Raw genomic sequence first — 54,173 nt, 5'->3', positions numbered from 1 at the left:
ACTTTGGCGACAACTTCGCGAATGGTCGCCGTGTCGTGCTTGTCGGCGTACCGGAGGTACGTGGCTGCAAGAACAACAACGTCCTTTACAGCGACCGAGCTGCGGAGCTTTGACGCCACGAGAGCAAAGTTCTGATAACCCGAGGCGGCGACTTGCGGAAACACGAATTGCAGTTGCATGATGACCTCTCTGAATGGTTTTTTACCTAGTTGGTGTAGCCAACAACCAGCGCAAACATCTAAAAACGCAACCGACGCCATCCTTTACAAAACGTCCGAGCACGCATAAACTCGGGTTTTCGCAGGACTTTCCTTTGAAAAGGGCATCCATGACCGCAACCATCAACAAGACGTTGCCTGCGCGCTTGCGCCTGCTGCGCGAAGCCGCCGGACTCTCTCGTGCCGAGTTAGCCACTCGCGCTATCAGCCCCCGGGCCCCGGGCAACAACGTAGGCCGTATCGAGAATGGCGCGCACAACCCTACGCCGCCTACGCTGGCGAAAATCGCCTTCGGCCTCGGCGTTACCGCTGACTTCCTGACGACCGGCTACCCTGAATCGCCGCGCCTGTCGGCAGCGGGCTGGACGGTCAATGAAGGCTTCCCGGCGCGGCTGCGCGCAGCGAGCGCCGACCTTGGCGTCGACGTATTTGAAAAGTCATCGAACCGCGCCTGGACGTCGCGCGCGCAAGTGACCGCCTTGAGTCGCGGCGAAATTTGTCCGTCGCCAGAGGCAGTCGTTGCACTCGCCGATGTGTTGGGTATTTCCGCAGAATGGCTGGCAACTGGCACCGAAGGCGTAGCCCAACCTGCCGCGCCCGCACCGGAGCCGGATACGGCCGTCGAGCCGGTGGCGCCGACTACCGGTGCAGGGGGCGCCAAGCGCAAGCGCGGTCGACCAGCAAAACCCAAAGCTGCGCGACCCGCGACTCGTCGGCCGCACAACCGGGGTGCGACATACGAGAATACAGGCACGGCGCCAGAGGGCTGGACGGTCGACAAGCAGTTTCCGACCCGACTGCGCACGCTCATGAAGACGACGGGTGTCACCAACGAGGTGCTCGCCGAACGCCTCGGCTGGACGACGGCCAACGCCATCAACAGCTACACGACCGGCAAGCTGGCGCCGCGCCCCGAGACCGTGATGAACATGGCCGTCGCGCTCGGTGTCTCCGGACATTGGCTGGCGACTGGCACCGAAGGCGAGATGACGAAGATGTCGGAGCTCCCGGTCGGGCGGCGCGTTCGACTGGTTCGCAAAGCGGCGAATCTCACCCGCGCGCAGCTCGCCCAAAAGGCAGGAATTGAGCGCGAAGGTGGTGGATGGCTCGAAGTTCAATGGTGGGAGCAGGGCAAAGGCCGGCCCACCTTTGCGGAACTGGAGCGTGTCGCTACCGCTCTCAACGTCTCGATTGACTGGCTGGTCGAAGGCTATGTACGTGTCGAGGCCCGCCCTCCGCTTCTAGCTGTCGACGACAATAGCCCGGACGCGATTGCGGTGCTTAAGCGCGACCTGCGCCTGCCTGAATGCGTCCAACAGCTCATCAGCGACCTCCGCGACATTGGGGAAATCAGCCTCATATCGGAAGCTGAAATCAAGGAGATTCGCTACGCGTTACGCGCTATGGTGAAGGCTCGCCTCGATGCGAATAAGTGGGGCGTTGATAAGGGCAGGGCGGTGGCGGCAAAAGAAGCGCTGCTTGAGAAGTTCGAAGCCCGACACAACGCACGCGAAACGGGTCGCCTGAAGTCGGCATAGCGGTCCGCGCGCGGCGGACTAAATCCCTCTATTGGCAATACGGTGGGCGTGAAAGGCCGAAGCAGCACGACGGATACCCTAGGGACACGACACGGCTGCAGAACGCGATAGCGGACGCGCGAGTCGCGGGCGGGTTCAACTCCCGCACCGATTTTTCCAACAGCAACAGGGCGGGGTAGCCGAACGGAGGGCCGCCCCGTCGACCGTCGAACGATGCCGACCACGGGCTCGGGAAAATACCTACCGCGCCAGGGCTAAAATCCACTCCGCCGTGCCTATACAAATCACGGAGCGCACGCTAAACACGTTCCGCCTACAGCTGTCTTCGCCCAGCAGGCTCCAACGCCTACTGGGCTTTTTTTCGCCTAGTCACGCCTCACGAAAAGGGGCGCGCGCCACCCCTCAGTCAGCCCGACTTCCGGGATAACTCTCCTCGCTACATTCGGGAAGCAGGCGAATCGCCATATTTTCCCTCGTTCGACCGGAGCATTACATGCAGATACTGGCGCTCGACGAGGCGGGCAGCCCGAAAGACTGGCTCGACCTTGAGACCGCAGTTAACTATTATTGCCGCGACCTCGTCGCCTGGCAGGCAGGCCAGCACGACTTCGTCCTTCGCGGAGGAACGTCACGCGCAACAGGTCAGCAATCGCATCTCTGCGCGAACAGCATCATTGCCATTCGCGGCAAGGCAAACATGGTTCGAACTTTCGACAAGGCTTTTGGCGTCACGCGCGAAGGACTCTACAAGCGCGACCGGTACACGTGCGCATACTGCGGCGAGAAGTTTCCATCTCCGATGCTTTCCCTTGAACACATCATCCCGCGCTCGAAGGGAGGAAAGACTTCGTGGACAAATCTCGTCGCTGCCTGCAAGCCTTGCAATAACCGCAAGGAGGACCGCACGCCCGAAGAGGCGAACATGCCGCTGCTCTTCGTCCCATATCGGCCGAGCCGGTGGGAGCACTTCATCCTGAGCAATCGCACCATTTTGGCGGACCAGATGGATTACCTGCTGCAGGGCGTTCCGAAGTCCAGTCGCCTGCTTTCTCACTAGGGCAGCGCAATGAACCCGAATTTTCGCTACACCAGTTGAACCACTTTCAAAGGAGATGCAGATGCGAACTCGTTCATTTTCCTGGTCTGGACCCGTCGAAATGTCGACGGTATTGCGTGACACCTACATCCTTCTGGCGGCTACGCTCGGGGTAACGGCCCTTATGGCGGCACTCAGCGCGCGCGCCCACGTCGGCGGTCTCGGCTCGCTGATGATGTCCCTTCTTGGTCTGGGCGCGCTTTTCGCAACGATGTACTTTCGCAAAAGCGGCTGGGGACTCTTCTTCATCTTTGTCTTCACCGGACTCGAAGGACTCTCCCTCGGACCGACGCTCAATTTCTATTTGCGCACGCCCCACGGCGCCGAGGTCGTCGGACTTGCCGCTGGCCTGACTGCGGGTGTCTTTGTCGCACTCTCGGGCTATGTGCTGGTGACGAAAAAAGACTTCTCGTTTCTGGGCGGGATGCTCTTCGTGGGGCTGTGGCTGCTCCTTCTGAGCGGACTGGTCCTGATGTTCGTCGACGTGCCAGCCGCGTCACTGACATGGTCAGCCGTCAGCGTTCTCCTCTTCAGCGGCTACGTCCTCTACGACACGAGCGAGATAGTGCGAGGCGGAGAACGCAATTACATCATCGCCACAGTCCAGCTCTACCTCGATGTGCTCAACCTTTTCTTGAGCCTGCTGCGCGTCGTCAGCGCCCTGAGAGACTGAAGATACCTTAGACCGGACAAAGGCCCGCATTTCTGCGGGCCTTTTGTTTACCGGCGGCGACAGCTCTAGACGCCCGTTGCCCTTCGTCAAATCAACTGCTCCTCTCTCGAAAAACAGCGCGTTGGTTATGCGCCACTCAACTGGGGACACGACTTACGCAGTTGCTGGACGACCTGTGGAAAGCCCGTCAGGTGCAGCGTGAAGCTTTGAGACGGGGCCTCGTCGAATCCGAAACGAACGGACGTCACAGCACGCGACGCCAGATGCTTAATCAGCTGCTCGGGACTCGGCGCGAATATGTCTTGATTGGTGCCACGTCGCCATGAGGCGGGGGCACCGTCAACGGACACCTGTACGGCCTTGTCGCCGGCGGCGCGCAGCCGGGTGTCAACACGAACGAAGACTTGGCCACGGTAGCACGTTGCGTAGAACACCGGTGCATCAAAGTCGCCGGTGCTGCTGTGGATGCGGCTGCCGAATTCCCGTGCCGCCTCGAGTCCATCCGCGCCTTCAACGATTTTCCACCCGTTATCGGTCGGGGGGACGTCGGCGGCCGGCGTTCCCTGCGACGCCGTGTCGGAGGCAGACTCGCTGACGAGCGGCGTAGAGTGGTGCCCGAGTTTCAGGAAGCCGAGCTCGTCGGGTATGCTGCTTTCCAGGCCAGAAAGCCAGACCAGGCCTACGCCGATTACGATGATGGTTACGATAATCCACATACTCGGGTTCGCTCAGAGAAGGATGATTTGTCGTATAGCGCGGCCACTGTCGTAGGAGCGCGGGACCGCGTCAAAAGAAAACCGCCGGCAAGTCGCCGGCGGTGAATTAGTTGGTGCTTACTGCATTACGCCGCGAATCGCTCGTTGAAAAATTCAAGGAGCGTTGGGTGTTTGGCCCGTAGGGCTAACGCAACCCGTGGGTTAAAGCTCGCCGGGCAAACCATGACCATCGGTTTGCCGTCCTCTCCCGGAATCGTGAAGACGGTTTTCGTCTTGCACATCTTGCGATATCGCTTTTCCTCGGCGGCAGCTTTGTCGGCTGCCTCCTTCTCGGCGCTGACGAAAGGCAAGCCCAGCGTTTCGTTCACGACTTCCGTGATGCTGGGATGCTTCGCCTTAAGCGCGGCGACGTTTGCTGCCGTATAAGCCAGGTGGTACAGAACAGCCTCCGGCTTGCCGTCAACTGTCTGACGGACCACGATGCCCTTCTTACAGTCTTTGCGCATCGCCTCCTTTTCGGCGACCTCGCAGCTCATAGCAAACATCGCCGTCTCGACCAGCTCGTAAATAGGCATGGTGTCGACCTTGTAGGGCTCGCCCTCAAAGTCTTTCTGAGTGGCCAGGAGCACCTTTGCGTGCTCAGCGAACAGCTTTTCGGCTTCGCGCGACACGAAGCGAATGTGCATGCTGCCGCCTGTCGAGCTATCGCTCCACTCAGCGACTTTCGTGCCGTCGCGGTACAGGTTCCCCTGACCGCACGGTTCGCCTTCATGGCCCTTGAACGTCTTGTATCCCTTGATTTCGTACATTTTGATGTCCTGGTTGTGAAAAGCGGCGAAACGCGCCTTCTGGGCGTATAGCGAACGGACCGCATTTCAACCACGGCGCCGCCTCGGGCCCAGGACCGTTGGGGAAAACGTCAGGAACGAACCGGCTCCCCCACGCTGCGGGTGCCCTTCATCTGCGCAATGCTCGCTCGGGCCGTCAAGCGCCCGGAAGTCTGGTCTGCCATGTTGGCGGGTCGTCCGCGTCGAGCGGATACGGCTCCGTCTCCTCATGCGGCCGCGTGCGTCGGTCAACGCGGACCATGGACGAGGGCAGGCGGCCGGCGGCGTTTTGTACGATACTGCACACCTCCTCCTCAAAGCCGAGCTCCATCAGCGCTGACGAACGCGCTATCGCGGCCGCTGCCAGCAGGCAACCTTCCTCGTCTCTGAACGCAAAGCGCGTTTCGAACCGAGACGGTCCGAGTTGGTGGTTCGTGACCGTTAGCGTGTACGTGCGATTGCCAGCCTTCTCCGCCGCCGCGACCACCTGCTCGAAATCCTTGTCCTGGCTCAACATCAAGCTTCTCCTTACGTCCGTATCCCCCAAGTTTACTGCACCTGCTCTTCATTGAATCCCGAGGCCCCTTTTCCGACCTACCTTTACTCCCGTCCGATGACAGCTTTCTTCCGAAAGCAATTAACGACGGATGCGGCGATAAGGGGCTTTTCGAACAGACAGGAATCGCAAAGCTCTTTTATCGAGGGCTAATCAAGAGCGTCAACGTTGAAATTGCAATTAACGGCTTTTCTTAAATTGATGGCTGGATTTTTCAACTCGTACAACCGGCCTTCCGCCGTTAATTGCATTTTATGCACGCCGTTTACACCTGCTAAATCAGATACTTAACGAGCGTTTTTTATACGCCGGTGGTAAACTTTGAACATGCGATAACGCTCGGGGTGGCTAGCATGGATGAAAAGCTTCTTTTTGAACGTTGGTGTAAAGAAAAGGAACGCGACTTTGCGGATTCGTCGCGGATTGTTTATGCCGCCATGTGGGGGAACTTCGTTCAGCACTATATGGCTCGCGGTAAGCGGCTTGAGCACGTCGACTCAGCTGAAATCGAATCTTTCTTCAATAAGCAGACGTGGGCGCGAAACACCGCGAAACGATATTTCAAGCTCCTTGACGACATCCTTGACCATTTCGCCGGGACGGGCATGCTCAAGGACAATCCGGCCGCTGCGCTGAGGCGCCGGTTTGCGTACTACGAGGAGGCCCGTAACCCGCTCATTCTCGCGCCCCACCAGGAACGTGCGCTCTTCGACGCGCTTCCTCCACCGACGCACTGGAAGAGGGTGCGTGACGCGGCGCTCGTCGGGCTACTGTTTGGGGGCGGTCTCAAACTGCAGGAAGCCATATTCCTCGAAGTCTCCCACCTGAATGTCGACGGCGACTATCCGCACGTTCGGGTCTTCAAAAACGGCTTCTTCGACCGCGAGGTCCCCATCTTCGGAATGGCAGTTGCCTATGTCCGTCAGTGGCTCCTGGAGCGGCGGCGGCGCGCCTTCGCCAGCACTCTTGCGTTTCCCGCGAACTTTTCCGGAACCCCGCTGGACCGTTCGACCGTGTACCGCCAGGTGAAAGCCGTCTTCGAACGGGCAGGGGTAGAAAAGGAGCACAAAGGCGCAGGGCTGCTGCGCAACAGCTTCGGCGCGCGGCAACTCAGGCAAGGCACCTCCCTTGACACGGTCCGAAAATGGATGGGCCACAAACTGGAGGAAAGCACAGAGCCGCTCCGGCGCCAGGTTGAGCGCCAACGGCGCGCCCGGCCGACATGAGAAAAGCCCCGCTAGAAGCGGGGCCTGTCGAATCAACATTCAGAACGCAGAGACCGCGTGCTCGCGCACCTCGCGCTCAAAGAGATACTCCTGCATCACCTTCCTTCCACCGACGCCCTGATAGCCGCCGTTCACGATGAGTGTCCCGCCGTCGACCAGCAAGACGTCGGTTCCCCGTTGAAGTTCTGGATGGTCAGAAATAACGACCTGAACACAGCTTGGCTTGACCGCTTGCGCAGTCTGGTACGCCGACACGGGCAGCTCGAGTTGCACGAGGAGACCTCGCTGACAAGCGCGAACCAACTCCACAGAGAACGGCGACCCCGGAGTGAGGTAGGTCACTCGGCCCTGAATGCTGGACTTCGCGTTGCGAGTCCAAAAGGCGTTGCCGCTGTCGCTGAGCCGCTCGACCGGGCCCGTTGGAAACTTCAGGTTCAAGCCCGAACACGCAGCCAGAAGGCTCGTGAGTAACACCAAGAAAAGCCGCGCCACAATTATTTCCTAGAAGTTGGTCCTGACTCGTCTAGGAAAATTTTGCATTCGCGCCCGTCAACGAACGACGTACGTCGAGGGAGCGACCTCGTCCGGACCTAAGTCCCCGGCTGCCACCAGCGTTGGTCGCAAGAGAATCAGTTTTTTCAGGGCATTCTGGGCGCCATAGCGCTGCAGGCGGTAATGCCCGCGTCGCCAGTGGGCCTTCACCGTTCGCCCGTCGCCACCGGCCTCGCCGCTCTTCACTGGGTCACGCGGTGCTTCGATTAGGACATAGTCGTACGCTCGCACCAGCTTCCGCGCAGCCTTTGCGCGCTTGCCGCCTGATTTGAGCCGGTTGAGACTTTCCTCCAGTTCCTTCCTCTCCGGCTTCAAGGCTCGACGGGCGTCGGGCAGGCCAATGTACAGCAGGGATTTCGCGACAAGCTTCACGGCCTCCACCACCGCTGAAATCGAGTCTTCCGACGACAGTCTCAAACCCATACGGCGCGCTTCGTCGCGGTCTTTGTAAAAGGCATCATGGATGACTTCTTCAAGCGAAGCAGCAGGGTCCGCGAGAGAAAGAATAATGCTCTGCGTAGCGTCGTCGCTCGCATGCTTCTTCCCCACTGGGCTTCCGGTGATGACCAGATACAGGCACTCGCCGACGTCGCGATGATGCCCGCGTTCCACGTAGCATCCCTCTATGCTGTGCCAGGCAGTTTCCGAGTTCCAGATTTTGGTCTGCCAGTCACGCCGTTCGCCGAACTCGATGAAGCAGAACGGCAACGGAGGCTGCATGTAGCTCACGGGAATCGAGCTGTCGATGTCTGTGCGCTCCAGCAGTTCCACTAGCTTGTCGTCCAGCTTGAAGTGGGAATACTGGAGGCAATGGGCGCGCAGCCACGCACAGAACGCAAACGCGCCGCCTTGCTCGGTGCTACCCGGCATCACTTCTGCGGCCGAGGCCACGGACTGGAACCGGGGAAGCCGATTCTCGGTCGTGAGCCTATAGCAGGCTTCCGCCAAAACCAGCTCCGGGTCTCGGAGGTACCGCTCGATGACCGGCCACTCCGGGCCGAACATCTCCCGGGTCATCTCGAAGTGCTTAGCCACCATCGCATCGCACCGCACGGGATGCGGCAGCCGCATGATTTGCGGGTCCGCCGACGCCTCTAGTTCCTGAGCCATTCCTGTCCTACCTTTCTATGCGCAAAGCGCGCGGCGGCCCTATTTTACCTTGGTCAGCGCGAAGCGCGTCCAAAATACGCGAGGGCCACCGCCTTCCCGCACGCAAGCAGGGCGCCGGACTGTCAGTCCAAAGCCGCTTCTGCCAGCTCGATATGGTTCCCCTCGAAAACGACGCCCGGCATCCCGTTGTACACGGCCGAGCCGAACACCTGCATGAGTTCCCACATCGCGAACTCGAGGTCCACGCCCACAGCGATAGGCACGCCGAGCCGGTGCTCTTCCGAGGGGGAGTTAAGGTCAGCACGAAAGCGCTGGTAAACGCTGCATCCCCGTGCGGTCAGACGAACGCGCACGGGGGTATTCAAGTTCAGGAAGGGCATGAGCTTTCGAAGAAAGGTAGGGATGAGGGCCGGAGGGTGACTGAGGCTGAAGTCGAGAGTTACCGACCATGAAGGCCGCCCGGCGTGCTGCGCCGATTTGTAAATCATGGTACATCGCCTTCACAAAACACACAACGGGGCTTGACACGAGAGCCGCCGGGCCTCCACCGACACTGCCGACATAGATACTCCTTATCTTAGAAACCTAAGTTCTGAGGGTTTAGGGTTCTAGGTCCGCTGCGGCGCCGAATCTGTAGAAATCGAAATTTAAACGTACGCCATAAGTCTTTTCTCCCTTGCCGGAAGTTGAAAAAAAGTGTAACCTTCGTTTCTCCAAGTTCGACCTACCCGCGCTTGCCTCGCGTACTTTGCAAATTCAGATGTCCCCCACCGCCAGCACCGCAGCATTGAAACATTCTGACCGACGGTCGGAAGCCCTTGGCGACACAGGTCAGCCGCGTTCGAAGTTCGTAGTCGGAGGCACGTCTCTGAAGCCAGCCTTCCTGGCACTGGGCGGCGCGGTCTTGACGATTACACCCTTTGCCCTGATGTTCCTCGACCGCTTCGGTTTGCGGTTTTCCGCGACGCTCGCGGCAATTGTGATGGCAGGAGGGTCGGCTCTTCTTCTCGCAGCAACGCTTCTCACGACTGCGCGGGACGCCCGACTCCTCAGCGAAACATTTGGTGAGCCCGTAATGCGCGGAGCGCGCGCGAGCAAGGTGCAAGGCAGTGTGTGGCACGCGCAGGCAAATCGCGGGCGATGAGGTGTAACGACGCGCCGCGCGCGTCAGGCAACCCGCAATGCGGGCGCAACGTTTCGGTAATAGCGTTCAACGGCCTGCTCGTGAAGCGGGAACGCCAACGGCGTATTTTGGTCAATGTAGCAGTAATCCCAGACTTCGCGGCAACGTGAAACGCGGCCCTTGACGATATCGCCGGTGACCACATGGTCGAGCACGCAGAACACTAAAACCCTGTTCTGGGGTGTCACTGCCGAATAAAGAAGCTTCCACCGGTCAGGCGCGTACAAGATGTGCGCCTCCTCGTCCAGCTCACGGCTGACGCCTTCCTCAATACTCTCTAGCTCGTCGACGTAGCCCCCAGGAAGCGCGATAAGACCTGTGCCCGGCTCATGCCCACGCACAATACCGAACAGCCGCAACCGGCCGTCGTGCATCACGGGCACCATTGCAACGGCGACGGGGAGGGGATTTTTGTATGGCATGACACTTCCAGCTGAATAGCGTTCCAATGTGTAGTGAGCCGCGCCCAAATTCCACCATGCGGCTGATGGACGAAGGCTCACAGACGTCGACGCGAGGAGACCAATTGAAAAGGGGCGCCGTGAGCGCCCCTTTTCCGGTCATACTGCTTGCGACTCTCAGACCTGGTCTACGCCCGCCACCTTCCACTGCGACTGGCCGGGCGCCTTCACGAAGTTCCAGATTTCGTTCACGTCGACCGACTGGCCGTCTTCGCGAATGCGCGCGACGTAGTGAACACTCGCAACGACACCGTCACTGGTCTGGCTGACGTCGACGACCTTTGCCGTCAGGCTGTCGATGACGACTTCCTTGTCGCTTGTACGTTCTTCGATGCCCGGACGCAAGGCGTCGAACACCGCCGGCTCGGTCGCGTTCTTCAGTGCAGCCACGTCACGGCGAGCGTCAGCCATCTGCAGGTCGCGGAAAATCTGCTTCGCGATGCCGTCCAGTTCGACTGCTTGCGGGTCGGCCGCTTGCGTGGTGGTCGTTGTCACGCGCGTCGTCCGCGTCGTGCGCGTTCGTTCTTCTTCGTCGCCAAATGACGGCGCGGCGCGATAGCCTCGGTCGTAGTCACTCGGGGCCGATGCGCCGAACTTGCGGTAAAGAATCACGATGAACGCTCCGATAGCGAGAATCAGCAGAATGCCGACAAGGAAGGAAAGAAAACCGTGTCGCGGCGCCATCATGACCGGAGTAACCGTCATTGGCGCGCCGCCTACCGAGCCGTACACGGCCTGCGGAGCCGCGTAGCCGGGCTGCGCCAGCGGCTGCATGCCGCCACCGGCATAGCCGTGCGGTTCCGTCAGCCGCGCCACACCGTAACCGACTGCTGCACCCGCCAGTGCCGGCATGACCCAGCTGTGCGTTTGAGGATTGTAGTACTGGCCTTGGGTATTGTACGTGCGACCATCTGAGCCCTGACGATAACTCGAGCTTGACACTGTCGTGCTCGTCGTCTGCGTCGTCGTAGTGGTGCGCGGCGCGGCGACGTTCGTGGCCGTACCATTACGCACCGAAGCGGCCACGCTAGGTCGTGACATGCCGATGGAGTTTCCGGCGGAAAGTCCACCTCCGCGTGAGAACGACGGACTCGCGTGGGAAGAAGAGGTGCCGCCGCCAAAGCGGGCTTCCGCAGGCAGACTGGCGACCAGGACGGCACTCGCCGCAATGACGAGCGTAGCTGTACGCAAGAGTTTCATTCGACTCCTTGGGGGGGTTAAGACAGAAAGGCAGAGCGCCCACGCTTTTTTGTAAAGCGATACCGGCATTATGCCATTTTTTTGTAAAGACAACAGACAGCATTTCCGGTAACCTTTTGCAAATACGCGGCTTGCCGTCCCCGGCTGCGTAGCTAAACACTTCCAGCTACATGAATGGCCATAAGAGACACGCCCGCTCCAATGAAACCTTTTCCGCTTATCCTCGGTTTGCTTCTCGTTCTGTGCTCAACGATGACGGTCGACTACCGGCACCGAATTCGCGAGCTGACCACCCAGAACGACGCGCTGCAGACGCAAGTGACGCAGAAGGATGCAGATATCAGACGCATCAGCATGGCGCGCGACCAGTTCGCGCTTAAGGTGCAGGGAAGCACTACCGCTGCGGCCGCTGCCTGCGCGGCCTCAGATGCTGCCGCCGCCGACAAGGAAGCGAAGCTGCTTCTGAAGAAACAGGGACTGCCCGCCACTCCGCCTGCGGGTGCCAGCACTGTCATTGCCGACTAGTCGGCTCAGCCGCACACTCCGCGCTTGCGCTTACCCGGCGGTGAGTCCGGTGCGACGCACGCGAGGCTAGTGCCGGACATACTCCCTGAACGTTAGCGTGATGCTGTTCTCGAATGCCAGACGCTCTGCGTCGATGCGCCACTTTGTCAAATCGATGTCGGGGAAAAACGCGTCCCCTTCTGGCGCGACTCCAACATGCGTGATAACCAGACGGTCGGCGAACGGCATGAATTGTTCATACAGCGCTTGGCCGCCTGCAATGAACAGTTTTTGCCCCGGTTTGACGGACTCCAGTGCGTCTTCAAGCGACCGCACGGATTTCAGCCCGGGCATTTCGGCGACCAGCCGGCGCGACAGGACCAGGTTCATCCGTCCGGGTAGCGGCCGCCCCAAAGAGTCATATGTCTTGCGGCCCATCAACACCGCATGTCCAAGAGTCGAGTCCTTGAAGTGTTTCAGGTCGCGCGGCAACCGCCACGGCAGGGTGTTGTCTTTTCCGATTACTCCGTTCTCGGCGACGGCGGCGATGACGACGACTTCAGGACGCATAGGAGCTCCATGGGTGGCGGTCTGGGGTATAGCGAGGGTGGCGTGGGCCTTTAGGACCATTCGCGATTTGCTACACGTTGAAGGAACTTACATGGAGAACGCAATGAGTGGTTTTCAAATAACCGAACTCGTCCGGCTGAACGCGGACTTTCAGTCACACCCCGGCCATGTCGTACCAAAAGGTACGCACGCAACCGTTTTGTCCGACGAGCAATACGGACTTATCGAAGTCGATTTTGCGCTTCCCGAGCTCGGGGGCCTGGATGCCTTTGTCCCGGCACGTTTCTTCGAGCGCTTCAACGCTTTCGCCTGATTGACCGACCCGTCTGGATGCACTTCCGACGGGTTTTTTCTCGCGGGCCGGTTTTTGGTCCGTGCCGCTAATTCTGGAGCTGTCATGTACGGTCTTTTGAACCTCCCGTGGTGGGGCGTCGTCCTTACCACCCTCGGGCTTACTCACGTTACTATCGTGGGCGTCACGCTGTTTCTTCACCGGTGTCAGGCGCACCGCGCCCTCGACATGGGAAAGGGGCTCTCTCACTTTTTCCGGTTCTGGCTGTGGATGACCACCGGCATGGTGACGAAAGAGTGGGTTGCCGTCCATCGCAAGCACCACGCGCGCTGCGACACGGCCGAAGACCCACATAGCCCGCAAACGCGCGGAATCGCGACCGTCATGACGCAGGGCGCGCTCCTTTATACCCGCGAAGCCGCTTCGGCGCAAACCCTTGAGCGGTTCGGCAAAGGCACGCCCGACGACTGGATGGAACGCAAGGTCTACACCGCGCACTCGCGCGCGGGCATCGCAGCAATGCTTTTAATCGACCTGCTTCTGTTCGGCGTGCCGGGCATCGCTGTCTGGATTACGCAGATGCTCTGGATTCCGTTCTGGGCGGCGGGTGTGGTCAACGGCGTCGGCCACTGGTGGGGCAGCCGTAACTTCGACACCGAGGATGCCTCCCGTAATATCTCACCATGGGGAATCATCATCGGTGGTGAGGAATTGCACAACAACCACCACTGCTATCCGTCGTCGGCGAAGCTCTCCGTCCGAAAACACGAGTTCGACATCGGCTGGATGTATCTGTCGGTGTTCGCGCGACTCGGATGGGTTCATATCAAGAAGGTCCCGCCGCGTATGCGCGAGCGCACACAGCCGGCGGAGACAACGCTCGAGACGCTGGACACGGTGGTCGCGCACCGCTTCGAGCTGATGGCGACCTATGCTACGGCGTTGCGCAAGCTTTATCGAAGGGAAAAGCGCGCGCAGCCCGAGGGCCTGCCGGTTGTGCGCCGTAGCGTCTGGAAACGCCTCGAGGTGCTGAAGTTCCACCCCAAAGAAGAATCTCGCCTTGCCGAAATTCGCGCAAAGTCGACCCGCCTCGCACGCGCTCTTGAGCTGCGGGCAGAGCTGGCAAAAGTCTGGACAGCGGAGAAGGCCACACGGGAAGAGTCACTTCAGCGGTTGCGGACGTGGCTCCATGAAGTCGAAAAGAGCGGCATCGCTGAACTGGCAGCGCTAACACGGCGAGTGCGACACACCGCCTAACCTTCCTTTCTGCGCCGGCTACGGCTGTCGCAAACATCTTCCAAAGAAAAATCCCTCGGCAGCGAACTGCGCGAGGGATTCCTTTAAGCAAGGTGCGGGCGTGAGCGCCGCTCCGGTATTACTGGGTCTTCACTGCCCCTGCCGGAGCCGAGTTGACAGCAACCGTCTTTCCGAATTCCACCGTGATGGACGCCGGATACTCGTACGCAGCACCCGTCGACTCATCCACCGCGTAGCCGAGCGGGCCATTCGCGATGTAGTGGCCAGCCGACGCTTCCTTGTGCTGACCCTTCACGGTCACCACACCACGCGCGCCGCCCGCTTTCTCGCAGGTCACCGTCAGGTCGCTCGATGCGCGATGAACCTTGACGGTTCCCGGCGTCGTGACGCTGTACGTGCCCTTGCTGTTTTCCATCTGGCACGAAGCGCCGGCAACCTGCTGACCGCCGCTGACTGCGTTGACGGACACGTCTTGATGCGTACCGTCGCCAAACATCGACGCGCAACCCGAGGTGAGGCCGGTAACGCCGATAGCTGCGATGACGACGAGCGAGCGAATGTTCTTATTCATTTCCTTGAATCCTTTTCAAATGGTCCTATGGATTTTCGACTTCTCAGCTTGAGTTATCGAAGCCCCGCGATAGGCGGTGGTCTTCGGGTATAGCCACCTTTCGCCCCGTCGCGGATTATGCCGCAAGCCACGCCGAGTCATGTGACGATTTGCTGTCGAAAAGGCTGAATTCCGTGATGACCTTCTCGAACGCGAATCCGCCAGCACGCAGGTCGCTTGTCAAGGCATCGCGTGCAGTTTCGAATGCTTCCCGAGTGCCGTCATATGCACGTAACGTCATCATGACGGTGAACGCGGTAGGGGAAAGCTGCTTGAATGCGTTTCGGGACAGGTGCGCACCGTGAGCAGTCGCGAGCGCCTCAAGCCTTTTCCGGACCAGCGCCTCCTCCGCACCGCCTTCGGCGAGGTCCATGACGACTGCGACATGGCTCTCGAAGTACCCGCCCGGCGGCATCACCGAGACGCCATTTTCCGAGGAGGGAGCGGCCGGGTGCCACGGCACCGTCTCTAACTTCCGACGCACTACCTCGAATCCCCGGTAGTTCAGATGGGTTGAGATGCGATTAAGCTCATCGAGCGCGTGGCGATTGTCGCCGGAGAAGACGGAGGAGGTCATGACATCCTGTAGCACGGTGGCGCCCGCCCGGTCCTGGAGCGCCAGTACAACAGGCTTCACGTCGAGCTGATGGCAAGCCGAGCGGAAAGCATCAAGTGCAAGCGCCGCTGGCATGTGGTCTCGATGTTTCAGAGAGACCGTCACGTGCAGCTCGAAGGGCAACGGATATTTGACCCCCGACTCGCGGGCCTGCAAAGACGCCCATTTTTCGCCTTTGCGAAACAGCATCTCTTCAAAATCGGCTTCGTTGAAGCCAAGGTCGAAGACAATCGACATCGCGCAGAGGACCGTATCGCAGGCTTCCTCGAGAATGTCCCGCTTCTCGACAACGCGGTGGGTCGTTGCGTGCGCGTTCTCGAACGGCAAAACCTTCTTGGCTAGCTCGCCTACTTCCTCGGACGTCTTCAGCGCCTTTCCTACCAACGTTTTCTTGTCGGCGGCGCTCAGCTGCCGGATGAATTCGTAAAGCTGCGGACTCATATGCTCTCCTATCCTCGTTCACGCGCGCGTCCGCGCCAAAAAGAAAACGCGGGAAGCCTGGCTCCCCGCGTCGACATCCTTCGCTGGTTGTTACTCGGCGGCGTCGCCAGCTTCCGGCGCCTTCTTGCGGCCAGCCTTTTCAGCCGCCGGGACGGAGGCTGCGCCTTCAGCTTCTTCCTTCACGTCCAGCGCGTCCTTCGGAAACACGCCGGTGGACACGGCTGCGCCGTCGAACCAGGTCACGCCGACCTTCTTCGCGCCGCCCGCAGGCTTGTCGTCGGTCACGGTCAGCCAGGGGCTGCCGCTCCTCAGTTTAACGAGCGAGCCGACTACGATTTTCTGGGACATCCGGGTCTCCTTCTGGTCTGGTTGAAAGGAGGTATAGCGCGCCTGTTTAGCCGACCGCGCTTACGGCAGCATCTTTTCGATTTTTGCCGCCGAAGCAGCACCAACCGTTGTTTTAACCGGCTTGCCCGCCTGGAACAGCATGAGCGTCGGAATGCCGCGCACGCCGTACTTCGCTGCGGCCTCTGGAGCTTCGTCGATGCTAACCTTCACGACTTTCACGTCCGGCCGCTTGTTCGCGACTTCATCGAGCGCGGGAGCCATCGTGCGACACGGGCCACACCAATCCGCCCAGAAGTCGACCAGAGTCGGGACCGTGGAATCGAGAATCTCCGATTGGAAAGTCAAGTCGTTTGCGTAGCGAATCATGTGAACTCCTGTGCGTGTTAAACCCTGTATAGGGAAGCAGCACAGGGGCAAGGCCAACGTCAGGCCGGCCAAACACTGGCGCGCCTTGCTATACCCGGTTTCTTTATGCTGAGTCATTTCGATGGTCACTCGCTATCGCAAAATCCTCGATGCCCTTGGAGAAGCGGCCATGTCGCGCGTGCTAACGCCGGCGTATGGCTCCAACTCGAGTGAGGTCACGGGGTACATTGAGGCCGCCTGGCGTATCGCTGAGGAGCTTGGCGCGCAGGACGCGCTCGATGGGGCGCCGATGCCTTCGGCATTCGAAACCGAACCCATCCTGCGCGGTGGATGGAAGTGCGGAGCCGCAAGCCGGCAAGGCGCGGCGCTCTGAGCCACTCCGGGACTTGCCACCACCTTTAGCCCAAGCGCTCGTGCAGTTCAAAGAGCGACAGCCGGGTCGCGAAAAGCCGGTAGAGGCTCCCACTGCAATAGTCCTGAATGCTCGACGGTGTCGTCCAGCGAAAATCGTCCATCTCCGGAATCATCCGGCCGTCACGTGGGCTTGGAAACATTGAAGTGCAGACGCACCGCTCGATGGCCGCTTCCGACCGCGTCATACGAGCGGCATACAGGTGGAGGTCCTTGGCCGGCCGATATTCGAATATTCCGAGCTCAACCAGGCGGTCTTCAGTCAGACGAAGGCCGGTTTCCTCAAAAAGCTCCCGAAGCGCGGCGCTAACACGTCTCTCGCCGCTCTCGCAATTTCCCTTCGGTAAGTCCCAATGCGCGTTTTCGGTCGCATGGCAGAGCAGAATCTCGCCGTCCTCATTGAGGATGACGACTCCACAGGAGGTCGTTTTGTCCATAGGTCGGCGATTTCCAGAGGGGTAGGATTGCAGCACCGGGTCGCGGACTCTGCAACGGCTTTGCACAAAAGCTCGACAGCACCAAAAGCAATACTTTACAATTACTGACGATGTCTGTAAATCTTCTTTTGTAAAGTCATGCAGCGACGGCCTCTATCCTTTTTCTCGCCAGAATTGCTTCCCGAGGCGCACGGCGGATACGTCGTCTGCATACCGTTTTTCGGGAACCAGCTTATGCTTCGCGCGGCCTGGTTTGGGCCGCCGTTCGAAGGCGGCGAGGCGCAATGGCTCTCTGACTCCGGCCCCCTTGCAGAGCGTCTCGATGTCCGGGGCTGGTATACATCTGCGCCGGATGACCGATGAAACGACTGTTGACGCTCGTATTGCTGTTGATTTCCAGCCTCTGCCACGCGGAGCTTCCCGACGACTTTATCGGCGACCTTCAGCGTGCAGTGGATACCGCCGCGCTGAAGTATGGGATAACCGCCACCATCTACCTCGAGCGCATGCGGCCGGGCATGCCGATGGTCGCAAGGGTGCGAGACAAGCAGTGCCAAATCGTATTCGACGTGGACGAATACGACACATTGAATAAAGCCTACCTCCGCTACTTCCCGAACCGGCAGGATGCACTGAACGGAACCGTCGTTCACGAGATGATGCACTGTGTCCAGATGCTGCGCCTCTACAAGGAAAACTCCGAGTACGCCATCGTGGCGCCTCGACATGCAAATGAAGCGATGATGCTGGAAAAATTTATCGCGCATGCGGGCGAGTCGCAATCGGCGTTCATCTGGCGGGAATTTCAGGCCGACGCCGCTGCGATGATGTACTACCTTGACAACGGGGACTATCCGAACGCGCAGGCTCTGGTCAATGTCCGGCACGTTGATGGCGACGATGACCCGGGCCACGATACGGCGTTCCTGTTGAGCGCGCTGCTCGCGGACCTGTCGACGCAAAGACCCGACGCTCTGCCTCGGGCCGAATTCTCCGACAGGGTGATTGCCGCGTCCGAACGGGTCTTTCTGGCGGCGCAGAAAACGCGCTCGTTAAAAGCCGCGCCGCCTGCCAACTAGTCGACGCGGTTGGGGCGTCTAAGGAGTAAGAGGGCGACGATAGTTGCGCCCTCGTCACCGGCAAGTGTGTCTTGCCGGACTCACTAACCAGACCCGAATCTGGGCAAGTTCGGCCAACCACGACTATCGTTTCCGTCCATACTGCCCGTGGACGTCCCGGCTAGCCTTGCGTTGAGACCCATTTTTGACGCCGTGTGGCGTTCCGCTGGATTTGCGGGGTCTCCGCACTATGACCTTCTTGGTAATCGGGTGCAGGAAAGCTAGCCGACGATGACGGAGTCGCATACCGCCCTACCCGGGCGGTATTTGCCGGGCGCGGCTCAGCTCCTGCCTAAGAACAGGTCGTCCGGACCCAGCTCGAACTCGTAGTAGCCACAGTGCTCAGTGAAGACCGCGATGTCATGGAATCTACCGAACCGCCGCACATAGAAAGCCCAGTTGAATCGGACCTCGCTACCATCTTCGAAGCAGATGTGAACGCCATGAGGCGCAAAGTCTCCTGCTTGCAATCCGTCCGCGAGCAAAGCGTCCGTGGAGCGTTCCGTGTACGCGGCTAGTTCCTGCGACCAGCGCCGAATGAAGTCCGCACGCTTATCTTGTCCCATAATTTGCCTTGAAAAGGTATCACGGAGAACGGCGGCCGATGCCGCCGCCCGTACTGCGCTCGTTAGTCCTTCAGCCAGACATTACCGATAGCCGGGCTGCACTCGCCCTTCACCCCGAACGGGCCAAGGAACAATTCAGCCGCGTCGACCATCACGGTTTCGATGACCTTCGTGTAAACCTCGACTTTCTCGTCCGGTATCTCGAACACCAGTTCGTCGTGCACCTGGTTCACAATTGTGCCAAAGATTTCCGAGTGCTCGCGGCGGAAAACATCCATACCGACGCCCAGGATGTCGGCGCCCGTCGACTGGTCTTCGAAAGCGAGCGCGGCGTTCAGCCCGAAAGCGTAAATCGTCCGGTCGCCGAGCGTCTGTGATTCGTAGACCGCCTTCTTCACAGCCTTCATGCCGCGTTCCGGGTCCGGCACATAAATCGTGTCCACCGGGTTCAGCTCTGTCCATGCGTGCCAGAGGTCGACCTCCACGTACGCTGCGAGCCACTGCACCCGGACGACGTCACCTTCCTCGAAGGTCCAGTGAATGTCGTAGTTCTTCGCGGCGGCTTCAATCAGCCCGAGCGTCTGCATCGCGTAGAGCAGGGACAAATTGCCGACCTTGCCGGTTTGCCGTTTCGAACCCAGCTCCTTTTTCCACTTCTTCAGTTCCTTGACCACCGCGTCACCGCCGAGTCCCTGGAACAGCTCGAGCGGGTTCTGGCCGACCATCCCCAGCGCGGTCCACGTGTGGATGTCCATCCCGCTGAAGGAGAAAGCGTTGCGTAGGCTGCCCCACTCAGGCGTGTTCTCGGCCTTTGCTTTTTCCATCACCTCGGTGTAGCAGCGCGTGAAGTGCGCCATCTTGAACACGTTCTGGCGCTTTCGGTATTCTTCCCAGAATGCCTTTTTCGAGGACGGCGCGTCCGCGACCTCGTTCATCTTCGCCTTGTGCTTAGCGAACATGGCGAAGGAGTACTCCTCCTCCTTGCGCGCCTGCACGAGATTAATCCGGCCTTCCACGACACGCGCGATAGCCTGCAGCACCTCCGGCTTGCACTCGCGCTCGCCCATGTAGCATTCCAGGATGCGCCTTTGCGCCCGGATAGCGAGTGCCGCACCCACGCGCATATCCAGCGCTGAATAGTCCGACGCCACGATTTTGTGGTTAGGCTTCGCGGCCACACAGTTGCGGAACCCCTGGTCGCGCGGGAATTGCTGAACGTTGGGCTCTTTCGACGCGAGACGGCCCGTCACGGGTCCGTGACCGGTCAAGGCGTGAATCAGGCCGTCTCCGGAGCGGGTCACGAAGTCCGAGACTTCCTGAGCCATCTTGCCGGCTTTCTTGGCCTTGTTCAGGTACACCCAAGGCAAGTAAAGCCTGCGCGCCTCATCCGACTTGGCAGCTTTTGCCTTGCGCAGGTCCTTTTCGCCAATCTTGAAGCTGCCGGTCTTGTCGGTGACGTCGACCGTAATACCCACGCTCTGGAATGCTTCACCCAGCGTCTGCTTCAGGTTTTCCTTGATGCCTTCGCCCGGGCTGGTGAGCTCCCGCAAGAAGCGACGCAGACCAGCCTTTTCGCCCCGGAGCTGCTCTTCGCGAGCGACCAGCAACTTGCCGTAGCGGCGAACGCGCCGCCACTGTGCCGCGATGTACTTCTTCGCGTCCGAATTGCGCCACGGCATGCCGCGCACCCGCATGCGTACGACGTCCATCACCTGCGGCTCGATACGCCCAACAACCTTGTTCTGCGCGCGGACTTCGTAGTAGCGCTCGAGCAAGTCCTGGCCGGGTCGCAGGTTCAAGATGTGCGCGAGCACCTTATAGGTGGTCATCGCGTCACCGGTCGCATACTCGTAGGCCTTCTGCGTCAGGAAGGGCTGGCACCAGTTCTTCGGACCTTGCATGTCCTTCGGCAAGATGACACCGAGGAGGATGGCGGAGAGGTCAGCCAAGGCCCAGCCCGAGCGACCACCCTGGAACAACTCGGTCGCGTACTGCTGCAGCTCTTCATTCGACTCGTCGTTGTAGGCCTTCGCGAAGAGGTAAGGCACCTCAGGCATGAGCGCACGCGCAAGGAGCATCGAATCGAGAAGCATCGTGGGACACGCCGCTTCCAGCCCGCCGGCCTCGACGAGCAGCCAGAACGTGTCGAAGTTCACGTTATGACCGAACATGACGCCGGTCAGAACCGCGCGAGCGACTGCTACGCGCTCCGCCTTGTTCAGCCGGTCGAAGTCAAAGGCCTCAAGGCGCAGGACTCCGGTCTTCGGGTCTTTGTAATAGACAGAGACCACGCGCAGGCGCAGGCGCGGGTTCACGCCGCGCGAAAGCTCCGTGCCAGAAAACTTCTGTTCTTTCGACGCAGGCGTCAGCCCCGTCGTTTCAATGTCGACTATCTTCCATACGGCCGACTGGATTGCGCTGACGAGCGCAGAGTGCGCCTCCGCCCAGGGCACCATCTCGTGGGTGTCGGGGTCGGTGTACTCGAGGTCAAATCCAAGTTGCATCAAATCTCCGCTGAATGCTAGACGTCCCCGCCAGCCTGGGCGGCAAAAGGGACTTCAGGGTTCGGGTTATAGGGTCCAACTGTTTCCGGCGATGCCGGTGAGATTGCTTCCCGCCGGCGAATCCATGCATCGCCAGCCGTTTGAACGCCTCCTCATATAGCTTCGCGGCGACTCGCGCCGCGAACGTCCTGCAAAACAAAAGCGGAAGCCCAAAGGCTCCCGCTTTACAAACACATGATTTTTCAAAAGCCGATACGGCGCTTCCCGTTGTTCGCCTGCTTGGGGAAGTCCTCGCCGCGCACACGGTCGCGGCCCTTCATTCGTGCTTCACCCATTGCGCTCAACAGCGCCTTGCGCATCTCACGAGGTGCAACATCGGCTACTTCGTCGAGAGCGGTCGAGTCGAGCTCGGCATCGAACTTCCACTTGTGCTCACACAGAAGCCCTGCGTAGATGTGGTTGGCGATGTGCACCGCCTGTTCACGCGTCGGCGACGGCACCTCAATTACTTCCATACGCTGGAGAATCGGCTCGGGAATGCGTTCCGGATAGTTGGCGGTGGAAACCCACAGCACGTGGCTCGCATCGATTTCGACATCAAGAAACTCGTCCTTGAAGTGGGCGGCGGTGTCGCCCTCCATCAGCTGATAGAGCGAGGCAAGGGAGTCATGCCGGCTGTCCCCGCCCGCCTTGTCGAGTTCGTCAAGAACGAGCAGCGGATTTGCGAACGCGCCCTCAACGAGCGCGTGCGCGACTTTTCCGTGACGCGCGTTCTGCCACGTCGCCGCTGACCCGCTCAGGATGAACCCGGCGGTCATGCTCGACATGGGAACAAACTCATAGGCGGTACCCATAGCTTTGGCGAGGAGTTTCGCAAAATGCGTTTTGCCAACGCCCGGGGCACCCGTGAGCAGAATCGGAGTGAACTGGACCGGTTCTTCGCCATACAGGGCAAGCTCGACTGACCGGCGCACGTTATCGAGCACGCTACTGAAGTTCGGGCACAGGTCGTAAAGCTCCGTGAGGAAGGCGCTGCTCGACGGTCGAATGAGATAGCGGGTGCCTCCCGTTCGAATCATCTTCTGATACATCTTCTTCAACAGCGCATTTGTGAAGTCATCGTTCTCGGCCAGCACCTTTTCCACTGCCGACACGTCGTAGATTTCCGTCAGACCAGCCACTGGAATATGCATCGTCACGACTCCCTTACGCGCTGAGGTATTTTCCCGTGTAGGGAGGCGGCTTAAACGGACTCAGACCGGCAGGGCCTGGCGCACTTGTCCGCCATAACTCGCCGAGAGAATCGGGTCGTTCAGAAAGCGCAATGCGTAACGCCCACTGTCCTCGCAGGCACAACGGTTGAGCGGCTCTGCCATAGCTGCCGTTTCGCCGGTCGCGAAGAATGGCGGCGGCGCGTCGGGCGGGCGCTTTGATAGCAGCGCATTGAGCAGTGATTTCATCTGGACTTAGGTCCTAAGTGACAAAAACGCCGGACGGAGAACGACGGGCGTTCAGCCGAACAGAACTCATCTGGAAAGAAATGACAATCGCTTTACAAAACATCGCTTGTCCCGATTCTACCACTCCTTTACAATTGGTCAACGCTCTTTACATTGCAGTTAACGCAAGGCCTTGGCCGTCCGGTCGAGCTTGCGGAGCAGGGCATACACTGGCATGAATCTCATTTTTCTCAACGAGCAGGTCCTGCGCGGCCTCGCGGTGCGCTTCATCGACGGCGCGGAATCACTCCAGTGGGACCCGACAGCGCTGCGGCTACTGGACCGTCTTTGCGAAGCCGCGAATGCGCGTCTGGTCGTCTGTTCGGACCAGCAACAAAACGAAAGTCGACTCGAACCCTGGAACGAGCGCTTTCGCGCCGCCGGCTCTCGGCACATCGAGGTGGTGGGGCTCACGCCCGTGCTTTGTACAAGCGACCCGGGCGTTGAAGTTCTGACGTTTCTCAAGACATTCGCCGGCACCGTTACGCGGTACGTGATTCTGGACAGCCGGCCGGGCTATCTGGTCTGGCAACCTCACCTGCGAGCCGAGCGCGATACGGGACTGACCGCGCGTCTGGCGTACGAAGCGCTGGCCCAACTGAATGCGGGTAGCCCGCTCCTCGCGGAGTGGCAGGCTCTCTCCGGATATGGCGACTTGCTGTCGCTCTGATTCGGCAGCTCCGGCTAACCGCGCCTCTACGGCCCGCCAGCGTCGGGCCGCGTTGCATGCCAGACTTCGGCGCGCGAATCCTCGCCGCCCGAAAAAACCTGTGAAGACAACGATTTAGGGTCGGATTGTTCACAGGCAAAAGGCTAAAGACGGGTAGCTAGAGGGGACTCCGCCACCAAGGCTCCCCTTTTACTTGTATTGCCCGGAGGTCCTCTTGAAAAAGCTCGCCACTCTATTGTTGCTGGCCGTCGCGCCGCTCGGCGCTCACGCGACCAGCGGCCCGGCGCCGATGCTCCATGCCAAAAGCGCCGTCGTCTACGACATCAACGCGCACAAGGCTTTGCTGGAAAAGAATCCTGATGAAGTCATGCCGCTTGCATCGATGACCAAGCTCATGACTGCAATGGTCGCACTGGACCAGAACCCCGCGCTCGACGAGACACTCGTCGTGTCAGGCGAGGACGTCGACCACCTGAAGCACTCCGCGTCGCGCGTACCCGTGGGAACGCAACTCGAGCGCAAGGAGATGCTGCGCCTCGCCCTAATGTCATCCGAAAATCGCTCCGCGTCGGCCGTGTCCCGCAATGCACTCCCGGGCGGGCTACCCACCTTTGTAGCCAGCATGAATCAGAAGGCGCAGGCTCTCGGGATGACACACACGCACTTCGATGACTCAACGGGGCTGTCGCCGCAAAACGTCTCAACTGCCAACGACGTCGTGAAGATGGCCGACGCAGCCTCACACTATGCGCTAATACATCAGTTCACGACGCTGACCCACTACGACGAAGATGTAGGCACCCGGAAGCTCTCCTACCATAACAGTGACCCGATGGTAGGCCGACCAGGCTGGGATATTCAGCTTTCGAAGACCGGCTTTACAAACGAAGCGGGGCGCTGCGTGGTTGTGAAGGTTAATATGCCAACGGGACCGGTGGTCATCGCCCTTATGGGCGCGGACACTAGCGGCGGGAGGTCTTCCGACATGATTGCCATCCGCAACTGGCTCGAGGGCAAACCCGCGACCTTCGCGCCGCGTCTCTTTTATGCCGGCGCAAAAACCGGCGGACGACACGCCATCATCGCCGCACGCGCTGCCTCCGGTCGCAAACCGGTCATGCTTGCGAGCGCTCGCCCGGGCCACGGTGTCAGGACTGGCCATGTCGCAATTGCTCAGGCTACGGAGCGCTCGTCCAACATCCGTCTCGTCGCATACTCGGGTCGCTCGGCGCCGAGATTCCATCCTCACAAAGCCAAAAGCGGCAAACACCGCAGGTATTCCGCATAGTCGGCAGCGTCTTTAACATAGGCCCGCCCGTTGGCCGGGCCTCCAGCGGGTTGCATCGCGACCGGCCACAACGCCATTGAGGCCTTGTGGCCGTTCTCATTTCAGGCGGCGCGCCGATTTCCAGTGTCACCAGCATCGCAAGGTTTCTTAGCATTCGCAGTGCGCCGGCGGCGCGCTTTTCGACCGTGCGGCTCTCCAAGCCGAGGACCGCATCGAGGTCGGCAGGGTCATACAAGCCGCTCGCCATGGTAGTGAATAGCTTCTGGTCAAGTCTTATCCGCCCCGCGACCCATTCGCAGCCGAACCCGACAACCGTGCCAAGCAGAAGCGAACTGGAAAGAAAGGCGCGCTGCGTTAGCGTCGTATGCTCCGACCAGACCGCATATGCAAGACAGACGCCCGTCCCCGCGACGGATAGTCGGGCGCGCCACAGCGACGCGCGATGTAGTTCGAGGATGTCTGAGCCGACCCGTTTCGTTGACACGGCGTGACCGACTACGCGGCACCCGGTCACCGACGGTCGACGACCCTTCGCCGCGCCGCGAGGCCTATAGACACGGGGGCGGTGCAGCACCCGACGAATCCGGCTTGCCAAAAGAAAACCCGCTCAGAGAGCGGGCTTTGAATCAAGTCGTCTGTTCAGACGCGAGCTTGCAGCAAGATGTTGAAAAGGGCCTGCTTGATTTGACCATCCTTGGTTTCGACACCAAGAGCACGGTAGACCTTAGCCATCGCGTCGATGCACGACGGACGTGCTGCTTTTTCAGCGCGAAGAAGCGACTCACGCGAAGACACCGAGGTGACCTTGAGGTGCGCCTTCTCAAAGGAGCAATCAAGAATCTTGTCAGCTACTTCACGTGATGCCTCGTCCTGCACGTTCAGCTGCTCGACAATCTCGGCTTTGTAGGCCGGAATGCGAATGAACGTCGTTACCGCGTAGCTCACCGCGAGGAAAGCCAGCAGCCCGACGAACGCGAGGGTCACCAGGCGCGCCACGGCCTCGGGAGACTCCAGCACAGCGACTGCCTTTTGGCCCACGGTTGCCTTTTGGCGAAACATCAGTTCAGCACGTTGCATATATATGACCTCGTAAAGGTTGGATACCTGAGTCATATAGCGAATGTAAAGGCCTACTCGGCCCCTGAAACCTTCACAAAGGCCGGCGCACGCGAAGACCACCCACAATTTCGGTAAAATTTGCAACGTGGCATCAAGCGCCATCTTCTGCGCGAGGAACCGCTTTATTCGCGGATATCGGTAATTTATACCTTCCTTAGACGCTCGCTGTTTCAAAAACGAATCGTTTATACTGGCTTTTATACGTCGTCAAGCGCCATTGTTTCTTGTGTGGTTTTACCCACATTTCGCAGGCTGCGGAAAATATTTCAGTCGGACACGCTTGGTTACACTTTACACACGCTATACTGCCATCACTGAAATCAACCACGCCTCTCCGGAGAACGCTGTAATGCCGCAACAAGAACTTCTGCTGTGCAAAACCGACTTTGCTCCCGCTGACCTGCTGTTCGCTGATAACGTCTTCTCCGGTAGCCTCGAAGTGGACGGGGCGGTGCGCTCGACTTTCTTCGATAACGCACGTTTTCTGGAAGCTAACACGAAGGAAACGCTGCTGTGCCAGCAGCTGATGCGGGTCAACGGCCTTGTCGTCCCGCGTGAACATACCGATTCAATCAATATTGTCCGCTCGCAGGTGCTGGAAGATGGCTCGGTTGAAGAAACGCTGAACGTCGTGCTCGATTCGCTCGCTGACGACGACTTCACGGTCGCGGGTACCCTCGCATTCCACATCGCGGTAAAGTCGAGCGCCGACAAGTCAGCCATCGCACTCGTTATTACGCCCGATAGCTTGTCCCTGAATCCTGAGTTCAACGACGCCGCCGGTCACGAGTACGAACTGACGGCCGCTGCAGCTTGGTGCGTTCAGGACATCGCGACCGCTCTGTATCTCAGCGCGGGAACTGAAAGCCGGGTCTCCCTCGCCATGGGCGAGCAAAAAACCCGCGACGCTCTGGCGGACTTCGCAGCTTTCGGTCTGCAGTCAGCCATCGACTCGACGTATCGTGCGATGGTTCACGAGACTGGAAGCCTTGCACATCTCTCGTCGTCGCAAGCCAGCCTCCCCGAAAACTTTTTTGTCGCAGCCGCTTGAACATGAAAAAGGGCACGTCAGCTTTCAGGGAACGTGCCCTTTCTTCGACGGACGAGGACTCCATGGACTCCCCCAGCACGGCCGCGCCAAAGAAAAAAGGCGCACGATGCGCCTTTTCTCTACAGCATGTTTCGGACAAGACAGTTTACGGCTGTTGGACCAGGTCCGTGAGCATCTTGACCGCACGCTGGTCATCCAGCTGGCCTGCGACCATACGGTCTCGTAATGTCTGCAACAAGGCCTTTGCAATCGGTGGCAAGCCGTCAAGGAACGACGACTCGGATTCTGCTGCTGCGGTGACAGCAGTGGCCGGGTGCTGCGCACGTACTGCTGCGCCGGCGATAGCTTTCTTCGCTGCCGGCACCGGCGCGCGCTGAGTGAAGCTTTTCTTGGACGGTGCCGGCGTCGAAGCAACTGCGTGAGCGGGCACGGGCTCTTCCAGTAATTCCCGTTGCACTGGCTGGGCGTGAACCGCGCCCGCTTTTGCCTTGGAAGCTGTCTTTTTCGCCACACTCTTTGTTGCGACGGCCCCTGGATTCGTGCGCGTACGGCCACGGCGCTTCGGAATTTCGCGCACAAGAGGCGCTCCAACGGACGTCTCATTTGCAATCGCGTCGAGCGCCGAATGCGGCACGGCCGTTTGCGGCTTGTCCATCCAGCCCGACTTCAGCCCTACATGTGCTTCGATGTCGCGAGCATAGTCTTCCTGGAATGTCCGCTCCCCACTTAGCAACAAGCTAATTTGACCTTGCGAAACGTGCGTCAGTCGTGCGAGCTTTGCCTTGAACCCCGCAGTCTGCGTCAGCAGGTCCAGATTTGCACGCCGGATACCAAGTGCAGCATTGTCGGCACCGTTACCGGCAACCGCGCCTGCTTGAGTCTTACGCTTCGTTTTTTGAGTTGTTTGTGCGGTACTGGCAGCCATCGCGGCCTCCTGTGCAGTTTCTGCATGGGTTGATGTGACGCTCGCCGCCGAAGGGGCCGACGCAGCTGGACTTTCAAAAGACAAAACGGTAGCTGTTGTTTTCACGGATTCCTCGGCAACCTTAGCCTGCTCGGCCTTTTCCCGGGCGTCTTCCCGGGCTTCTTCTTCTATTACGAATTCACTTCGAGCTTCGCCGCGACAGATGAGCTTGGTCTTTTCTGGCACATCCCCATCAGGATGACGGTGGTCAAGCCAGCTTCCCGGAAGTTCGAGCTGGTGCTCGATATGCGTTGCCAGTTCCTTGTTTATGGGAGATGCGCCATCCAGGCGCTGGCCAAAACTATCTACCTGCATCTCGAGCGCTGAAGCCATCTGCGGCGGGGTAGCGCCTGACACACGCAGCAGCGCATTCAGATTTGCAACGCGCAGCGGGGCAACGGTGTCTTGCTGTCGGACGGTGACTTCACGGGTCGGCTCATCGAAGGGATTCTGCGGACGTGCCCTGAAATGCTGCTGGGGACCCTTTTTGCGGTAAGGAGGATGATTGGCCATCGGGTGCCTCTGATTGCCTGGGTGATTAAACACTTCACGTGAGTTTTTAGGGCTTGTTTCCACGCGGCTGCTCTCCAAAACACTTTTGTCGGTTCAGATAAATTTTATACAGACCCATTTTTAAACGGACTCGTTGATTTGTCAAGGCAGCGCACTGAATTTTCGCTACATGTTGCAAAGTCTGCGTCACTTTTAGGACGCGGACCCACCCTTTATGGCCACGACCTTCATGAAAAACCGCATTTCTAGCCTTTCGTTACTTCCCATTACACTCGTTCTTGCGAGCGCTACCGCGAGCGCACAGGGCGATGAGCAAATGAAAAGCCGCCTTTCCGACTCGGCCGAATACATCGCCTGCGTCGTCCCGGCCATCCCTCGCGCTGACCGCGTGGCGGCGGCAAAAGCCAACTGGCCCGCTCCCATGCGCCTTCCGGGCGAAAGCGTCTGTGCCTTTCCGTCCACAACCCTTGCGCCAGGCGAAGCGCAGCGCATCAACCAACTGACAGCTCAGGCGCTTGAAAAATGCGCGTCAAAGGCTCCTCTAGACCCCGCAACCGTAGACGCGGCGCAGTACGGGATACTCGCGGCCTTGTTGATATCAGCCGATGCCCCGCCCAGCGAAACGCCGGGCCAGGAGCCGGCACTGACAACTTTTGACAAATGGCTCGCGTATACCGACGCCTGCCTGCCGAAAGCCTGAACGTAGTTTAGCCTTAATTTATACGGCGCATCAGGTGAGCTTTTAAACGGGCTTTTACCCGGTTTTTACACGACCTTGATGTCTCCGGCCGTAATGGTCAGTTTCCGCTATCGCCCGGCACGTAAGGCGTTGCGCCCCGCCCACGCCCGGTCCACCGCGCGACTTTTCTTTACAAATAGCGAGTTTTCAATGCTAGAATTGTTAAGTCGCGCGCCACCTTGAGCGCTCGCCGAACCCTTACCTTTTCCCATATCTGACGGCCCATCGCGGCTGTTCCGGAGGATATTTCCATGGCAATTACGCCCCCCCAAATCACTCCCGTTGCACGCAATGGTCGCAATGCCGCTGTGCGCATTGGCAACAACGTGCGCGCCTGGCGCAACAAGCGCGGTCTGACTCAGCTGGAAGTCGCGGCAAAGGCTTTCGACACGGAAACGTCCCACTGCCGCGTCTCGCGAGTCGAGCGTGGCGTACATCCGGACCACAGCCTGAACGAGAGCGTGCGGGCCATCGCCAAGGTCCTGCGTGTGCCGGCCAAGACACTGCTGGCGTAAGCCGCCGGGTTTACCGGACTGACAAAAGCGCCGCCCGAAATTTGGCTACCCGTACCACCAAGGTGTTGGTAAGCGGCCGGTGCGACTGATTATTGCGAGCCTCCAGAGGCTCGCTTTTTTTCGTCAGGGGTTTTGCTCGCGACACTCTCTTGAGCGCATCCAGGGGGGCGCCTGTAATTTCAACAGGCCCGACCCGAGCATATAGCCATGTAGCCCTAATGTGAGGAACGTATGTGTGAGCAGTGTGTGACAGAGGCCGTTACTGTTGTCCGGGACGTTATCCCCGGATTCATGTTAATGAAGGCCCAGAAATCTGGCCGTGAATGGAAGGCCGGGCAGTATGGCCTAGTCGAAATGAACGACCCGACCATCGTATTCGACGGTCCGCTCGCGGCCGACCCTGGCAGGGGAATGAGCGATGACGAGTTGAACGCGCTCTTTGACCAGCCGGGTGAAGACGGCCAATGTTTTCGAAGTCTCGACGACGCGTACACAGAAGCCGCAGAACGGCTGCAGCCCGCTCTCGAACTGGATGCCGTGACAGGTTATCGTCTCGTAAAGGCCTGCGTTGAAGTGGGATATCGTCCCGGCGAAGATGGCTTCCTTCACTACTGGCTCATGCACCGCATGGCGACCATTGTGGGCGCGCGGCCTTAGCCGGCCTCAGCGACCGAGTTAGGAGAGCCTTAGACGGCAAATCTCCCGAAACCGTTTACGGGGGCTTTTCGGGAATCATCCCGGTTTACCAAGACCTTTGAGGCACGGGTCGGAAATTGGGCGGCGCTTTTCATTGTGGCGGAGCATCCCCACCCGGACGCGGACTTAGGCTGCAAGAAGGCCGACGGTCCGGGCTGAGGGCGCTCTGTGCCTCCGAGCCGCAACCGCAAACCGCGACGCGGCGACGGCCTGAGAAAAGGGCGCGACTCTGCCTCCTCAGGATGGCGTTTTGTCCACAGGCCGGGCTGGCGGTGGCGCAGGTGGTCCAGCCTGCCGCTAACGAGGTGGCCGAAGCGGCCTGAAGCGGAGGCCGTCGGGCGAGTGCGACAATATTAGAAAGGCCGCCTTTGCGGCCTTTTTCTTTTGCCGGGTAAGCCGTTTAGAGCTGGTCACTACACGAAGACATCAGGTATTGCCCGGTACCGCTTACAAATTTTTGCGCTTGGGACCCAAAGCGCGCCCACTCAAGAAAAAGTGACCAATGAACCTAGCTAGAACCCTGCTATTCAGCTCTGTTGCTTTGCTTCTCGCGACGGATGTCGCCTTGGCAGCACCTGCTTACACGTTGCGCATGCCCATTGCCGGGTTGCGGGCGACGCCCACGCCTGCGGTAACGAATAGCGACCCCTATTGGACCCAGGTCACGGCCTTGTTGACCATGGACGGTGCGGACGGCGCGACGAGCCTGAGTGATGCCAAGGGGGGCAACTACACAACAGGTAGCACTGGCGCCAAACTGACGACCAGTGTATCTATGTTCGGCACGGGCGCCTTGAGCACCCTTTCAGGTTATGCAACCGGGCCCGCATCTGCGCTAGCCTTCGGAACGCAGGATTTTACCGTTGAATTTTTTGCTCGTGCGAGCGCTGCGCGCCCCTACTGTTTCATCGAAGGACGGCCTAGCGTAAACGGCCCCTATTTCATGATGGATTCGTACGGCGTGTACGTGGGCGGAGGGTACATCTCATCCCCGGCATCTTCGCAGTTTCTTCCGACGGACAACGCATTCCATCACGTAGCGTACAGCCGGGCCGGGTCCACTGGACGCCTCTTTGTAGACGGCAAGCTAGTTGCCACCGCCGCCGACGGGGCTAACTATCAGGCGGGGCAATTCACCATCGGAGCGAACACCTTCGGAATCGTGGTCGACGGCTTCTACCTGGACGAGCTGCGCATCACAAAAGGCGTGGCCCGTTATACCTCAGCCTTTGCGGCCCCCACCTCAGCTTTTCCGACGCAATAAGTCGGCGCTCTGTGAGGGACTTTTCACCATACCTGGCACTGGTATTTTTGTACCGCTGCCTGAGGCCTAGGGCCGCATAGGTCGGTCGGTGAGCGACGTCATACTGTCAGGCAGAGTCGCCGTGTACCAGCCTTTGACTAACATTTCAGCCTGAAAGCGCGCGCGTGCCGCCGGCACCCCAGCTCTAACGAGGCGTTCCATTTCGCCAGACACTGCTGTTTCGAAAGCGTGTGACTCAATTCCGAAAAGACTCATGGTGCGCTCCGGTAGTCGATATGCCCTGTCTAGGCACTGACCGGTCACGCCGCGCGGACGGCGCCATCTGCCTCATTCGGCCGGCTCTTTCCCTTGGCCGCAGACACCGCGCTGTGAAGAGCCGCGCCTACCACCCGCGCGAGCTCAGGCGGAACAGCGTTGCCCACCTGCGCGTACTGGCGGCTTTTCTCGCCCGTAAACTCGAACCAGTCAGGGAAGGTCTGCAGTCGCGCGGACTCCCGAACCGTCAGGCGACGAACGCCTGGCACCACGCCAACGCGCGGCGCGCCGCCTGCCACGAGATGCGCATGATAAGCGTGAAGTACGCCGTCAAAATCGAGGATATGGGTCCGGTTGCCACCCGCCGACGCCGTCATGGTGTGCGCCGGCGCGTCGAGATTCAGCGGGCGGCCCTGCCCATTCAGGAGCATGCCTGCGTAGGGGCTGCGGCGAAGGATGGGATTCTTCGCGAAAACGACCTTCGCGTTGTTCGGACTGTCGAAGGGCACTCCCGCTAGTGCCGCGCGCACCGTAGCGTACGGGCGTCCGTCGACACTGGCGGGGCCGTGCGTCGGAACCGGGAACGTAAAGGCGGTGCCGGGCGGCAAGCCAACCACAAAAAGCCTAAGCCGGTTCTGAGGGACACCAAAATCAGCGGAGTTCAGCACCCTCCAGTGCACGTCATAGCCGAGAGCCTCCAGCTCCCTGATTTTTGCCTTCAGGTACGGCAGGAATTTCGCGGTGGTCAGGCCATGTACGTTTTCCATCAGAAAGGCCGTTGGCTTCGCCTCCCGAACGGCACGAACAAACTGCGGCACCATGTCGCGCGCGTCGAACTCACCCAGCTGCTTCCCGCTGACCGAGAACGGCTGACAAGGCGGGCCTCCTGCGACGAGTCCAATGCCCTGAAACTGCGTGAAATCGACAGCGCGGACGTCGCCACAAAGGTGGCGGGTTTCCGGCAGGTTGCGGCGATGCGTTTCGACGGCATCGGGCTTGAACTCCAGTGCGGCCTGCACGTCCCACCCTGAAAGTTTCAAGCCAAGCGAGAGTCCGCCGGCCCCCGCGAAGAGGTCGATAGCCGTATTGTTCAAGAGATTCTTCCACGCCGTATTGAAAAGGGCGCAAGCCATGGCGGAGAGCAGCGCTTGACGCGCGAGCGGGCTTCGCCGGGTTTGCTGCGATAAGGCGTGTAGCGGGGGGATTTATCCCTTATTTGCAAACAAAAAAGCGCGGGCAAAGGGGAATGGGCGGGACGTGGAGAAAGGCAGTTACAGCGGCCGCCCGTACCGGGAAGGGCAAGCGCGGAGGGCGTCGGCCTTGTCCCGTTCTATCGAGGGAACTGCGTCCCTCGTAGCGCCGGAGCGATTGCTAGACCTCGTGTACATTCGACAAAGGGGGTACCTGATGCAACGAGATGATGTCGAAAAGCTCGCACGCGAGCTTCCTGCGGGGGAGTGGAGGGTGGTGGAGGGACAATCGCCCGAAAAGCGCTCCATCGTGTCAGACACCGGCGCCGTCATCGCAGCGGAGTTGACACCGGAGGCCGCTGCCTTGCTGCTTCATGCCCGGACCCTTCTACCCAAGCTGATGGCAGAGCTGGAGGATGAACGCGCGTACCTGCAGCATAAGACGTTCGAATGCCGACGCCTGCACCTTTCCAACCTCGAGCTTTCGTCCCGCCTCCTGGAACTGGAAACGGCCGTCTATTCACAAAGCCAGTCCCCGCTCGCTGCGCTGCCGCCCGCGTCGCCGACCTGGACCCACCCGAAGAACTTCCGCCTGAAGGTTTTTCAAGTCACGGGGCCGACAAAGCACTGAAGGTATAAAAACGCCAAAAAGGTATCTATACGGCCTTATCAAGGGGTCTACCTTGTTACCTTTTGCCCCGGGTGTGGCTTCGTGCCCCCGGGGTCTTTTTTTCGTGACGGGCGCGCGCGAAGCCAAGACACCACTGTGCCCCTGGTGCGCGCCACCGGACAGAGAACGCGGCAGTCACACGTCGCTCATGCTGACGTGGTCATTTGCCCTCCGCCCGGAGCTCAGTTCTTCCGAAATATCAACTCGTTACAGCCGGAACTGCTCCAGCGGACCGCACGGAGCTTTTGCAGGCGGAAGCCGCGCATAGCGAGAAATGACGTCAACTGGTCTGGCGTGGCGACCTCGAACGGGTACCCGCCGAGCCAGTCCACCATGTCATAGTAGTAACTCATCCCTCGCTCCAGCGACCGCTTCCTGCGGAGAATCCGCACGGCTTTGCGCAGCAGCACGAAATACGGGTAATAGGCCGTTATCAATGCCGGTTGAAGCAACGGGGCACGGTTGTAAAGCCATTTGACGCACTTCCAGTACTCGCTCAGAAGGCCCTGGTCGTTATAGATTGCGATGAAAAGATGTCCATCCTTGGCGACCCGCTCAGCCGCAGCCTCAATAGCGGTCCACATGTCTCCCGTGTGATGCAGGACACCCCAGGAATACACGACATCGAATTTCCCGAGCGCCTGCATGTAAGGAGCGTCAAGCACGGAGCCTTGCTCGATTTGCCAGTTGCCGGCCTCAGGCGCGAATCGCTTCCTCATTTCCTCCGTGCACTTGACCGAGTCCCCGTCGAAATCGAACGACTTCACCTCGCTCGCGCCACCTTGCCACGCCGCCAGCGAGAACAGACCGCTTCCGCTGCCTATGTCGAGAAACCTCTTTTGTTCCAGGCTTTCGACGTCCAGGCCTTGCAACAGACTTCGACGCGCGACCTCGACCTCTGCTGCGGTGACCGTGCGTGAAAAATCGAGCCAATTTCGGCCGAAACGAAACCTCATCCTTGCTCCGTCAAATGACGCACCGCCGGTCCTGAAACGCTTCGGGCAGCGCGAGGTGATTAATGCGTGGCGCGACTTATCGGAGACAGCCGTGCCTAACGGGTATTCAGTCGAACAGGGCGTGCAGGTAATTGTTGACCATGTGGTCGATGCTGTAGCGCGAAGCCCCGGCGCGCGACATCTTTCCAAACGTTTCCCGGCCGGCCGGCGTCGATACGGCGGCAAGCCCCTCCTCGATGCTCTCCGCAAGATGCGCAGGGTCGTTCATCGGCACGAGGCACCCGTATTCGCCGTCTCCAATCAGCTCACGCGGGCCATACGGACAGTCGGTTGCTATTGACGGCACACCGAGCGCCATTGCCTCGAGCAACGCGTTTGGAAAGCCCTCAAAACGCGACGGAAAAACGAAGAGCGACGCACGCTTGAGCTCGGGGTACGGGTTCGGATTGAAGCCCATCAGCTTGACCTGTTCGCCCAGCCCAAGCTCGGCAATCTGGCTTTCGAGCTGCGCCTTGAGTGGCCCAGTGCCGAAAATCATCGCGCGCGGCTTGATGTCTTTTTTCGCGAGCAGGCCGAGCGCCGCGATGAGTACATCGTGGCCCTTTTGCTCCGTGAGCCGTCCCGCCGTCACGATGAGCGGATGAGTCGCAGTCTCTTCCGCCCACTTGTGAGGGGCGCGAGCCTCCGCTTTCTTCAGCAGCTCGTTCTCGTCGACCGAATTCGGAATCACTTTGCAAAGGTAGTCAGGCAACCCGAGCGCCACCAGTTCGTTCTTCACTCCCTGGGCGACGCAGATGACTTTCGCGGCCATCGGGTAGTTCTTGCGGATGATGCGCTTGAGCGTCGCCCGCTTCAGTCCACGGTAATTCGACTCGAAGGCGACCCGTTCCGACACGACAACCTTCGGCGCGCCGCCGAGTTGCTTCTTCGCTTTCAGGCAGTAGTAGTTTGCCGTCGGCATGAAGGAAAGCGTGACGTCGGGCCGCAGGCCGGACATTAGTCGCTTCAGGTTCTTGAACACGCGGGACTGTTCCATCGCCTTTGTCACAAACCCCTTACGGGCTTTGCCCAGCACATGCAGGTTCACGCCGGCAGGGAGCTCGTAGTCGATTTGCGGCTTGAGTAGAGCCAGATGCAACTCCACGCCCGGGCAGTGGGTATCCAGGTAACTCAGGAGCCGGGTCACCACGCGTTCCGCGCCGCCGCCGGACAAACTGTGAATAACGATGAGGAGCTTTTTCATGCAAGACCTAGAGAGGGTGGTGCTCGCAAACGATTCACGTTTGCTAAGTAAATATCGGTCTCTTTGATAGCTCCCTCTGTTTAGACCTTCTGCCTCGTTTCACGGCGGCGACGCCTCCGCGAGCAGCTAAAACCCCGGGCTATATAAGGACTGGCATCTTTCGAAGGGACCCAAATTGTTCGGCTATCTGGCGTTGGACGCGAAGCTCCGGGCGCGCACCGCCATTGACACCGGGCTAAGCCGTGGCGGCGCGCGTGCGCGCCATCTGTGGGGACGCGGCCCATGTTAAGGCGCGTCTTTCGCGAACCTGCGCTCTGGATGGGCGCATTTAGTCTCGTCGCAGCGGCCGGCGGGTTTCTCCGTGAGCAGGCGGTCGCCTACAAACTGGGCGTCTCAATCGAAGCAGACGCGCTCTTTACTGCGCTCAGTCTTGTCAACTTTTTGCCCTCGATAATCGTCGGCGCGCTGGCTGTTTCGATTGCGCCGCACTTTTCACGGGCGGCCGGGTCTGGAGGCGAACGCGCGGGGGAAGAGGCAGTCGGTCAGCTGCTCTCAGTGGCCGTAATCGCGGCAGCCGTCGCTGCTGGCGTGATGGTTCTCGCGCTCTGGTGTGTGTTCCCGTTCGTCCCTGCGGCGCGCAATCATGACAAACTACGCCTGACCTTCGAACTGGCCACGGTCTTCTCCGCATCGATTCCTCTTTCGGCCTACATTGGCGGTGCGATTGCTGCCCTGAACGCCTTCAATCGCTTTGGCCTTGCCACTGCCACCAACGTAGTCCCGCCGCTTGTCGCGACTGCGCTGGTGTACGCGCTGCCGCAGGGGCCGTGGTCGGTAATGGTCGCGTTGCTCGTTGGACTGGCTGCGCAGGCGGTCGCGCTTTTGGTGCCTCTCCACCACCGGGGAATCCGCTACGGCATCGCCGCACTGACCTGGCGGGCGCGTCTCAAGCACCTTTCCGGCATGCTTCACGTTGCGCTGCAAGGGGCTGCTTCCGCACTGTCGGCGCTGGTCATCCAGGCTTCTGTCGCGGCGTCTGGTGCGCATGGCATGTCCACGTTTAACTACGCGACGAAAATTCCGAGTTCCGTGCTTGCGATTTTGAGCAACGTGTTTCCCGCGCTCGTACTTCCGATTCTTGCCGCGCAAGCTGCCGGACTTCCCCACAGCAAGAAGCGTCTGAAGCTCTATGCCGGCGGCGGAATGGTGGTTGCCCTTTTGGGCGCGGCCGCTATTGCCTTCGGTTCCCCCGTGCTCATCAAGCTCTTCCTGGCCCGTGGGAAATTTCGTGCTGACGACGTTATAACCGTCGCCCACCTGCAGTTCTTCGCAGCTATCCAGATTCCGTTCGGGTTACTCGCAACGCTTGCAAGCCGCTTTCTGAACGCCCGACACGACAATCGCTACCTGAACCGCCTCTCGTGGCTAAACCTTGCGCTCACTCTCGGAGTCGCAGTCTACGTCCACCGGATTTATGGTGCGCCGGGCCTTCTTCTTGGTGTGGCGGGTTGCAACGCGGTCGTAACCGCCCTCATTTTCCACCGTTACCTGAAAATCACTCGTGGCAACTAAGACCCTTCTTTTCGCACGCAACCTCGTAAGAGCCGCCCTCCCTTTGAAAGGCGGCAAGCGCCTTGCCGGTGTCATTGAACGGCTGACGTCAGGCTGCAAACGCGAAGTCCTAATCGAGGATTTCGACGGCGACCTTCGTTTCTTCTGTGCGCTCGGTCAGCACATGGGGTCATGGATTTTTTGGCGAGGCGCGTACTCAGCCGACCAGTTGGCAACCCTCAACAGGCTGTTGACGCCCACCTCGCACTTTGTCGACATCGGTGCGAACCACGGCGAGTTCACTGTGTTTGCCGCCAAGCGGTGCGCTGTCGTGCACGCGTTCGAACCCGTCAACGGCAACCTCGCGCGGCTAAACAGGAACATCCAGATAAACGGCTTTTCCAACGTACGGGTCCACGAAGAAGGGCTTTCCGACGCTGACGGCGAGCTACCAATCTTTGCAAGTGAAGACGGACACAACGAAGGGCTACCGACGCTTTATCGGACGCCGGATAGGAGCAAGCTCCTCCAGGTGATTACCTTGCGAAGGCTTGATGACGTGCTTCGGGAAGCGGGGACGACCCGGGTTGATGTCATGAAAATCGATGTCGAGGGCGCGGAGCTTGCGGTATTGAAGGGTGCTATCGAGACGCTGCGTCGGTACAAACCGACAATTCTGATGGAGGTCAATGCCCAGACCTGCCGCGCCGCCGGATACGAGCCAGAAGAACTACTTCGCTTCGTTACTGACCTCGGATATGACGTCGCGCTTATCGCAGGCACTAAAACCCAGCCGTTGACGGTGGTACCACCGTTCTGCAACGTACTAGCGACGCCACGATGAAAATCGGTCTTGTCGCTCACGGCCTTTCTGCTGGCGGCGCGGAGCGTCTCCTATGCAACCTGGCCGACGCCTTCGCTGCATCGGGCCACGACATCGTCGTCATTACGTTCGACGAAGGCGCGACAGACTTCTATCCGCTGCCCGGCGCGTGTCGACGGGTAAGGGTAGGAAGCACTGTAGCAAGCCCGACCGTCTTCCACTCGCTCGTGCGCAATGCGCGGCGTGTGTTTCAGCTCTCTCGCGCGCTGACAGCTGAGGCTCCGGACGTTGTGGTGAGTTTCCTGAGCAGGACGAACGCCGTCACGGTTGCGGCGTGCCGGCTCTCGCGCACACCCTGTGTCATTACTGAGCATGTACGGGCCGCGCCCGACAATAGATTCTGGACTACCGCCATCGCGCGAACGTATCCACATGCGGATGCTTTGGTTTCAGTCAGCGCTGGCGTCGATGCCGACTTCGCCTGGATTGATTCGTCGCAACGGTTTGTTATTCCGAACCTCATCAAAACTCCGGAGAACGTGGTCGCTACGCCGAGGGGCGAAACACGCGGCCTGCGGTTTGTTTCGATGGGGCGCCTCACTGAGCAGAAAAATCAGGCGCTGCTCCTCGATGCGTTCGCAAAGTACCGGTCCGTTGATGCTGACGCCACGCTTACCCTCATCGGAGATGGCCCCCTGCGCGCCCCTTTGCAGGAATACGCGCGCGCTCATGCGCTTGACGAGTACGTGACGTTCACCGGCGAGCTGCAGGACCCGTTTCCAGTCCTCAAGGCATCCGATGCATTCGTGCTCTCGTCGGATTTCGAGGGCTTCGGGAACGTCCTGGTGGAGGCCATGAGTATTGGCTTGCCCGTAATAAGCACCGACTGCCCTCACGGACCGGGTGAAATACTCGGTGGCGGCGCGGGTATCCTTGTCCCGGTTTGCGACGCCACTTCGCTTGCCCGAGCCATGCAGAAGCTCGGGCAGTCGCCTTATGAGCGCGCACGGCTTGCGGCAGCGGGTCTCGAACGTTCACAGGCTTTTTCGCGGTCGGCTATTCTCCCGCAGTGGCTGAGGCTACTTGAGCGCGTTGGCCGCAATACAACGACGGCAACCGGGAACGCACAAGCGGCCGCGCCACGCGCTCGCGACGTAACCTCAGCCAGCTAGCTAACGGCAGGGGCGCGACCGAACGCACGCCCTCGCGACAGCGTCACCCCGCAACGGGCTACCGCATCCCATCGGCTGTTGGCCTCAGTAACCCGCCTCACGCAGCCACGCGCCGAGGGCAACCACCCCCCACAGCGCATACGACCAGTTCCGGCTTTCACTCTGATGCTCTGCCCACATGGCGTCAAGGCGCGCGTGGTCGAGCGCGGCTACCGATGCTGAGGCCTTTTTAAGGCAGTCTTCTGCGTAGGTCTTGAGGGGACCCCGAAGCCACTTGTCCATCGGCACGCCGAAGCCGCGCTTAGGCCGCTCGAAAAGCTCGGCAGGCACATATCGCGAAAGGACGCTGCGCATCAGTTGCTTACCCTTGCTGCCGGCGATATGCTGGCTCTCCCGCAGGCCCCATGAAAGCTCGACGATTTCCGGGCGCAGCAGCGGCACCCGCGTCTCGAGCGACGCGTGCATGGCGGCGCGGTCAACCTTTACGAGAATGTCGTCCGGCAGATAGAAGCGGCAGTCCCAGCGACTCGCGTAGTCCGAAAAGGCTTCATCCGATAGCTGTGTCACTCCCAGCACCATGTCCCGGTAGGCCGGCCCTAACAGCTGCGCGCCGCCCGCCAGCTCGGAGAGCCCGTGATAAAACGTCTGGCTGTCTTGCATACGCAACAGCGCCGCTGCCTTGTGAAGCTTGTCGCCAGTTATGCCTCGCAGCTTGGCAGGTCCCAAAAACTTGTCGAGCGTTTGCGGGCGAACCGACGTCAGCAGCGTGGCGGCCGCAGTACGCAGCACAGGCGGAACCTTGTTTATCGCGTGCCAGAGCTTCCGGCCGCGCGTGTAGCGGTCATACCCACGGAACAGCTCGTCACCCGCGTCACCTGACAGACATACGGTGACTTGCTTTCTCACGATGCGACTGACGAGCAGGGTTGGCAAGCTCGAAGCATCGGCAAACGGCTCGTCGTAGACCTGCGCAACATCCTCCACGAGGCCCCTCACGTCGTCTTCGCCGATGTAGGTCTCGTGATGCTCTGTATGAAGGTGCTCGGCAATCTTGCGGGCGTAGGGCGCTTCGTCGAATGCCGGGTCGTGAAACCCGATGGTGAACGTCTTCACGGGTGAGGGCGACAGCCGCTGAGCCACGGCGACGACGAGCGACGAGTCAATGCCGCCCGACAGGAAGGCGCCAACCGGCACATCAGCTACCAGTTGTTCGCCAACCGATTGCTGAAGCAGCGCGTCCAGTTTGTCGGCCTTCTCTTTGAACGTGAGCCTGCCATATTGGCCATCCCCTGCGAGCGCGGCCTGGTCCAACGTCCAGAATGGGACCGGCTCCTTGAAACGCTGCTGGGTAATGTCCTCAAGCGTTAGCGAGACGGTGGTGCCCGGCATCAGCTTCTGGAAACGCTCGAAAGCGGTGTACGGAGCGGGGATGTACCCGTATCGCAGATAGAGGGCGAGGGCGTCCTGATTGAGTTCCGGTCGACCGGGAAACGCTCTCAGGACCTTGAGCTCCGAAGAGAACACGAGCGCCCCCGCCGTATAACCGAGGTAGAGCGGCTTTTCTCCCATCCGGTCGCGCGCCAGCGTGAGCGTCTTCAACTGCTTGTCCCACAAGGCCACGGCGAACATGCCGCGCGACGCCTCGAGCGTAGCCGCAAGACCGTAGGCCACGGTGTGCTCGAGCAGGATTTCCGTATCCGATGTCCCGCGCCAGGCGACGTCCCTCAGTGCAGGAGCACCACGAAGTGAATCGCAGTTGTAGATTTCGCCATTGAAGACGAGGACAAAGCGCCCGTTGGCCGACGTCATAGGTTGTGTGCCCGCTGCGCTCAAGTCACGAATGGCCAGTCGGCGATGAGCCATATGGACGGGGCCTTCGTTCCAGAAAGCCTCCCCATCTGGGCCACGCCGCGCAATGCGTGCTGATGCCTCGCGCAGCACCGTCTGCGGATTTGTGATTTTTTGTTTCGGGTCGATGAAGCCAACGAAGCCGCACATTCGCTTTTGATTTCCGGGTTATTTTCCAGCGAACTATAAGGACGTGTTTTATTGGCGGCGGCGTGCATAGCGGTTCCGCTTAGACATCTCACGTCAAACGGCTAAAGCACGGGACCTATACGGAAATATGACAGTCCACAAAGGAGTCCCGTATGAAAATCCGTAACTTGTCACCACTGGCCCTGCTTCTCGCCGCTTGCGCAGCCAACGCGGCGACTTTCACCGACTCTGCACGAGTTGTGGATGTCCAGCCCGTCCGTGAGCGCATCACTTCGCAACAATGCGATGGCGGCCGCGCATACGACCGGCACGAGACGTCGAACGGCAACATCGCCGGCACGCTGCTTGGAGGAGTCGTTGGGGGCGTTCTCGGCAATCAGGTCGGGGGTGGACGTGGACGCACCGCTGCGACCATCGTCGGCGCCATTGGCGGCACCGTCGTCGGTAACAGCCTCACGCGCCCGGGCGAATCGTCGGCGCCCGAATGTCACGAGGTCGAGCAGTACAACGTGACCGGGTACGACGTCACCTACGAATATCGCGCGGTCCGGGAGACGGTCAACATGTCTTACGACCCCGGCGTCGGCAGCATCATGCAGGTACGGGTGAGCGTCTCGCCGCTGCGCTAAATGCACTGACCGCTCGCGGCCGATGGGCGCGATGCCGGAAAACGGCAACGTCCCCGGGCGCGCATTCGCGAGCGGTTCCCCTAATAAACTCGGTAGGCCAGCCATGCGAATCGACATCCGCCCGCGACTTTGGTAGGGCACCGTGCGCTCCGGGCGGCCGGCTCTCTGAAGCTGACTCGAGGGTGACCGTCGCGAACCCGACGCAAACCTGCCGCGCCACACACCGCGCGGCGGTTCAACGACGACAGAACACGAACTCGTTGCACCCGTATCCCTTGCGAAGGAGCGAAACCTCTTCCAGCGTGAGGCCTTGCACCTTCCCCCAGTAGAAAATCGCTTCCGGCGACGCCACTTCGAAGGGATAGCCACCTAACCAATCCAGCAGGTCATGCCATGCCGACATGCCTCGATTGGACTTGTAGTGGGTCCAATATCGCAGGGGGTTGCGGCCCCTCAATGTCTCGGCTACCGCCTTTTTAAGCCAAATCCCGCAAACGCCTACCGTCGCGATGACAAGCACCCGCGACAGAAGATTCACGTTATACAGCTGCTTGATTCCCTTCCAGCGGCAGGACTGCGCACCCTCGTCGTTGTAGAGCGCGATATAAAGCTGACCTCCGCGCCCCACCTTCCGCGCGGCCAAGTCAAGACCCCTCCACATCTGACCCGTGTGGTGAAGGACGCCCCAGGAGTACACGATGTCGGCATCAGGAAGCCGGTCCATAAAGTCCTCGTCGATTGCCGAACCTTCCTCGATAACCCATGCCGGGTCCGCTGGGAAGAACCGCTCTCTCAGGGTGCGGGTACAGGCCACTGACTGAGGGTCGAAGTCGACCGAGTGGACCCGCGCACCTAGACGACGCGCAGCCAACGAAAACAGTCCACTGCCCGACCCGATGTCGAGGAACAGTAACCCCTCAAGGTCAGCTCTTCCAAGTTTGAGCTGCAAACTGCGCTTAGCCTCTCCAATTGCCTCCTCGTCGAGCGTGCTGAGAAAGCGGCTCCAGTTTTCCCCAAATCCGAAACGTTGGCCGGATTCAATCTCTTCGTGGTGGGTCATTGTGCAGGCTTTATGGGTGTTGAACCGGCTGTGTAGGTTTCCCGTTTATTCTGCGCCGCTTCGACGCGCGCGGACGTAAGACACGCACCCCCGCAGGCTAAAAGCCGTTCCTACGTTAGCCATCGCGCTTCAGATTCGCGCCGACCGCTGACAACTTTTCAATCCGGGATAACTCGACATGGCTAAAACCACCACTCCGACAGTAGTGCGCGCTCTCGACCTTGGGTGGGGCTGGACCAAGTACAGCTACATGGATGAGGTTACGGAGAAGCTCGAGTTCGGCGCCTTTCCGTCGCTCGCCCCTCGTCACGCCGGGATGGACTTGTCACTGTCGGTGCTCGGGCGGCGCGAAACTGTCGTTGTCACGGTGGAGGGCACCGACTACGAGGTCGGACCCGACAGCGCGGACCTCGACGTCAACGACGCAACTCGCAACCTCAACGAAAGTTACATTTTCAGCGACCAATATTCGGCGGTCTTTCGTGGCGCCTTGCACTACATGGGCGAGGATGTCATTGACTTGCTTGTCGTGGGGCTTCCGCTTTCCAATATGGCGAACGCGCCGAAGCTCAAGGCAATGATGGTCGGTGAACACCGCATCAACGCTTCGAAGACGGTGACCGTCAAGGACGCACTCGTCTTGCCACAGCCGCTCGGCGGCCTGTACTACTGCTTGGCCCAGAAGGACCGACCCGAGTTCGAATACCTGAAGGAAGAGGTCAATCTTATTATCGACCCAGGTTTCCTCACGTTTGATTTCCTTCTCGCGAATGGCAACAAGATTATCGAGAACCGGTCGAACGCACATGCTGGTGGAGTCTCGAAGGTGCTACGTGCGGTCGCAGAATCGTTGTCGTCGAAATTCGGTATCCGGTACGACAATCTGAGCGCCATCGACAAAGGCCTTCGTCGTCGCAAAATCAAAATCAACGGCGAAGTTGAGAACCTTGAGGACCACATCAAGGGCACGCGCTCAGTCCTCGAGGGCAGCGTCAACTATATGAAAAACATCGTCGGAGACGGGTCGGACATCGACAACATCATCCTGGTGGGCGGTGGCAGCCACCTCTACCGGAAGACCATCGAGACGTATTACCCCAAGCACACCGTGCTGACGCTCGATGACGCGCAAACCGCTAACGCGCAGGGTTTCCAGCTCGCGGGAGAAGACTACCTGCGCACGCGTCGCTGAGCCAAACGACAGGGCAGCACAACTGAGCCGTAGCGAAGGGACATCCCCGCGCGACGGCTTTTTCATTGCCCGCAAAACTGGCCGGCGCGCACGGAGCCGGCCAGCTGCGATATCCGGCGAAAAATGTTGATAACAAAGCTAAAACCGTGTGCTACATGGTGCAATCCTCCGCACTGGACTCAGCATGGACACGAACATCGACAGCAGCACCTTTGGCTACGTTTATATCCTCACGAACCCCTCGATTCCGGGGCAGGTCAAGATTGGCAAGACAACCCGCTCGCCGCAGGAGCGCCTTGCTGAAATCTCCGGGGCTACAGGCGTGCCCACACCTTTTGACCTCGCATACTACAAGGCTTTCCCGGACTGCCACGTCGCCGAGCGCATGATTCACCAGGCGCTGGAAGAGTCGGGTCTGCGCATCAGTAAGGCACGCGAGTTCTTCCGCTGCAGCCTGCCCGAAGCAACCCAGTTTCTGGACGACCTGCACAAGCACCTTACTGAAAACACGCCCAGCGAGCTGGTCTCGGTCGAGCTTCTGCAGAAAGGTCGCGAGTATTTGCAAGGCTCCCTTGTGACGCTCAAGGATGAAACCCGTGCTCTTTCGTTGTTGCGCCGCGCCGCCGAGCTCGGCAACCCCGAGGCGATGTTCCTCGCGGCGACCCTTATCGAGAAACGCGACAAACAGGAGGCGCTGCAGTTCTACATCCGCGCCGCTGACGCCGGCGAGCTGCTAGCGTACTCGCGCGGGGCGCTCATCCTGTGGAACGCCAACCAGCATGAAGACGCGCGCGAAGCCTGGGAAATCTTTTTCGAGCACGCCGGCCGCGAGAACGTCACCCCCGAGCAATATGAAGAGGCGGCCGTCGCCTATCTCGTCTCCCATTACCGTTACGAGGAAATTCCGAGCATGCCGCCGCAGCTCAAGCGCATGCGCTGGAAGCTCACGTGGCTCGCTGCCAAGGAGCGCAAGCTGCAGCTCGCAAGCTGGCTGTTCTGGAACCTCGGTACGATTTTGCAGAAGTTCGAAATCGTTCTGGGGTTGGTCTTTTTGCCAGCAGTCGTAGCGGACCTCGTTCATAAGCGCCCGTTCCTGAGCCTTATCGCACCGACGCTTTTCCTGGGCAGCATGGCTGTGAGGCATCTGGTGCGTCTGGGCCACGCTGCTGCCCAGAAACTTTCGGCAAGCAAGGCGACGGCGGCGTTGAAGGCCACTGCCAGGGCGGAGGCGAAGGCTGCGGAAAAGGCAAGCAAGGCCGAGGCCAAAGCTGCCGCGAAGGCGGCGGCCAGAGCCGAAAAGGACTCAGCTCAGCAAGCGAAGGTCGCGCGCAAGGAAGCGAAAAAGCAGGCACCGCTGGACCAGAACAAGGCGCCGACGGGCAACACTCTGTTGAACGTGCAAAACGCGGAGACATCGCAACCCGACCAGAAGGGCAGCCCCCTCGGGCAGAAGGCATTCGCACCGAAGAACCCTGCGCCAATGGCTGAACGCGCGGAGCCGTCCTTTGGCAGCCACCTGTTCTCCATAAATGACGTCGACCCCAGTGTGCCTTCACCGCAGCGTGCAACGGACGCCGACGAGGACGAATCGGAACAGCCTGACGGAATGGCAACGGCGCGCGCCATCGTGAACGCGCACGCTGACCAATCGAACCCGAAGCAGCCGGCGGGCCAAGTGCAGGACCGCTCCAACAAGAACCCGCAAATCAAAGGCGTGTTCAAAGCCCGTAAAGCGGGCGCACGGCGCGACGCGCGAGGCGGATAACAGCCCGCAGTACTGAAAAAGGCGAGCCTCACTTCGAGGTTCGCCTTTTTTCCACCCCCGCCAGATGCCAGGGACCGGCCCACCAATGAGCCGGAGGGTCCCCCGCTTCGCAGTCGTTAATCGAGCCCGAGCTTCTCCAGCACTTCGGCCGGCGAGTCAGCATAGCTCAACAAATCCATATCAAGCGGACCGATAAGCCGCTGCGAAAGCATCTGGTCGCGCATCCATTCGACGAGGCCGGCCCAAAATGCGGTGTCATACAGGATGACGGGCACTTTCGGCATCTTCCCTGTCTGAATCAAGGTCAGAACTTCGCTGAGTTCGTCCAGCGTGCCGACTCCCCCCGCGAACACCACGAATGCAGAGGATTGCCTGCAAAAAATCACTTTACGGGAAGCGAAGTGGTTGAAGTCGAGCGATATGTTTTGGAAGGGATTTCCTTTCTGCTCATTAGGCAGAACGATGTTTAACCCAATGCTGGTGCCTTCTTGCGCGCCACGATTGGCCGCCTCCATCACGCCTGGGCCGCCGCCGGTAATGACCGCGATACCTCGCTCGGCGAGCAGGTATGCCGTCGCACGTGCGGCCTGATAGACCGGCGTATCGGGCGCCACGCGCGCGCTGCCGAAAAGCGCTACCGCCTTCCCTACGCTGCTGAGACGGGCAACGCCTTCGGCCACTTCTGTGGCGATGCGTTGAGAGAGTCGGGAAGGGATTGGGAAGTCGTTGTTCATAGGGGTGTCAATGCGGGTGTCAATGTGCAAAAAGAGGCTGCCGGTGAAAATACATTTTTGGCCGGCGCGCGGGAGAGGGAGCGGTGCGCTAGAATCTTAACAATTCACACCATGTTTTGTAAAGTCGGCAATTGCTTGGCAAAGCCGGCTCCTTCCGGGAGGTTTTAGTGAAATATCTATTCTCAGCGCTTGCCGCACTATTCGGGCTGAGCGCCGTCTCGGCCGCGCCTTCCACGCCGACCTCGGCCAGTACCCTGACTGCTGGAAATCGGCCGGCTGCGCCAACGTCGCCCGCGTCGGCCGCCGTCGTCACTTTGCACGCGGGGGTGCACGAAAGAGCAGCAGCGCTCTTCGAACGACGCAAGACGTTAGAGTCGAGAAACTACGGTGCGCGTATCGCATTGCTCGTGACTGCCAAGGCGTGCGTCGACGCCGCAACTACTGAAGACAAGTACCTGGCATGCCGAAAAGACAGTGACCGGGCGCAGGAAAACCTGAAACGTAGGATTCTCACGGACTATCGCGCACTCAATGCGGAATACCGAATTCTGACTGACCAGGTTAAGCACGCGCACCCGAAAGCGGCTGCCGCTCATCCAGCGTCCCAGCCGGGAGGAACACCTGTGCCCGCAACCCTTGCTGCGTCAGCTACGCCCGGAGCCAGCGCACCATCTGCAGCACCCTGAACCGTCCCCATAAAACAACAGTTCGTCAGGTGGCTGCAAGGATGTTGCTATAGAAAGAACCAGCAACCCTGTTGACCGGTAGCGGGAGTAGTGGGCGGACTGTCTTCCCTTGAAACAAAACGTCCGTCGCAGGGCCGGGACTGCGTTAAAGACCCCGGCAATTCCTCGCTTGCCTTATCCCTCCGATTGCTTTCGCTCCTACGAAGTTCCGAACACTGCCCCTCACAGCGCGGCCACCTTCTCGCGTGATGCTGCGCCCACAGGATGTCTGTTAAGCCCGGACCCCACAAAAGAAAAACCCGCCTCGCGGGCGGGTTTTTCTGAGTCGACGAGTGCCGCTTACTTAGCAGCCGACGCGCCTTCAGCAGCCGATGCGCCTGCTTCCGACGCAGCAGCCTTCACTGCCTTCTTGTGGGCCTTGTGAGCCTTGTGCGACTTGTGCGCCGGCTTTGCCGACACTTCCGAAGCTGCTTGAGCAGCCGGAGCCGTCGTCGAGGCAGCTGCCGGAGCGGCTACCTTTGCTGCGACGGGTGCCGAAGCTTGAGCGAACGCGCCAGCGGCGAACAGGGAAGCGACCAGTGCTGCGACAATCTTCTTCATGTAAATCTCCAGAGAGGGAAAGGGTACGACGTCAAGCTTTTTTGCGTCGGCTACTTGCTATAACGCGTCATGCGCGGGCCGGTTGACATCATTTTCAAAAGATTTTTCGGTTTCTCTGAATTTGATAAGCATCCGGTCGCCTTCCGCATCCAGCGAACCATAGTCAAGCGCTGAACAATCGGCGACTTCTGTTATCTCCGCCTTTTGCAAAGCACCGGGCGCGGCCGGTTGTCCGGCCATCCGCACGCCAACTGAAAACCAAACGAGTGAGGCGAGCGCAAAGCCAGAAGCAAACCGTATAGCGGGGTGTTTTAGCCATTCTCCCCTATTTTTTGTGGGGTTTTTGCGCGCGGTGAGAGCGGCGTAGCGAGAAGCAACCAGGCGTGCAGCGATAGCGTCAGGCAACGGCGGCTGACGCGGAAGATATTCGGCTATCGCTCGCCCAAGGGCGTCGAAGTCTTCCATTCGCGGTTAAGTTATTGAATAGTAAGAGACCCCTTTACAACGCAGTGCCTTGTCGCCCGGTTGACACGAACAAAAAGGGCCAGCGTCGACCGTTCACTTGATGACGCGAAGGGACGACAAGCAGGACGCTTGGATAAAGAGGATAACTAGACCGGAGCCGTTTTTCTTTTTAGGGTGTCTGCATGCACGCCGTTACGCAAATCCGTTTGTCGACCGCCACCGCTCCGGAAGGGGCTACTAAGCACGCGGCACGCACACGAATCCCCGTATTCGAAGTCGTACTCGTGTGTCTCTTTGCGACCGTGGTGATTGTCCCGATGGTGTGGCGATGGCTTCCAGGCCTCAGCCGCTACAACCCAGGACTTGCGCTGCTCGCCGGCGGTATTGCACTCGCCGGGGCCGCCGGGCTTTTTCTGAACTCAATCAAGACGAGAAAGCTAAACAATCCTTGCGCCAACGCAGTGTGGGGCGTAGCGCTGGCCTGCGCGAGTGCGCTGGATGTCTTGTCAGCTCTCGAGCATCTTCTGCGCTAATGGTGGCGCATCGCGCACAGGCCTACTGCTTCACCGGCATTGCTTGAGCAAGGGCTTCTTCACACAGGAGAGATAGGGAGGAAGCGAACGCCGGAGTGGCGGGAAGAGTTGGGCGTGGTAGTCCCGTGACGACCGACACGACGACGTCGAAGGCGAGTGGGCCTCGCCTCCGACGCCTGGCTTAGACCCCCTGAAGGGCGAGGGCAGGCCGTTCTTTTACCTGCAATTGCGCGCAGCAGATACCTGTGCGCTCGAGGGAAGCTTTGGCTTCATCGACCGTAAAGGTGTCCGAGAAATAGCGCGGATACTGCTCGGACTCGACCCATACATGGATGTAGCCCGGCCGACGGCGTCCTTTCTGCGTTTTACTCTTAACTACGTGTGCAACTGTTGCTGCTTTACTCACTTGGGATTGACTCCAATGTTAAGCGAGGGAAGCTACTCGCTAAAGTATTGCGCTTCCTGCTGCCCGAAATATAGGCGCAGCGCCCTGTATAGCACTGCGCCACGCGTCTTTTATGTCCCGTTCGGAAGCGGCCCCACTATCTCGAGAACAGCCTCAGGCCAAAGCGGTTCAAGCTCCTCCGCCTCGAGAACGGCAAGCTCCTCCCAGTTGTCAACCCCGCGCGTGATGAGCCACGTAACATCAGCCAGTGCGGAATAGGGAAGCGAACGCGCTGCGGCGATGATGGCGCCCCTGTCGCGCTTGAACACCGCCACGGTCTCCTGGAGGACTTCGTCGAGTTCTGACTGAGGCCGTTCAACGTCATGACGACCGGCGTAAAGCCACGCCAGATTCTCAACGCTGAAGGAAAAGCGCGCGCGGTTCGAAAACGTGACATGGACCTCGAGGGGCAGCAAGTCCCCGAAGAGTTCCAGACGTTCCTGCGCCTCCCTGTCTCTTTGGGCGAATCGTTCTGCAGCTCTCTCAATGCGCTCAGACACCGTGTCAACCAGGTTATGCGCATACAGTTTGCCCGGGAAGAATGCGACGGGGAGCCGACGGTCTTGTTCCAGCTGCAACAATGTTTGCTTCAGGTCCTCCAGCGCACTTTCATACTGCGTGCGTTGAAAGCGCAACTCGCAAGGGCCAGTCAGTCCCTCTACCATATCGGCCGAGCGCGAGGCAATTCCTTCTTCCGACACAAACCACATCACGACCGTGTCGTCCACCTTCATCGCTATCGGCTCGTTTTGTCCGACGCACTCAGGTACGCCGCAGCTGCACGTAAACGGCCAGAATTCGGTGTCGCGAATGCCATGGCCAAGGACAGATGCTGCATCGAACACCACGGGATTGTCCCGGCCAACCAACGGCCGGCCACCCAGCAGCGGCAGGACCTGCGCTTCAACGTAGGCGACACCATCTTCTGTCACGGCGTCACGCGGGCAGACAGCGAAGGAAATGTGCTCGAAATGATGGGGAGCAGGCGAACTTGCGCAAGGGAAGCTGTTTTCGTTGGCCATCGGCATCAGTCCTCCAGCATACCGGACACAATGGCAAGATTTTGCGCCGTCAGGGCGAGCTTGAATCCTGACGCGCTCTCGTGGCCACTCCCACCGTAGCGCTTCGCAATTTGGATGCAGTCGCAGCCATTGCCCTGCACACCGCGTACGCTGGCGAAGATTTCCGCGCCACCGGTGTACCACACGAGCCCAAAGGTGCCCGACTCTGCGGCCAACGCCGACCCGATTTCATTACGAAAGGCACGCGGTGCATTGCAGGCGAGACCCTTTATGCCAGCAAGCATGACCGGGTAGCGCTGTTCGAGCGATTCCTTATGCAGAGACTCGAGCAGGGTCAGGCGCGCCGCATCGGCGGTCTCCGTGCTCTCCACAGGCTGACACTTCGCATATTCGACTTCCCCCGCGAAGTCTGACCAGCGCTCGAACGTGTGCTCGCCGGCGCGTAGACGCGCCATCACGGCGCGCGTCCGCGTGTCCTTGAAAAGATAGAGGTCTTCGTCTTCGACGAGGTCGATGAGCACCGGGCGGCGCGCGCCCACGCCATGGAAATGGTCCCACGCGAGGCGCGCTCCCGAGCGGTGCGCATCGTAATGCCCGCCCGCGATGGAGCGCACAGCCTCCTCCGCGCCCTTGTGATGGTCAAGGACTACGAGGCTCGTGGCCACGGCCCCCATCGCGTGGAGGACAGCTGCAGAGTACGAAAAGTCGAGGATGTAGACCTCCCGACCGGTCACGTCCGGCGGCGCGTCGTCGTAGTTCGCTGCGACATACTCAGCACAGTCGCGGAACTTAAGCCACGCAGCCCAGGCCGCTGTGAAGCCGTCGATGCAACGGCCAGCGTGGTAAATAACCAGCACCTTTTTCATCTTTATGTCCTGAAACGCTCATGTTCATCTGCCACTTTCCGAGGCGGACGAATGAACACCGCCGACCGATGGCGGGTAGTTTTCGACCTTGATTGAGCGCAATCACGGCACCAGGGCACCGGAGCGCTCGCCTTCACAAAAGTATATCGGCGCGTCGATGTTTTGCAAAGGATTTACTCGCTTGCGCCCTGTTCCCTGACTTAACAATTTTCGACCCGATGGCACCGACGTTCGCCATATTTCCGGATGATGCGACCAGGCAGGGTGCAGTGGCAATTGCGTGCGGTTGCCAATTAACGGCTGGCGTACACACTAATCTTCATCGCTGTAATCAGCGGTCATTCCCCCGATGCCGACGCTGAACAAGGTGGCGCCAAAGCGCAACGGCCAGTCAAGAATACTAAGGTCGTCGTGCCCCCAGAAGAGGTACATGGGGATAGTCGCGACGAAGGCGACAGCAGCGAGGGGTAACGTGCCCCACACGAGCAATTTTTGGCACCGCTTCCATTTCAGCGAAGCGTAGTGGGCACCGACGCCAAGGCAGACGAGAAGCCCCAGGTCGAGGATTGAAGCGGGTATCGGCGGAATAACGGGCATCTGCAGAAAATGGCGTCAAGTTTGCGTCGCGAAGGGTCGGCGCGTTCACGGAGTATAGGTTGAGCACGCAACGCATCGAGCCACCAATGCTTCCTCCTTCTATGCGGCGGCAGGCAGGGCGCAAAGAAAAACGGAGCCCCTGTGAAGAAGGCTCCGTTTGAATCACTTACCGGTGTGTCTAATCCGCTTCATCTTCCGCGAACCCGCTGAGGCGGTGGATTTCCATCCAATCACCCTTGCAGCTGTTGCAGGTGACCCGCTGGTACGCAGAGGAGCCGAAGTGCACGGCGCCATAGTCGTAGCCGCCTTCTCTGTTGTGACAGTGAGGACAGCCGCCCTCTTTGATGTAGCGGGCAGATTCATCCTCCGAGATGCGCAGACCATCGATTTTGGCCAGTTGGTACGTCGCCCACCATTTTTGGCCGCAGTCCTCGCATCCTACGAGAAGGTCCCACGTCAATTCGTCCGCATTGCTGTCCTGCTCGTCGAAGACTCTTTTGCTTCCGCAGTAGGGGCAGTGGCAGCCGCCGTTTGCAGCGTAGTCGGCGACCACATCCGGATGAAGAAAGCTCTCCGTCTTCAGGCGCGGGGTCCAGTCGGCGGTGCCTGTGGCACGCGCGGCGCGCGGTTTCCCTTGGAGTGCCGCGTTATAGCTGCGGTAGCCGTCGAGTTTCGAGATGACCGCCAACGCTTTCGTACGCGGAAGAACCACTCCGGCGTCCTGCAGATGCTTCAGCAGAAGGTTGGCGCGGTCTTTGATGCCTTGTGTATCATTCATGTCAAATATCCTGAAAAAATGGGTCTTGCCCAATGTGTTGCCCTCAGTGGTCGGCTTGTGAAGAACGCAAGACCCGGATGTCAGGTGCTGTGCGGTACTGATGCGCGAGATTTTCCAAAACCAGAAGGTTCCGACCGAGAAGGACTCGCACGCCCTTGCTGAGTGTAGCCACCGCTGACTGCCTATCTATACTCGGAAGTAGTGACATCAGGCGGCGCGCGCCGTCTTGACGAAAACTTCCAACTGAGGACATCAAAAATGGCAAAAATTTCGAAAGCGGCGCTAGCAGCGCTTCAGGAAGCACACACGCGGTACTGCAGCTTCAACCAGACGGAGCGGTCGGACACCGAATTCATGGCCAGCAACGGCCACCCCTTCGCGAAGCAGTACCAGAAGCTCCGCGCGTTCTTCGACGGTCTTCGCTATGCATGCAACGCCGGCGCACGCGTTTTCAGCTACAAGGGCGAGCATGAGTATGCCGAGTACTGGAAGCCTGAGCTCGAGGTCACGGGCAAACCCGAGGGGGAGCTGCGCCGATTCGGCCATGTTTACCCGGCTCACGAACTCTGGAACGAGTATCTCGCAGCTGCAAAGGAACTCGGCTGGAAAGACGCGGGACCCCGTCTACGCGGAGGTTCCTGGGTGATTCGTACGCAGTCGCCGGCTCTACGCGACCGTCTGCTCGAAGCTTGTGCAGAGCGTAAGCCGAACGTACGATATGACACAGGCCGGGGTGTGAACGTCATCGCTGTGGACATCTATGACCCGTCGCCGGCCCTCCACCAGGCCATCGTCGCGGCGCTCAAGGAGCACCATAAAGGGTTTGTGTTGCCCAAACGCAAGGCTGAGCACTCACAAGAGGACCAGGCACCGCTTCCCCTAGCCGAAAAGCAGTTTGCGCTCGGCAATGTCAAGGAGGTAACGGTGACTGACCGGCAAGTGCTCGTTCCGCTCGTGCCCCTGGGTCAGGGTGATGCCATCGTTCAGTCGACGGCTAACCAGTTGCTGGACCTCGTCAAGGCAGGATTTCCGTTCTCGCAGGTTCGCGAGTGGCTGAAGAAGTTTCTCACTGCGGATTCATTCGCACATGTGGAAAACTGCTACGGCTGATACGCGTCAAACTTTCAACAAGGAAAACAAGATGTTGGACACCACGCAGGTATCGAAGAACGGTCGCACCATGTCCAAAGTATCCGGGCGACGAGCCGTACAACGCCAAACGTGTGTCG

General features: G+C 59.7%; 59 protein-coding genes (2 of these 59 only partly in view). 26 read left to right on the top strand and 33 right to left on the bottom strand.

Annotated features, from left to right (window positions below; translation table 11 throughout):
- A protein-coding gene (locus tag F6X40_RS11185; RefSeq protein ID WP_187627892.1) for a hypothetical protein crosses the window boundary here: on the bottom strand, nucleotides 1-179 show its 5' portion. The gene continues 106 nt to the left of window position 1, outside the view; only the first 179 of its 285 coding nucleotides appear in the window; it begins with the start codon at nucleotides 177-179; its stop codon lies off the left edge, out of view.
- Between the two features lie 149 nt (nucleotides 180-328).
- On the opposite strand from F6X40_RS11185, the gene F6X40_RS11180 reads away from it, so the two are divergent.
- The 3 genes from F6X40_RS11180 (at nucleotide 329) to F6X40_RS11170 (ending at nucleotide 3,525) form a co-directional block, all read left to right on the top strand.
- Entirely contained in the window at nucleotides 329-1,756 is a 1,428-nt protein-coding gene (locus F6X40_RS11180) for a helix-turn-helix domain-containing protein (RefSeq protein WP_187627891.1), read from the top strand.
- A 493-nt stretch (nucleotides 1,757-2,249) separates the two neighbouring features.
- Nucleotides 2,250-2,813, top strand: coding sequence for an HNH endonuclease (locus F6X40_RS11175; protein WP_187627890.1), 564 nt, complete (start codon nucleotides 2,250-2,252; stop codon nucleotides 2,811-2,813).
- A gap of 100 nt (nucleotides 2,814-2,913) precedes the next feature.
- Nucleotides 2,914-3,525, top strand: coding sequence for a Bax inhibitor-1 family protein (locus tag F6X40_RS11170; RefSeq protein ID WP_222946044.1), 612 nt, complete (start codon nucleotides 2,914-2,916; stop codon nucleotides 3,523-3,525).
- Between the two features lie 125 nt (nucleotides 3,526-3,650).
- Here the strand turns inward: F6X40_RS11170 and F6X40_RS11165 are convergent, their stop codons facing one another.
- From F6X40_RS11165 to F6X40_RS11155, 3 genes are all read right to left on the bottom strand, one after another.
- On the bottom strand, nucleotides 3,651-4,241 hold the full coding sequence (locus tag F6X40_RS11165; RefSeq protein WP_187627888.1) for a hypothetical protein: 591 nt from the start codon (nucleotides 4,239-4,241) through the stop codon (nucleotides 3,651-3,653).
- A 125-nt stretch (nucleotides 4,242-4,366) separates the two neighbouring features.
- Complete coding sequence (locus F6X40_RS11160; protein WP_187627887.1) at nucleotides 4,367-5,050, bottom strand: hypothetical protein; 684 nt, start codon at nucleotides 5,048-5,050, stop codon at nucleotides 4,367-4,369.
- A gap of 175 nt (nucleotides 5,051-5,225) precedes the next feature.
- Entirely contained in the window at nucleotides 5,226-5,585 is a 360-nt protein-coding gene (locus tag F6X40_RS11155; RefSeq protein ID WP_187627886.1) for a hypothetical protein, read from the bottom strand.
- A 392-nt stretch (nucleotides 5,586-5,977) separates the two neighbouring features.
- On the opposite strand from F6X40_RS11155, the gene F6X40_RS11150 reads away from it, so the two are divergent.
- Nucleotides 5,978-6,850 carry a tyrosine-type recombinase/integrase gene (locus F6X40_RS11150; protein WP_187627885.1) on the top strand — a complete coding sequence of 291 codons (873 nt, stop codon included), beginning with the start codon at nucleotides 5,978-5,980 and terminating at the stop codon, nucleotides 6,848-6,850.
- Between the two features lie 39 nt (nucleotides 6,851-6,889).
- Here the strand turns inward: F6X40_RS11150 and F6X40_RS11145 are convergent, their stop codons facing one another.
- The 5 genes from F6X40_RS11145 to F6X40_RS11125 all read right to left on the bottom strand — a co-directional run bounded on the left by F6X40_RS11145 (nucleotide 6,890) and on the right by F6X40_RS11125 (nucleotide 11,449).
- Nucleotides 6,890-7,288, bottom strand: a complete 399-nt coding sequence (locus tag F6X40_RS11145; RefSeq protein WP_187627884.1) for a hypothetical protein — start codon at nucleotides 7,286-7,288, stop codon at nucleotides 6,890-6,892.
- Nucleotides 7,289-7,399: 111 nt separating this feature from the next.
- The gene (locus tag F6X40_RS11140; protein ID WP_187627883.1) at nucleotides 7,400-8,512 is read right to left on the bottom strand and encodes a hypothetical protein; all 1,113 of its coding nucleotides are present in this window, start codon (nucleotides 8,510-8,512) and stop codon (nucleotides 7,400-7,402) included.
- 122 nt (nucleotides 8,513-8,634) lie between these two features.
- Nucleotides 8,635-9,000: a hypothetical protein gene (locus F6X40_RS11135; protein WP_187627882.1), complete on the bottom strand. Its 366-nt coding sequence runs from the start codon at nucleotides 8,998-9,000 to the stop codon at nucleotides 8,635-8,637.
- A 679-nt stretch (nucleotides 9,001-9,679) separates the two neighbouring features.
- Nucleotides 9,680-10,117, bottom strand: a complete 438-nt coding sequence (locus F6X40_RS11130) for an NUDIX domain-containing protein (protein ID WP_187627881.1) — start codon at nucleotides 10,115-10,117, stop codon at nucleotides 9,680-9,682.
- Between the two features lie 156 nt (nucleotides 10,118-10,273).
- Complete coding sequence (locus F6X40_RS11125; protein ID WP_187627880.1) at nucleotides 10,274-11,449, bottom strand: Tim44 domain-containing protein; 1,176 nt, start codon at nucleotides 11,447-11,449, stop codon at nucleotides 10,274-10,276.
- A 108-nt stretch (nucleotides 11,450-11,557) separates the two neighbouring features.
- On the opposite strand from F6X40_RS11125, the gene F6X40_RS11120 reads away from it, so the two are divergent.
- The gene (locus F6X40_RS11120; protein ID WP_187627879.1) at nucleotides 11,558-11,881 is read left to right on the top strand and encodes a hypothetical protein; all 324 of its coding nucleotides are present in this window, start codon (nucleotides 11,558-11,560) and stop codon (nucleotides 11,879-11,881) included.
- 66 nt (nucleotides 11,882-11,947) lie between these two features.
- Here F6X40_RS11120 and F6X40_RS11115 read toward each other — a convergent pair whose 3' ends face one another.
- Nucleotides 11,948-12,430 carry a dihydrofolate reductase gene (locus F6X40_RS11115; RefSeq protein WP_187627878.1) on the bottom strand — a complete coding sequence of 161 codons (483 nt, stop codon included), beginning with the start codon at nucleotides 12,428-12,430 and terminating at the stop codon, nucleotides 11,948-11,950.
- A 91-nt stretch (nucleotides 12,431-12,521) separates the two neighbouring features.
- On the opposite strand from F6X40_RS11115, the gene F6X40_RS11110 reads away from it, so the two are divergent.
- Together F6X40_RS11110 and F6X40_RS11105 are read left to right on the top strand one after the other, a co-directional pair.
- Nucleotides 12,522-12,743 (top strand): hypothetical protein, encoded by a 222-nt coding sequence (locus tag F6X40_RS11110; RefSeq protein WP_187627877.1) that lies wholly within the window; start codon nucleotides 12,522-12,524, stop codon nucleotides 12,741-12,743.
- Nucleotides 12,744-12,827: 84 nt separating this feature from the next.
- Nucleotides 12,828-13,979, top strand: coding sequence for a fatty acid desaturase (locus tag F6X40_RS11105; protein ID WP_187627876.1), 1,152 nt, complete (start codon nucleotides 12,828-12,830; stop codon nucleotides 13,977-13,979).
- Nucleotides 13,980-14,097: 118 nt separating this feature from the next.
- Here F6X40_RS11105 and F6X40_RS11100 read toward each other — a convergent pair whose 3' ends face one another.
- From F6X40_RS11100 to trxA, 4 genes are all read right to left on the bottom strand, one after another.
- Nucleotides 14,098-14,550: a hypothetical protein gene (locus tag F6X40_RS11100; protein ID WP_187627875.1), complete on the bottom strand. Its 453-nt coding sequence runs from the start codon at nucleotides 14,548-14,550 to the stop codon at nucleotides 14,098-14,100.
- Between the two features lie 115 nt (nucleotides 14,551-14,665).
- Nucleotides 14,666-15,646 carry a hypothetical protein gene (locus F6X40_RS11095; RefSeq protein WP_187627874.1) on the bottom strand — a complete coding sequence of 327 codons (981 nt, stop codon included), beginning with the start codon at nucleotides 15,644-15,646 and terminating at the stop codon, nucleotides 14,666-14,668.
- A gap of 90 nt (nucleotides 15,647-15,736) precedes the next feature.
- On the bottom strand, nucleotides 15,737-15,994 hold the full coding sequence (locus tag F6X40_RS11090) for a DUF2158 domain-containing protein (RefSeq protein ID WP_187627873.1): 258 nt from the start codon (nucleotides 15,992-15,994) through the stop codon (nucleotides 15,737-15,739).
- A 60-nt stretch (nucleotides 15,995-16,054) separates the two neighbouring features.
- Entirely contained in the window at nucleotides 16,055-16,489 is a 435-nt protein-coding gene (trxA, locus tag F6X40_RS11085) for a thioredoxin (RefSeq protein WP_316251805.1), read from the bottom strand.
- Between the two features lie 40 nt (nucleotides 16,490-16,529).
- Between trxA and F6X40_RS11080 the strand changes: the two genes are divergently transcribed.
- A complete protein-coding gene (locus tag F6X40_RS11080; protein ID WP_187627872.1) occupies nucleotides 16,530-16,733 on the top strand; it encodes a hypothetical protein in 204 nt (67 codons plus the stop codon).
- Between the two features lie 25 nt (nucleotides 16,734-16,758).
- Here the strand turns inward: F6X40_RS11080 and F6X40_RS11075 are convergent, their stop codons facing one another.
- A complete protein-coding gene (locus F6X40_RS11075) occupies nucleotides 16,759-17,208 on the bottom strand; it encodes an NUDIX hydrolase (RefSeq protein WP_187627871.1) in 450 nt (149 codons plus the stop codon).
- Nucleotides 17,209-17,567: 359 nt separating this feature from the next.
- On the opposite strand from F6X40_RS11075, the gene F6X40_RS11070 reads away from it, so the two are divergent.
- Nucleotides 17,568-18,287, top strand: coding sequence for a hypothetical protein (locus F6X40_RS11070; protein WP_187627870.1), 720 nt, complete (start codon nucleotides 17,568-17,570; stop codon nucleotides 18,285-18,287).
- Nucleotides 18,288-18,954: 667 nt separating this feature from the next.
- Here the strand turns inward: F6X40_RS11070 and F6X40_RS11065 are convergent.
- The 3 genes from F6X40_RS11065 to F6X40_RS11055 all read right to left on the bottom strand — a co-directional run bounded on the left by F6X40_RS11065 (nucleotide 18,955) and on the right by F6X40_RS11055 (nucleotide 22,856).
- Nucleotides 18,955-21,396: a DNA polymerase gene (locus tag F6X40_RS11065; protein WP_187627869.1), complete on the bottom strand. Its 2,442-nt coding sequence runs from the start codon at nucleotides 21,394-21,396 to the stop codon at nucleotides 18,955-18,957.
- Between the two features lie 242 nt (nucleotides 21,397-21,638).
- Nucleotides 21,639-22,589 carry an AAA family ATPase gene (locus tag F6X40_RS11060; RefSeq protein ID WP_187627868.1) on the bottom strand — a complete coding sequence of 317 codons (951 nt, stop codon included), beginning with the start codon at nucleotides 22,587-22,589 and terminating at the stop codon, nucleotides 21,639-21,641.
- Nucleotides 22,590-22,649: 60 nt separating this feature from the next.
- Entirely contained in the window at nucleotides 22,650-22,856 is a 207-nt protein-coding gene (locus tag F6X40_RS11055) for a hypothetical protein (RefSeq protein WP_187627867.1), read from the bottom strand.
- Nucleotides 22,857-23,070: 214 nt separating this feature from the next.
- On the opposite strand from F6X40_RS11055, the gene F6X40_RS11050 reads away from it, so the two are divergent.
- Entirely contained in the window at nucleotides 23,071-23,565 is a 495-nt protein-coding gene (locus tag F6X40_RS11050) for an HAD domain-containing protein (protein ID WP_187627866.1), read from the top strand.
- Nucleotides 23,566-23,779: 214 nt separating this feature from the next.
- On the top strand, nucleotides 23,780-24,853 hold the full coding sequence (locus tag F6X40_RS11045; RefSeq protein WP_262421429.1) for a serine hydrolase: 1,074 nt from the start codon (nucleotides 23,780-23,782) through the stop codon (nucleotides 24,851-24,853).
- 639 nt (nucleotides 24,854-25,492) lie between these two features.
- On the opposite strand, the gene F6X40_RS11040 is transcribed toward F6X40_RS11045, so the two are convergent.
- Nucleotides 25,493-25,930, bottom strand: a complete 438-nt coding sequence (locus tag F6X40_RS11040; protein WP_187627865.1) for a hypothetical protein — start codon at nucleotides 25,928-25,930, stop codon at nucleotides 25,493-25,495.
- A gap of 391 nt (nucleotides 25,931-26,321) precedes the next feature.
- On the opposite strand from F6X40_RS11040, the gene F6X40_RS11035 reads away from it, so the two are divergent.
- Entirely contained in the window at nucleotides 26,322-27,023 is a 702-nt protein-coding gene (locus F6X40_RS11035; RefSeq protein ID WP_187627864.1) for a hypothetical protein, read from the top strand.
- A 145-nt stretch (nucleotides 27,024-27,168) separates the two neighbouring features.
- Here F6X40_RS11035 and F6X40_RS11030 read toward each other — a convergent pair whose 3' ends face one another.
- Nucleotides 27,169-28,563, bottom strand: coding sequence for a hypothetical protein (locus tag F6X40_RS11030; protein WP_187627863.1), 1,395 nt, complete (start codon nucleotides 28,561-28,563; stop codon nucleotides 27,169-27,171).
- A 151-nt stretch (nucleotides 28,564-28,714) separates the two neighbouring features.
- On the opposite strand from F6X40_RS11030, the gene F6X40_RS11025 reads away from it, so the two are divergent.
- The 4 genes from F6X40_RS11025 (at nucleotide 28,715) to F6X40_RS11010 (ending at nucleotide 31,714) form a co-directional block, all read left to right on the top strand.
- Entirely contained in the window at nucleotides 28,715-29,200 is a 486-nt protein-coding gene (locus F6X40_RS11025) for a hypothetical protein (protein WP_187627862.1), read from the top strand.
- Nucleotides 29,201-29,490: 290 nt separating this feature from the next.
- Complete coding sequence (locus F6X40_RS11020; RefSeq protein ID WP_187627861.1) at nucleotides 29,491-29,754, top strand: helix-turn-helix domain-containing protein; 264 nt, start codon at nucleotides 29,491-29,493, stop codon at nucleotides 29,752-29,754.
- 297 nt (nucleotides 29,755-30,051) lie between these two features.
- Nucleotides 30,052-30,411, top strand: coding sequence for a hypothetical protein (locus tag F6X40_RS11015; protein ID WP_187627860.1), 360 nt, complete (start codon nucleotides 30,052-30,054; stop codon nucleotides 30,409-30,411).
- Nucleotides 30,412-30,952: 541 nt separating this feature from the next.
- Nucleotides 30,953-31,714 carry a LamG-like jellyroll fold domain-containing protein gene (locus F6X40_RS11010; RefSeq protein WP_187627859.1) on the top strand — a complete coding sequence of 254 codons (762 nt, stop codon included), beginning with the start codon at nucleotides 30,953-30,955 and terminating at the stop codon, nucleotides 31,712-31,714.
- Nucleotides 31,715-32,013: 299 nt separating this feature from the next.
- Here F6X40_RS11010 and F6X40_RS11005 read toward each other — a convergent pair whose 3' ends face one another.
- Nucleotides 32,014-33,063 (bottom strand): DNA cytosine methyltransferase, encoded by a 1,050-nt coding sequence (locus F6X40_RS11005; protein WP_262421428.1) that lies wholly within the window; start codon nucleotides 33,061-33,063, stop codon nucleotides 32,014-32,016.
- Nucleotides 33,064-33,376: 313 nt separating this feature from the next.
- Between F6X40_RS11005 and F6X40_RS11000 the strand changes: the two genes are divergently transcribed.
- Nucleotides 33,377-33,790: a hypothetical protein gene (locus F6X40_RS11000; RefSeq protein ID WP_187627857.1), complete on the top strand. Its 414-nt coding sequence runs from the start codon at nucleotides 33,377-33,379 to the stop codon at nucleotides 33,788-33,790.
- Nucleotides 33,791-34,011: 221 nt separating this feature from the next.
- On the opposite strand, the gene F6X40_RS10995 is transcribed toward F6X40_RS11000, so the two are convergent.
- Nucleotides 34,012-34,785, bottom strand: a complete 774-nt coding sequence (locus tag F6X40_RS10995) for a class I SAM-dependent methyltransferase (protein WP_187627856.1) — start codon at nucleotides 34,783-34,785, stop codon at nucleotides 34,012-34,014.
- Between the two features lie 106 nt (nucleotides 34,786-34,891).
- Complete coding sequence (locus F6X40_RS10990) at nucleotides 34,892-36,028, bottom strand: glycosyltransferase (RefSeq protein WP_187627855.1); 1,137 nt, start codon at nucleotides 36,026-36,028, stop codon at nucleotides 34,892-34,894.
- Nucleotides 36,029-36,310: 282 nt separating this feature from the next.
- Here F6X40_RS10990 and F6X40_RS10985 point away from each other — a divergent pair, with 282 nt between their 5' ends.
- From F6X40_RS10985 to F6X40_RS10975, 3 genes are read left to right on the top strand one after another with little or no spacing between them, the layout of a single operon-like run.
- On the top strand, nucleotides 36,311-37,600 hold the full coding sequence (locus F6X40_RS10985; protein ID WP_187627854.1) for a lipid II flippase MurJ: 1,290 nt from the start codon (nucleotides 36,311-36,313) through the stop codon (nucleotides 37,598-37,600).
- On the top strand, nucleotides 37,590-38,423 hold the full coding sequence (locus tag F6X40_RS10980; protein ID WP_187627853.1) for an FkbM family methyltransferase: 834 nt from the start codon (nucleotides 37,590-37,592) through the stop codon (nucleotides 38,421-38,423). Before F6X40_RS10985 ends, F6X40_RS10980 begins: the two co-directional genes overlap by 11 nt.
- On the top strand, nucleotides 38,420-39,574 hold the full coding sequence (locus F6X40_RS10975) for a glycosyltransferase (RefSeq protein ID WP_187627852.1): 1,155 nt from the start codon (nucleotides 38,420-38,422) through the stop codon (nucleotides 39,572-39,574). The genes F6X40_RS10980 and F6X40_RS10975 overlap by 4 nt, the downstream gene beginning before the upstream one ends.
- Nucleotides 39,575-39,658: 84 nt before the next feature.
- Here F6X40_RS10975 and asnB read toward each other — a convergent pair whose 3' ends face one another.
- Entirely contained in the window at nucleotides 39,659-41,572 is a 1,914-nt protein-coding gene (gene asnB, locus F6X40_RS10970; protein ID WP_187627851.1) for an asparagine synthase (glutamine-hydrolyzing), read from the bottom strand.
- Nucleotides 41,573-41,724: 152 nt separating this feature from the next.
- Between asnB and F6X40_RS10965 the strand changes: the two genes are divergently transcribed.
- Nucleotides 41,725-42,201: a glycine zipper 2TM domain-containing protein gene (locus F6X40_RS10965; RefSeq protein ID WP_187627850.1), complete on the top strand. Its 477-nt coding sequence runs from the start codon at nucleotides 41,725-41,727 to the stop codon at nucleotides 42,199-42,201.
- A gap of 235 nt (nucleotides 42,202-42,436) precedes the next feature.
- On the opposite strand, the gene F6X40_RS10960 is transcribed toward F6X40_RS10965, so the two are convergent.
- A complete protein-coding gene (locus tag F6X40_RS10960) occupies nucleotides 42,437-43,261 on the bottom strand; it encodes a class I SAM-dependent methyltransferase (RefSeq protein ID WP_187627849.1) in 825 nt (274 codons plus the stop codon).
- A gap of 178 nt (nucleotides 43,262-43,439) precedes the next feature.
- Between F6X40_RS10960 and F6X40_RS10955 the strand changes: the two genes are divergently transcribed.
- Nucleotides 43,440-44,453, top strand: a complete 1,014-nt coding sequence (locus F6X40_RS10955; protein ID WP_187627848.1) for a PRTRC system protein D — start codon at nucleotides 43,440-43,442, stop codon at nucleotides 44,451-44,453.
- Nucleotides 44,454-44,637: 184 nt separating this feature from the next.
- Nucleotides 44,638-46,218, top strand: a complete 1,581-nt coding sequence (locus F6X40_RS10950; protein ID WP_187627847.1) for a GIY-YIG nuclease family protein — start codon at nucleotides 44,638-44,640, stop codon at nucleotides 46,216-46,218.
- A 116-nt stretch (nucleotides 46,219-46,334) separates the two neighbouring features.
- Here F6X40_RS10950 and F6X40_RS10945 read toward each other — a convergent pair whose 3' ends face one another.
- From F6X40_RS10945 to F6X40_RS10935, 3 genes are all read right to left on the bottom strand, one after another.
- The gene (locus tag F6X40_RS10945; RefSeq protein WP_187627846.1) at nucleotides 46,335-46,952 is read right to left on the bottom strand and encodes a TIGR00730 family Rossman fold protein; all 618 of its coding nucleotides are present in this window, start codon (nucleotides 46,950-46,952) and stop codon (nucleotides 46,335-46,337) included.
- Between the two features lie 1,025 nt (nucleotides 46,953-47,977).
- Nucleotides 47,978-48,238 (bottom strand): hypothetical protein, encoded by a 261-nt coding sequence (locus F6X40_RS10940; protein WP_187627845.1) that lies wholly within the window; start codon nucleotides 48,236-48,238, stop codon nucleotides 47,978-47,980.
- A gap of 57 nt (nucleotides 48,239-48,295) precedes the next feature.
- On the bottom strand, nucleotides 48,296-48,703 hold the full coding sequence (locus tag F6X40_RS10935; RefSeq protein ID WP_187627844.1) for a hypothetical protein: 408 nt from the start codon (nucleotides 48,701-48,703) through the stop codon (nucleotides 48,296-48,298).
- A 182-nt stretch (nucleotides 48,704-48,885) separates the two neighbouring features.
- Here F6X40_RS10935 and F6X40_RS10930 point away from each other — a divergent pair, with 182 nt between their 5' ends.
- Nucleotides 48,886-49,236 (top strand): hypothetical protein, encoded by a 351-nt coding sequence (locus tag F6X40_RS10930; RefSeq protein ID WP_187627843.1) that lies wholly within the window; start codon nucleotides 48,886-48,888, stop codon nucleotides 49,234-49,236.
- Nucleotides 49,237-49,417: 181 nt separating this feature from the next.
- Here the strand turns inward: F6X40_RS10930 and F6X40_RS10925 are convergent, their stop codons facing one another.
- The 5 genes from F6X40_RS10925 to F6X40_RS10905 all read right to left on the bottom strand — a co-directional run bounded on the left by F6X40_RS10925 (nucleotide 49,418) and on the right by F6X40_RS10905 (nucleotide 52,944).
- Nucleotides 49,418-49,642, bottom strand: a complete 225-nt coding sequence (locus F6X40_RS10925; protein ID WP_187627842.1) for a hypothetical protein — start codon at nucleotides 49,640-49,642, stop codon at nucleotides 49,418-49,420.
- Between the two features lie 110 nt (nucleotides 49,643-49,752).
- Nucleotides 49,753-50,709, bottom strand: coding sequence for a hypothetical protein (locus F6X40_RS10920; RefSeq protein WP_187627841.1), 957 nt, complete (start codon nucleotides 50,707-50,709; stop codon nucleotides 49,753-49,755).
- A complete protein-coding gene (locus F6X40_RS10915) occupies nucleotides 50,709-51,569 on the bottom strand; it encodes a hypothetical protein (RefSeq protein ID WP_187627840.1) in 861 nt (286 codons plus the stop codon). Before F6X40_RS10915 ends, F6X40_RS10920 begins: the two co-directional genes overlap by 1 nt.
- A 312-nt stretch (nucleotides 51,570-51,881) precedes the next feature.
- The gene (locus F6X40_RS10910; RefSeq protein WP_187627839.1) at nucleotides 51,882-52,166 is read right to left on the bottom strand and encodes a hypothetical protein; all 285 of its coding nucleotides are present in this window, start codon (nucleotides 52,164-52,166) and stop codon (nucleotides 51,882-51,884) included.
- A 178-nt stretch (nucleotides 52,167-52,344) separates the two neighbouring features.
- On the bottom strand, nucleotides 52,345-52,944 hold the full coding sequence (locus F6X40_RS10905; RefSeq protein ID WP_187627838.1) for a hypothetical protein: 600 nt from the start codon (nucleotides 52,942-52,944) through the stop codon (nucleotides 52,345-52,347).
- A 258-nt stretch (nucleotides 52,945-53,202) separates the two neighbouring features.
- Here F6X40_RS10905 and F6X40_RS10900 point away from each other — a divergent pair, with 258 nt between their 5' ends.
- Nucleotides 53,203-54,054: a hypothetical protein gene (locus tag F6X40_RS10900; RefSeq protein ID WP_187627837.1), complete on the top strand. Its 852-nt coding sequence runs from the start codon at nucleotides 53,203-53,205 to the stop codon at nucleotides 54,052-54,054.
- Nucleotides 54,055-54,085: 31 nt separating this feature from the next.
- On the top strand, nucleotides 54,086-54,173 hold the 5' portion of the coding sequence (locus F6X40_RS10895; RefSeq protein WP_187627836.1) for a hypothetical protein. It continues 170 nt past the right edge of the window; 88 of the gene's 258 nt are visible here — the first part of the coding sequence; its start codon is at nucleotides 54,086-54,088; its stop codon lies off the right edge, out of view.

Source organism: Paraburkholderia sp. UCT31 (assembly GCF_014397655.1).
GTDB lineage: Bacteria > Pseudomonadota > Gammaproteobacteria > Burkholderiales > Burkholderiaceae > Paraburkholderia > Paraburkholderia tuberum.
Note: the sequence above shows the minus strand (reverse complement) of the source record. Positions and strands in the feature narration are given on the sequence as shown.

Bases quoted from the DNA above. Each gene is read 5' to 3' on its own strand.
- F6X40_RS11170 (WP_222946044.1), top strand. From the start codon at position 2,914: ATGTCGACGGTATTGCGTGACACCTACATCCTTCTGGCGGCTACGCTC.
- F6X40_RS11095 (WP_187627874.1), bottom strand. From the start codon at position 15,646: ATGAGTCCGCAGCTTTACGAATTCATCCGGCAGCTGAGCGCCGCCGAC.
- F6X40_RS10900 (WP_187627837.1), top strand. From the start codon at position 53,203: ATGGCAAAAATTTCGAAAGCGGCGCTAGCAGCGCTTCAGGAAGCACAC.
- F6X40_RS11155 (WP_187627886.1), bottom strand. From the start codon at position 5,585: ATGTTGAGCCAGGACAAGGATTTCGAGCAGGTGGTCGCGGCGGCGGAG.
- F6X40_RS11065 (WP_187627869.1), bottom strand. From the start codon at position 21,396: ATGCAACTTGGATTTGACCTCGAGTACACCGACCCCGACACCCACGAG.
- F6X40_RS11020 (WP_187627861.1), top strand. From the start codon at position 29,491: ATGGCAATTACGCCCCCCCAAATCACTCCCGTTGCACGCAATGGTCGC.
- F6X40_RS11060 (WP_187627868.1), bottom strand. From the start codon at position 22,589: ATGCATATTCCAGTGGCTGGTCTGACGGAAATCTACGACGTGTCGGCA.
- F6X40_RS11075 (WP_187627871.1), bottom strand. From the start codon at position 17,208: ATGGACAAAACGACCTCCTGTGGAGTCGTCATCCTCAATGAGGACGGC.
- F6X40_RS11130 (WP_187627881.1), bottom strand. From the start codon at position 10,117: ATGCCATACAAAAATCCCCTCCCCGTCGCCGTTGCAATGGTGCCCGTG.
- F6X40_RS11025 (WP_187627862.1), top strand. From the start codon at position 28,715: ATGGCCACGACCTTCATGAAAAACCGCATTTCTAGCCTTTCGTTACTT.
- F6X40_RS11105 (WP_187627876.1), top strand. From the start codon at position 12,828: ATGTACGGTCTTTTGAACCTCCCGTGGTGGGGCGTCGTCCTTACCACC.
- F6X40_RS11070 (WP_187627870.1), top strand. From the start codon at position 17,568: ATGAAACGACTGTTGACGCTCGTATTGCTGTTGATTTCCAGCCTCTGC.
- F6X40_RS11160 (WP_187627887.1), bottom strand. From the start codon at position 5,050: ATGTACGAAATCAAGGGATACAAGACGTTCAAGGGCCATGAAGGCGAA.
- F6X40_RS11120 (WP_187627879.1), top strand. From the start codon at position 11,558: ATGAAACCTTTTCCGCTTATCCTCGGTTTGCTTCTCGTTCTGTGCTCA.
- F6X40_RS11000 (WP_187627857.1), top strand. From the start codon at position 33,377: ATGCAACGAGATGATGTCGAAAAGCTCGCACGCGAGCTTCCTGCGGGG.
- F6X40_RS10975 (WP_187627852.1), top strand. From the start codon at position 38,420: ATGAAAATCGGTCTTGTCGCTCACGGCCTTTCTGCTGGCGGCGCGGAG.
- F6X40_RS11050 (WP_187627866.1), top strand. From the start codon at position 23,071: ATGAATCTCATTTTTCTCAACGAGCAGGTCCTGCGCGGCCTCGCGGTG.
- F6X40_RS10955 (WP_187627848.1), top strand. From the start codon at position 43,440: ATGGCTAAAACCACCACTCCGACAGTAGTGCGCGCTCTCGACCTTGGG.
- F6X40_RS10995 (WP_187627856.1), bottom strand. From the start codon at position 34,785: ATGAGGTTTCGTTTCGGCCGAAATTGGCTCGATTTTTCACGCACGGTC.
- F6X40_RS11035 (WP_187627864.1), top strand. From the start codon at position 26,322: ATGCCGCAACAAGAACTTCTGCTGTGCAAAACCGACTTTGCTCCCGCT.
- F6X40_RS11015 (WP_187627860.1), top strand. From the start codon at position 30,052: ATGAAGGCCCAGAAATCTGGCCGTGAATGGAAGGCCGGGCAGTATGGC.
- F6X40_RS10915 (WP_187627840.1), bottom strand. From the start codon at position 51,569: ATGAAAAAGGTGCTGGTTATTTACCACGCTGGCCGTTGCATCGACGGC.
- F6X40_RS10950 (WP_187627847.1), top strand. From the start codon at position 44,638: ATGGACACGAACATCGACAGCAGCACCTTTGGCTACGTTTATATCCTC.
- F6X40_RS10935 (WP_187627844.1), bottom strand. From the start codon at position 48,703: ATGGAAGACTTCGACGCCCTTGGGCGAGCGATAGCCGAATATCTTCCG.
- F6X40_RS10985 (WP_187627854.1), top strand. From the start codon at position 36,311: ATGTTAAGGCGCGTCTTTCGCGAACCTGCGCTCTGGATGGGCGCATTT.
- F6X40_RS10905 (WP_187627838.1), bottom strand. From the start codon at position 52,944: ATGAATGATACACAAGGCATCAAAGACCGCGCCAACCTTCTGCTGAAG.
- F6X40_RS11115 (WP_187627878.1), bottom strand. From the start codon at position 12,430: ATGCGTCCTGAAGTCGTCGTCATCGCCGCCGTCGCCGAGAACGGAGTA.
- F6X40_RS11175 (WP_187627890.1), top strand. From the start codon at position 2,250: ATGCAGATACTGGCGCTCGACGAGGCGGGCAGCCCGAAAGACTGGCTC.
- F6X40_RS11110 (WP_187627877.1), top strand. From the start codon at position 12,522: ATGGAGAACGCAATGAGTGGTTTTCAAATAACCGAACTCGTCCGGCTG.
- F6X40_RS11010 (WP_187627859.1), top strand. From the start codon at position 30,953: ATGAACCTAGCTAGAACCCTGCTATTCAGCTCTGTTGCTTTGCTTCTC.
- F6X40_RS11040 (WP_187627865.1), bottom strand. From the start codon at position 25,930: ATGCAACGTGCTGAACTGATGTTTCGCCAAAAGGCAACCGTGGGCCAA.
- F6X40_RS11055 (WP_187627867.1), bottom strand. From the start codon at position 22,856: ATGAAATCACTGCTCAATGCGCTGCTATCAAAGCGCCCGCCCGACGCG.
- F6X40_RS11080 (WP_187627872.1), top strand. From the start codon at position 16,530: ATGTCGCGCGTGCTAACGCCGGCGTATGGCTCCAACTCGAGTGAGGTC.
- F6X40_RS10920 (WP_187627841.1), bottom strand. From the start codon at position 50,709: ATGCCGATGGCCAACGAAAACAGCTTCCCTTGCGCAAGTTCGCCTGCT.
- F6X40_RS10945 (WP_187627846.1), bottom strand. From the start codon at position 46,952: ATGAACAACGACTTCCCAATCCCTTCCCGACTCTCTCAACGCATCGCC.
- F6X40_RS10960 (WP_187627849.1), bottom strand. From the start codon at position 43,261: ATGACCCACCACGAAGAGATTGAATCCGGCCAACGTTTCGGATTTGGG.
- F6X40_RS10910 (WP_187627839.1), bottom strand. From the start codon at position 52,166: ATGCCCGTTATTCCGCCGATACCCGCTTCAATCCTCGACCTGGGGCTT.
- F6X40_RS11180 (WP_187627891.1), top strand. From the start codon at position 329: ATGACCGCAACCATCAACAAGACGTTGCCTGCGCGCTTGCGCCTGCTG.
- F6X40_RS11090 (WP_187627873.1), bottom strand. From the start codon at position 15,994: ATGTCCCAGAAAATCGTAGTCGGCTCGCTCGTTAAACTGAGGAGCGGC.
- asnB (WP_187627851.1), bottom strand. From the start codon at position 41,572: ATGTGCGGCTTCGTTGGCTTCATCGACCCGAAACAAAAAATCACAAAT.
- F6X40_RS10940 (WP_187627845.1), bottom strand. From the start codon at position 48,238: ATGAAGAAGATTGTCGCAGCACTGGTCGCTTCCCTGTTCGCCGCTGGC.
- F6X40_RS10990 (WP_187627855.1), bottom strand. From the start codon at position 36,028: ATGAAAAAGCTCCTCATCGTTATTCACAGTTTGTCCGGCGGCGGCGCG.
- F6X40_RS11100 (WP_187627875.1), bottom strand. From the start codon at position 14,550: ATGAATAAGAACATTCGCTCGCTCGTCGTCATCGCAGCTATCGGCGTT.
- F6X40_RS10930 (WP_187627843.1), top strand. From the start codon at position 48,886: ATGCACGCCGTTACGCAAATCCGTTTGTCGACCGCCACCGCTCCGGAA.
- F6X40_RS11140 (WP_187627883.1), bottom strand. From the start codon at position 8,512: ATGGCTCAGGAACTAGAGGCGTCGGCGGACCCGCAAATCATGCGGCTG.
- F6X40_RS10965 (WP_187627850.1), top strand. From the start codon at position 41,725: ATGAAAATCCGTAACTTGTCACCACTGGCCCTGCTTCTCGCCGCTTGC.
- F6X40_RS11150 (WP_187627885.1), top strand. From the start codon at position 5,978: ATGGATGAAAAGCTTCTTTTTGAACGTTGGTGTAAAGAAAAGGAACGC.
- F6X40_RS11165 (WP_187627888.1), bottom strand. From the start codon at position 4,241: ATGTGGATTATCGTAACCATCATCGTAATCGGCGTAGGCCTGGTCTGG.
- F6X40_RS11135 (WP_187627882.1), bottom strand. From the start codon at position 9,000: ATGATTTACAAATCGGCGCAGCACGCCGGGCGGCCTTCATGGTCGGTA.